Here is a 57,671-nt window from a genome sequence, read left to right as displayed (position 1 = left end):
AATTCATAAATTGGATTTTTATCACCACGGTAGATGACCACGAGGGCAGGGGAGAGGCCAGTCATAATTCCTGTATTGGCATTAAGTTTTGTCATCATCTTACTAATGTCTCCCATTTGAGCAATATCTGTAATCTCAGGATTGGATAAAGCGTTAGGGGTGAAAAATGGAGCACTGTTCAATAGCTGAGTGCCATTATAATTTGAAACAGCCCATACACCGGGAGAAAAAGGAGTCTGGTTGGCAGTTCCTCCGGAAGTATTGGTAATGGTTAAGGTAAACTCAGAAGTTACATCATCGTATGCCAGATTCAGCTTCATCAATTGTGAGGCATTTACATTAGGTACTTGTGCAATAGACTTACTTTCTGGTTGACCGGTCACGTTGTCTTTCGTTCCATTATCCCATAAAAGGACGCTTGAAGAAACATCACCCGTTATAGCATTTCCATTTCCATCAAAAAGCTTAATCCCTGGTTGTTGTGACGCGAAAAACCAGTCTTTGGAAGCTCCGTACATAGTGGCAAACATCAACGCCTGTGTTTTTCCTGCACTGAACTTAATAGATGTTGATTGTCCGGGCATAATGATAGGAGGAGTTCCTGTGCCTTGAAAACTCCCGCTCTGCACAAAGTCTTTTGGACTAACGACATTTTCAAAGGTAATCGTTCTCTGAACGGGCATGTCTGTCATGTTGTTGTCAGAATTATCACATGATAAAAGCATAAATGCAGCCATGCTCATTGCTGCGGATGCCATGATTTTAAAAAAGATTTTTTTCATAAAAGTAATTTTGATAGTTATAATTGTTAATTGTAACTATAGTCGAAGCCTTTTTTAAATCCTGACAAAAAAAGAAAGATTTTTTGTTTTTATTTTTTTATACGTCAATTTTTGACGCTACGGAGGAGGATATTTGCTGCAGAAAATTGGAGGAATAGGTGTTTATACTCCTTCGTTTTAAAATTAACCAATAAAAATATTTCTATGAGTTTTCCATGTATTGTAAAGAACACGATGGCTGAAATGAAAAATCTGTCGGCTTCAGAAATCACTGATCTCCAGAACGGAGTTTATAAGGGAGTTTGTCTACTAGGTTATTACGAAAAAAGAGATACTCCAGATCCCATCATTTATCATTTGTCTTCAACAACAGATGTTGATGATGCAGGAAGTATTATTGAAACGGGAGGGATTAAGCTGGAACATAATTTTGCGCATGATCTGGATGTAAGATATTTTGGGGTGAAAGGGAACGGGAGCTATAATGATACTCCGTTTATTTTATCTTATTTTAAGTATGTAAATACAAATAACTTGTACTGGGTGATTCCGGGAAAATGTAAAGTTGTAGTAAAGCAATCTTTTGAAATGAAAACCAGTGGAAGATGTGATGGTAAGTTTATCCTTCTCAGAGAGAGTAGTGATGTAAGCATTACAATTGCCCGAAGATTTAATGGTGAAGTAGTAGATATCGCTGCATGGTCACGGAATAACATGAAGAGGGGAAGTTTAGATGTGGGTTTTAATAATTTAGGAGTCGCAAACATGTATTTTGATTCTACGGAAATTTTAATTGATCGTGATGGTACTGCTTCTGAAAAAAATTATAAAAAGAATGAGTTTATTAGAAGTAGTGATGGTAAATTAACTACACCATTAGTTTGTTCTTACATGCAAGATAGTACTCATAATCCTGGTGTATTAACAGTTAAGAAATATATCTTTGAAGAGCATATTTCCATAGATAATCTGAATATTGAAACCACAGGTATTCTAAACGATATTGCCTATCTATTAGTTAGCAGAGATAATGTCACCCTTAATAATCTGCGAATTCTGAATAAAATTAATAACTCAGGAGCTGTGGGTCTGGAAGTAAATACTTGTGCGGACATCATAATAAATAATCCTTTTATAAAAGGCTTTAGGAAAGATGGAGTTGGTTATGGTATTGCAAATTATAGCTCTATAGGTGTTGTTATTAATGACGGAAACATAGTAGATTGCCGACATGGATACACTGGCAGAAACAGTGTAGACGTCACCATTAACAGAGGCGTTTGGGAAGAAGGGATAGATGATCATTGGACAGATAGATTTACAGCAAATAATACTATTGTAAAAACGGGGAAAAGTTTAGCTGCGTTTCAATTTGCGGGCAATGATATTACGTTAAATTTTCCTATAGTAAGTGGAAGTGCAAGAATATTTTTTGGAATAAGGATGGATACCCCAAGTTTAGGCGGGATTGTTAATATTAATAATCCTATATTCACCGCTAAAGAAGTGGATGGTCTAATAGGAAAAAAAGATATATATCTGTTCTCATATACTAGCCCAAATGGAAACATTGGAACTCCTCTTTTGTTGGAAAATTATACAAAATACCTTGACCCAAAACTTCCTGAAAGCCTTAATATAATCAACCCGATTATTAATACGGATGCTGATGAAGTCAGTGGATTCTATTTAGGTGTTTTGAATAGAAAGTATGTAAACATTAAAAATCTGAAAATTACTGATACGATTCTCAATGCAAAGTCTACAACGACTTATACCGCAGTGCAAATTATAAAAGATAGTGCTATACAAATGGATCATAGTACCAATATAGAAATCAGCGGCAGGTTGACAACAAATGTACTTACTACAACTACTACAGTATATTTATATTCCATGGATGTAGCCGATAAGATAAGACGTGCCAAAATATACTTAAGTGATTGTTTTGGATATGGAAGGGTTGTGTTTAGCGGGGCTAATCTCGAAACCTTTATTATGGATGGAGGTGATATCCATAATTTTAATATTGATCATTCATATTCAGACTTTAGTACCTGTAATATCCAGTTTAAAAATGTAGAAATGAAGGGAGGAAATATTGATAATTTATCACATGCACTTTTTCAAAACTGTGTCTTTACCGGAAATTATGTATTTCCTTCTGCCGACAGTGTGTCTTTGGTTAATAATATCAAACATGCTAGCATTTCAGGGCTGCCAATCAATATTGTCAATAGTATGAAGCCTCCGTTTGCATAGTAAAACACATCTTTATTTAGCTAATTAATTTACAATAACCTAAAGAGTTCAGGTTTTCCTGAGCTCTTTTTATATCCCCTTTTTTCCTTCCAGAATCATTTGAATCATTTTTATTTTCCGGTTTTCTCTTGTTTCCGGTTTTTTTGCCTCCTCAATCCAACGGATGTATTCCTTTTTGTGGGTATAGCTCATTGCGTCAAATAAGGATTTTGCGTCAGGATTTTCATGAAATACCAAAGCAATATCCTTTGCAATTTCAATCACTCTTTCTTCTTTGTCCTCAATAAGAGAAACAAAAACTTCATCTCCAAAAGTTTTTCCAAGTTGTTTTCTCACCTCCTGTGTCAGGCCCAGAATATGACAATCAGATTTCATTTTGGTAAGGCTTCCGCGATATTCTACTTTAGTGTCAAATGTTGCTTTAATTTTTACCTGCCCTTTTTTGTTGAATAATTCTTCAGTGGAAAAAGGAAATTCAACATAGGCAGCATTCATTGCTCCATTTTGTGTGATAATTGCTGTAAACTCTATGATTGGGTTATTCATTGTGAAAAGGGTTTTACTATTCAAAAATAAAAAAACCGTGAAAGTAATTCCACGGTTTTAAAAATATATCAGAGTAGATTATTTTTTCTTTGTTTTCTTAGGCATTGTTGTAGTGCCTGAGTTTTTAGTTTTTGTATCAGCCGGAGTATTTTCTCCTCTTACAAGCTTTAACTCGTCAATTAGCCTTCTTGCACCTGCATATTTGTCAATAGTCCAAAGTACAAAACGAACGTCTACATTGATTGTTTTTTGCCATTCCTGTTCAAATACGATATCACCGCTTAATGCTTCGCTGTTTCCATCGAATGCAATACCGATAAGATTTCCGTCTCCGTCGATTACAGGAGAACCTGAATTACCACCGGTAATGTCGTTGTTAGAAAGGAAGTTTACAGGCATATATCCTGCAGCATCAGCATATTGTCCGAAATCTTTAAGATTGTAAAGGTCAATCACTCTTTGAGGAAGATCAAACTCTTCGTCTCCTTTCTTGTATTTTCCAACAAGACCAGTCATATCTGTGTAGTAATTGTCAGTAATACCAAAGTAGTTTCTGTCTGTTCTGATAGGAAGTTTATCTACAGTTCCGTAAGTTAATCTCATTGTAGAGTTAGCGTCCGGATAGAATTTCTTCTCAGGCATTGCTTTCATAAGGCCAGCTAAGAAAAGACGGTTGTTTTTAGCAAAATTGTCATCTACTTTCACAAATCTTTCAGCACTCATTTTTTGATCAGCAACAATTCCATTTGCTACTTTCCAAAGCGGGTCAGCATCAAGTTTTAATGCATCCGGATTTAATAAAAAGTTGGTTGCAGAAGTTTTATTTGCAAAAATTGAAGAGTAAGCCAGGTTAGAAACAGTTTTAGCATCTAAGCCTAAGATAGTAGCAGAAGCAACATCTTTATTTTTTACTCTCATTTGGTAAAGGCCAGCCATAGCGGCAAGCATTTCTCCTTCTAAAGCAGGATTAAAGTTTTCATAAGCTCCCTTAATAGCTGCTTCTGTTTTAGCTTTCATCGCTAATCTTCCTTGCATATCCTGTGCAGCATAAGCTTTAAGAGCAGATCCTACCTGTAAAGCAAGGGTAATGTATTTTGCATTCCTTGAGAACTGAGAAGAATAATTTCTTTCAACATTTCTGTCAGAAACTTGTGTGTAATAAGCACCAATGTCTTCCAAAACGCCATCGTATGCATCATTTCCTGGCATTACAGCCCACTTTTTAAATGTCTCTTCGATTTTTTGTTTGTCAGAAATTGTTCCGTTCTTATCTACTGCATCAATCGTTCCTTGTCTGTTTTTCCAGTAGTTGGCTACTGATGCATATTGAGAAGCATAGTTAAGCTGAGTAGCTTTATCTTTATTCATGTATTTTTTCATGACATCCATCGCTACTTTAGAAGCTTCAACCCATGCCGGATAATCTTTATTTACCATTTGTTGAATTCCGTAAGAAGTCAGATAACGGTTGGTTCTTCCAGGGTATCCCAGAATCATTGAGAAGTCACCAGGCTTAATTCCTTTAAGAGAAACGGGAAGGTAGTGCTTAGGCTTCAAGGGTGTATTGCTTGGAGAATATTCTGCAGGGTTTCCGGCAGCATCAGCATATACTCTGAAGACTGTGAAATCTGCAGTATGTCTTGGCCACTCCCAGTTGTCTGTATCACCACCAAATTTACCCAATGAAGAAGGAGGAGCCCCTACTAATCTGATGTCTTTATAATCCTGGTATACAAAATAATAAAATTCATTTCCGTTGAAGAAATCTCTTACAACTACAGTGTATTTACCGTTTTCAGAGTTTTCTGTCTGGATTGCTTTTGTTTCAGCATCAATAACAGCTTTTCTCTCAGCACCGGTCATGCTGTTGTTCAATTTAGAATTGATTCTCTGTGTAGCATCATCCATTCTCACTAAAAATCTTACATAAAGATCCTTAGCATTGAATTCGTCTTTTTGCTTCATTGCCCAGAAACCATTCTTTAAATAGTCTTTTTCCGGAGTAGAAGCAGCCGCAACAGCGCCATAACCACAGTGATGGTTGGTGAATATAAGTCCTTTGTCAGAAACAATTTCACCAGTACAGAAACCTCCGAAGCTTACAATAGCATCTTTTAAGCTTGAGTTGTTTACTGAATAAATTTCTTCAGGCGTTAGATGTAGGCCCTCCTTTTGCATATCAACACCGTTAAGTCTTTTGATGAGCATTAGCAGCCACATCCCCTCATCCGCCCTCATCTGAGCAAAGCCCAATAAGAAAGTGAATAGTAGAAATAGTCTTTTCATTTTATAAAATAATTTTTGTGACGCTAATTTACTAATTTTTACGAGATTCTATCCCGGATTGGTATGAAAATGGGAGGATAAAGCGTATGAAAAGAATACTATTAGCACTTTTTACAGTTTTTTGTTTAGGAGTTGTCTTTAACTGCTCAGCAATACCAGATAAAAATCCTTATCTCCAGAGACAATGGATGTTGGTTTCTTTCGACAATTTTACCAAAGACCAATTGATTGCCCAGAAAGCAGAAGTTAATCTGACCGCCAAAATGGAAGATGGTAAAATTCAAGGCAGTGCCTATATGGGATGCAATCAAATGTCTTTTATCACTGAATTTAAGAAAAATGGAAAGGTGAAAATTTCACAAGGTGTTAGTACAATGAAAGCATGTCAGGACATGACTTTGGAAACTGCTTTTCAGAAAAAGTTTGATACGATGACAAAGTATTCTTTAGAAGGGCACTTTCTTACCCTATCTGATGACAATGGAAATTCAATGAAATTTGTAGCTGCCGATTGGGATTAAATAAAAATCAATTAACAATAATAACAAAAGTCCGCTGTGTAGCGGACTTCTTTTGTTTGAAAAATCTAGATTGGTTATCAGTTTTTTGGAGTTATTAGTTTTTGGGAATTGTTTTCTTTATTTCCTCCAGAGTTGCCGTATTGGGTAGTCCGGGAATAGCCGTCTTTGTGTTCCTAGAATGTATAGTATTTTGATGTGCCTGTCTGTTGGGGATTGTTTTTTTTATTTCTTCAAGACTTGCTGTGTTGGGAAGTAATTTTCCCGAATTGTCAGTTGCAGCCTTGGGTTTAGATTCCTGTTTTTTAACGGCAAGACTATGATCAGAAGGTAATCCTGTATTCACAGTTGCCTTTTCGTCTCTTTCCTTGGCTTCCTGCATTTGGATTGCCTGTTGTTCTTTTGCCTGTTTTACAACAAGCGCCTGATCTTCCACCGGAACAGCCTGCTTATTTTCCTGAGCATAAATAATAGTGCTTAAAAATAATAACGGGATAATATATGCTATTTTCATAACGGTTTATTTTATGTTGACTAATACTTGAATTTTTCCGATCTCTTTTTGGTCATAATCCTGTAGTGCTTTTCCGATTACCTGTCCTATTCTTACCTTTTTGATGTCCGCTTTCATCGCAACACCTGCTTTAGATGAAGTTACCAAAAGGTCTCCTCTTTTTATTTTTCCATTCTCAAGACATACTTTGGTAGGAATAACCCCGATAACGCCCATAGGAACTTTACCTGAAATATCAGTATCAATATGCTCTTCAGTTAGAAGGACTCCTGGTTTAGTTGCATATACACCTGCTACAAGTGTTGAGTAGGGTGTAGACGACTTTTCTACTGTTCTGTCAGAACGGGTCGAGATTACAAGTATATCACCGGTTTCGTATTCCGAAATGGTTCCTTCCACATCAAATGCTTCCGCAACATCGGCACCACTGTTTTGTGTACCTCCGTTAAAATAACCGACTCCTGCTTTATTGATACGGGCAACATTTACTGAAGCGCTCTGGTATATAGCGATGTTACCTGATGGTCCCTGATGGTTCACCAACAAACCGGAACCTGTACCCGTAGTGGTTACATGTACTACCGGTTGGCCATTAGCATTATTAAAGTTAGCAAATCTACCTGCTTTGCCAGTTCCAAAATTGGGAATAAAGCCTGAAATAGCATTGCCTGCTCCGTCGCATGACGCTTCAACACCATCGCCGGTACCACCGGCATTAGCTGTAATTCCGTTTCCGTTTCCATCAGTTAAGGCTAGTATAGAGGGGCCATTTCCTGAAGCATTACTTGCATAAAATAAGCCCGCATATCCTCCTGTTCCGGAAGATAAACCATATACACCTGCTGTTCCGAAATTGGCAAATTGTGAGTTTACTTCACCTTTTAATGCCGGAGAAGTCCCGGTGGTCCTGTCAACTTTGAAATTTCCAGCAATACCATTTCCTATTGTTTTTACAGTTATGACATCACTGGTGTTAGCATCATTGAAAATCTCAAACCTACCTGCTCTCCCGGTAGAAAAAGTAGGAACCCAGGCATAAAGAGCATTTCCGGCTCCATCTATATTGGTTTCCACGCCATTTCCATCTTTACCGGCATTAGCGGTGATTGCGTTTCCGTTTCCGTCAGTTAAGGCAATTAGCGATGCTCCGTTTCCTGATGGATTTGATGCATAAAATAAGCCGGCGCGTCCTCCTGTTCCCGATGATACTCCAAAAACAGCGGCAGCACCAAAATTACCAAAGATGGTGTTTACTTCTCCTCGCACTGCTGCCCCTACGCTATTGGTATTGTCAACAACAAAAGATGCCGCATTTCCCTGGGTATTGTCAGGAATACTTCCATTTCCATTAGTCTGTACCTCAAAAGTGTTGGCAATCGTATTGGTTTGATTAAAATTTTCAAATCTTCCGGCGCGTCCGGTACTGTTATTAAGTCCAACCTGCCCGTATACTCCGATACCGGTTCCCGTTGTACTGGTGGAAATAAATCCTCTTACTCCATATCCTCCTCCGTCATTACGGCCTACTACAGCTCCAGCAATATCACTGGTTGTTCTGCCTACTACCGCTTCGCCACCGCCGTTGTTATCACCTACAACACCTGCGGAAGTTTGTGCAGAAGTAATTCCATGGAGTCCAAATCCTGCCGCAGTAGAACTTCTTACTCCGGCTCCGTTTCCTGAGGTTGTAACATTTACAACCGTACCATTTCCCACGCTGGATGCACTAAGAGCAACATTATTATTCGCGTTATTGAAGATTGCAATATTCGCAGGGATTCCGCTATTACTGGTCGCATTAAGACCAGTTCCTGTATTACTGTTTGCATATACTCCATACCCATTTCCACTGGAATTTCCGTACACTCCTAAACCGTTTGGTGTGGTACCATAAACTCCCCATCCGCTTCCGGCCTGGCTTCCGTACACCCCAACTCCAAGTCCGCCGGTTCCGTTATTAATACCACGAACTGCTGAAGAAAATCCTCCGGGAGCTGTATTGGTAACAACCCCTCTTACTGCTGCAATATTGGAGGTTGTTGTATTGTTATTGCCTTCTATCGATGTTCCATCTCCATCATTCGTTAATGAAAATAAAGTAGAAGCATTATTGACAGTCGTGGTATATGGAATCGCAAAGCTTCCGCCACCTCCGCCTGCAGATTTGGCGTACATAGCATATGGAACACTTAACAGTTGGCTGGTTCCTGCGATGGTGTAATTATTTCCTCCGGCAGGATCCGTTTCTGTTTTTAAATAATAGTTTCCTGAAGGCCAGTTAATGGTGGCAAATGTCCCTGAAAGAACAGTTCCCGTTCCTATTTCAAGGCTTATGAGGCCATTTGCATTTGTATTTCCGGTGAGTCTTTCAGAGTATACTTCTGCCCCAGCCGGGGAACCTTGCAATATGCTTACTTTTATAGCAATCCCTTGATTACTTAGTAGTTGTCCTGAACCATTTCGGATGATTGCCTGATAACTCATTTTTTCCGGAACCTGAGACCACCCCATAAAGAGACCGGTCAGGATCCAGAACAATAATAATATTTTTTTCATGGTAATTTAGTTTTTAATGATTTTAAATGTTTTAATGTTCTCTCCGTTTTGGTTGATTCTGATGATATACATTGCTGAAGGTAAAGAGGAGAAATTGAGTTCGGATTTAGGTTGTGTAATTGCATCCTTTTTAATGAGTTTACCCTGTGCATCGAATAACTGATACGTTGAGTTTTTATAATTATTGGTAGTAAAATCTAAGTACAAATAATCTTTGAAAGGATTGGGATAGAGTAAAACACCTTCCTTATTTGAAGAATTTTCATACGTTGAAAGGGCTGTGATCTCATAAGGTTGTTGTACTCCTTCGAGTACCTGAGGTCCTGAAACCTTATGCAGATAGGTGACCTGGCCTATACTGTAGGAAGTTGATCCGCTGGCACTTGAGGCATTGGTTCCGGTGGCAAGAATTGCCGACTGAGCCTGGGCTATCGTACAGGAAAAGATAAACCATGGCAGGGAATAAATAAATTTTTTTTTCATTGGTAACAGTTTTTAATTAGAGGGAAATTTGGGAATACTAAATTACCACCTATCAAAATCTGATGTAAGAAAAATAGATAAACGACAGAAATAATCGACCAATGCCATTTTGTGAATTATTGTTGAAATCAGAATGCTTTTAGGGTTCAAAGAATGAAAGGTTATTCTTGTATGTTCTGCCGATGGGAAGTTTAATATGATGGGTTAATTCTATTTCGTGACAGTTTTTAGAGCGAATGAGATGTCGGGGTACGGCGTAGCTTCGATGTATTCTGATAAATGATTCAAAAAAACTTTTCTGAAGGAGATTTCCCAGTGAATCTAAAATGCAGTGATTTTTCTCAAGAGTAATAATCCGGGTATAATCTTTTAGTGCTTCAAGATACAGGATATCTTTCATTTTGATCTGAGAAATATTTCCACCTTCTTTTATGGTAAGACAATTTTCCCCCAGTATTGCATCATAGCACTCGCATTTCTCCCTGACTTCAAAAAAATCAAAAAGCTTTTGTATGGAATAATGAAAGCGTTCTGCCTTCAAAGGTTTGGTCATAAAGTCAAGGGCATTGATTTCAAATACAGATGCAGCTAATTCCGGGTGAGAACTTACGAAAATACAGGCCGGGATTTTATGAGCAAGCTTCCTGAATTCCATCCCGCTCATTCCTTTTAGATTGGTTTCTGTAATCAGAAGGTCAATAGGAAGGTCAAGATATGGAACTGCTTTTTCTGCCGAGTCGAAGCTGGCAACAATTTCTATTTTTTTGTAAGGTCTGATATAATGCTGAAGAACCAGCCTGTCCAGTTCATCATCATCAATAATCATACATCTGATATGGGTAATCATGATTTTCCGGATGTTTTTTAGTTTAAATACTTAAAAGACAGAAAATTATTATATAAAGTTATTGATTTTTTATAATAGTATATATAGGCTAACTTAAATTTATATTAAAAAGTGTTATTAAATAAAAATTGATTTTGTTTTTTTTATTAAAAATATTAACTTGTAAAAATCATAAACATAGATAGAACTTAATGTTAGAAAAGAAAGAACATAACTATGAGAAAGCAGTCTTGGTAGGAGTGATTACTCAAAATCAAGATGAAGAAAAACTGACGGAGTATTTAGATGAACTGGAGTTTTTAGCTTTCACTGCCGGAGCAACTGTGCAAAAACGCTTCACCCAAAAACTAACTCAACCTGATTCCAAAACCTTTATCGGAAGTGGTAAGGCTATTGAAATTAAAGAATATGTAAAAGAAAATGAGATCGGAACGGTGATTTTCGATGACGAGCTTTCTCCTTCACAGCTTAAAAACCTGGAAAGAGAAATGGAGGTTAAAATTTTGGATCGTACCAATCTTATCCTTGATATTTTTGCCCAAAGAGCTCAAACATCTTATGCAAGAACGCAAGTCGAGTTGGCACAATACCAGTACCTTTTACCAAGGTTGACAAGAATGTGGACCCACCTGGAGCGTCAGAAAGGGGGAATTGGAATGAGAGGTCCCGGGGAAACAGAAATTGAGACTGACCGTCGTATTATTCGTGACAGGATCACATTATTGAAAGAAAAACTAAAGACAATCGACAAACAGATGGCGACCCAACGAAATAACCGTGGAAAGGTCGTTCGTGCTGCTTTGGTAGGGTATACCAATGTTGGAAAATCTACTTTGATGAATTCCATTTCGAAGTCTGAAGTTTTTGCAGAAAATAAATTATTTGCAACTCTTGATACGACTGTAAGGAAGGTTGTGATTGGCAATTTACCATTTCTTCTTACTGATACGGTAGGATTTATCAGAAAATTACCGACACAGCTTGTAGAATCATTTAAGTCTACTTTGGACGAGGTAAGAGAAGCTGATTTGTTAATCCATGTTGTTGATATTTCTCACGAAAGTTTCGAAGATCATATAGAATCGGTCAATCATATTTTGATGGAGATTAATGCTCATCAAAAACCAATGATCATGGTCTTCAATAAAATTGATGATTTCAGTTATGAGAAAAAAGATGAGGATGACCTTACGCCGTCAACCCGTAAAAATGTGTCTTTAGAAGAGTGGAAAAAAACATGGATGGCAAAATCCAAATATCCAACAGTTTTCATTTCTGCTTTGACAAAAGAAAATTTCCCGGAAATGAAAAAGATGATCTATGACGAGGTAATGAAAATTCACATTTCAAGATTCCCGTATAATGATTTCCTTTTCGAATATTTCGATAACGATGAGGAAGAAAGCAACAATTAATGAAATATTACTTTTTCCTTGTATTCAGTCTGTTTTCGGTTTTTGGTTTCGGCCAGAAATCGAAGGTTGATTTAAAAGCGATTGAGAAAAGTCTCAAAAACTCTGATTCGCCTTATAATTATGATAAGCTTATCTTTAAATATAAAGGATACCCAAAGTCTCTGGACAGTATAGAATCACAGTATCTTTACTACGGAAGAAATTTTAGGAATGATAAAATAACCATTTCAGAGGATCGTTTTAAAAGTCTTACGGAAGCTTTTAAACAAAACGACTTTACAGAATGTGTCAAGCAAGGAAAGACTTTGTATGAACAAGATCCTACCAATCTGGACATCCTGCTTATTCTTCTGAGAGCATATGATTCTTTAAAAGATGGGACTAATTTTGTACATCATCTGAATCAGCTTCGCTCGTTAACGGACGGGATAAAAAGTTCCGGAGACGGAAAGACTGAGAAAACAGCTTATCTTGTTAATTCTGTGGGAGACGAATATATTCTCCTCAATATGCTGAATGTAGGCAAAGAATACACAAGGAGTTCAAAACCTTCCAAAGATGGTATGTTTGATATATGGGAAAAAGACGGTCGACAGATCTATATCAAAATACTTTATTTAGAACTAACCAATTAATCTTAACAAACACTTAGTGGAATTATATTATTCATTTTCAGCATTAATCGTTTTAGCATCCATATTCGCCTATCTCAATTACAGATTTTTAAAACTTCCCAGTACAATCGGGATTATGGTTATCGCCATTGTGGTATCTATTTTTCTTGTTTTGTTTGGTGAAACGATACTTCCAAGAACATTCGGGCACCTTCATAATCTGATGAGTGGTATTGATTTCACAGAAGTTCTGATGGGTGCCATGCTTAATTTTCTTCTTTTTGCAGGAGGAATTCATATTAACATTAATGATTTAAAGGAGCAATTGAGGCCCGTAGTTATATTTTCTACAGCAGGAGTCGTTATTTCCACTTTTGTCGTGGGATTCGGAATGTTTTATCTGTTACCCTATTTGGGAATAAAGCTTCCTTTTATTTATTGTCTTGTTTTTGGTGCATTGATTTCACCTACTGATCCGGTGGCAGTACTCAGTGTTTTGAAGCAGGCTAAAGTTTCAAAATCTCTGGAAACAAAAGTAGCCGGAGAATCTCTCTTTAATGATGGGATGGCAGTTGTAGTTTTTACAGTAGTTTTACAGCTCGCTGTAGGTAAAGAAGTAGATCTCAGTGTTGAAAATATTGGCTTGCTGTTACTTCATGAAGCCGGAGGAGGTCTTTTATTAGGAGTCTTGCTAGGATGGGTTACGTCAAGATTGATGCGTGAAGTAGATGATTATATTATTTCTGTATTGGTAACACTTTCAGTTGTAATGGGAGGATATCTGATCGCAAGACAAATGCATATTTCAGGACCATTAACGATGGTCGCAGCAGGATTATTTATGGGTAATTTTAATATGAACTTCAAAATGAAGTCTGTTACTCAGGATTATCTGATTAAATTCTGGGAGCTTATCGATGAAATTTTGAATGCTGTATTATTCCTCTTTATCGGATTTGAACTTTTGATGATTAAAGACCTTAAGCACTTTATGATTCCAGGATTATTGGCAATTCTTGTCGTGTTGTTTGCAAGGTTTATTTCGATTTGGGGACCTACCAAGTTTAGTTCTCTGAGAAAGAGCTTTAGTCCGCAAACTGTAAAAGTGTTAGTTTGGGGAGGAATTCGTGGTGGAGTTTCCATTGCGTTGGCAATGTCTATTCCTAAAAGTGAATATAGTGAGATTATTTTAAGTATCACCTATTGTGTAGTCGTATTCTCTATTATTGTTCAGGGACTTACCATAGCTAAAGTGGCAAACCCCAAACAGATTGTGAAAGAAGAAGAGGCTCAGGAAAGTGATATTTCAGAAGAAAAAGCCTGATGAATAATTAATAATCGTCCCAATGAGTAATATTGTTAAAGAAATTCGGGAGTCATTGGCAGTATTGTCCATTCCTGAAAAAGCTGATTTTTTTCCGAGATTTTTTAAAACCGGGAAAGGAGAATATGGGGAAGGAGATTTGTTTTTGGGGGTAACAGTTCCGGATCAGAGATCTGTAGCCAAAGAATACTATTCAAAAATAGATTTAAAAAACCTGAGTATACTTCTTTCTTCAGCATATCATGAACATCGGTTAACGGCTCTTTTTATATTGATCTCGAAATTTGAAAAGACGAAAGACCAGCATGTAAAAGACGACATAGTAACTTTTTATCTTAACCATTTACCCCATATTAATAATTGGGATCTTGTGGATTCGAGCTGTTATAAAATTCTGGGGAGATACGCTTTTGAGAATGATAAAGAACATCTTCTGAGAGAGCTTTCGGAATCTGATGAGATGTGGCATAAGCGGATTGCTGTTGTTGGGACAATGTATTATATCAAAAAAGGATTATTTGATTTGACGAGAGAGTTTGTAACAAGAAACCTGAAACACCCACATGATCTTATGCATAAAGCAAATGGATGGCTTTTACGGGAAATGGGGAATAAGAATGAAGGAGAATTAATCAACTATCTGAACGAATATTACCTGGATATGCCCAGAACCTGTTTGAGATATTCTATTGAGAAACTTGACGAGAATGTACGTCAGGATTATTTAAAAGGGAGAATATGATGGATTGCCTGTTTTGGAAAACAGGTGTACACTATTTTTTGCATCTTGTTTTTCCTGTGTTTATTGCATTGATTTTCTATCCCAAAAACTGGAAAATGGTGTATCTGATTCTACTGACAACAATGCTTGTTGATCTTGATCATTTGTTTGCTAATCCTATATTCGATCCCACAAGAAATAGCATAGGATTTCATCTATTGCATTCGTATTATGCAATTGCGGTGTATTTTTTGATGCTCTTTTTTAAGGGAAATATCAGAATTATTGCCATCGGACTTCTTTTCCATATGTTGACGGATTATCAGGATTTTAGTTTCTGGTGTCATTAAAATATTATTAATATTTTCTTTTGATATTTCAAAATTCATAGATTTTTTGTATTTTGTAGTCACTTTATGAAATTAAAAGAATTTTTACACTATACCTATATTTTTCCTGTCCTTGCAGTTGTTTACTACTTCTCGGGATTGATGGGAAATGGGGTTATTTATGATATTATAGCCGGAATTTTATTAATAGGGAGTGTTTTATCGGCAGTACACCATGCTGAAATGGTTGCTCATAAAGTAGGAGAACCTTTTGGAACTATTATTCTGGCACTTTGTATTACCATTATTGAAGTAGCACTCATTATCTCACTGATGGTTGCCGGTGGAGATCAGGCGATCACACTGGCCAGAGATACTGTTTTTGCCGCTGTAATGCTTATTCTTAATGGTATTTTAGGAATTTGTATACTCGTAGGTGGTGTTAAATATCATGAACAATTCTTCGCAAGAACTTCCGCTACAACATATCTGGTAAGCACTGTTTCTATTCTGATTCTTACCCTTGTTCTTCCTAATTTTACCTCAAGTGTTAACGGACCTTTCTATAATCAGGCACAGCTTATTTTTGTATCTATTGCTTGTCTGGTTATCTACGGAGTATTCCTGATGGTACAGACCGTGAGACACAGAAGTTATTTTATTGTTCCTGATGAACATCCTGAAGAACACTATATTCCCACATTAACCAAGACCCTGATAAGTTTTGGCTTTCTGGTCGTTTGTTTGGTTATTGTTGTTTTAATGGCAAAAGGACTTTCTGATACCATTGAAGGAATGGTCCAGAGTGTAGGGGCTCCCAAATCTTTAGTCGGGGTAATTATTGCTGCGGTAGTACTACTTCCCGAGGGGGTTGCAGCTATTCGTGCAGCGAGAGCCAATCAGATTCAATCCAGTTTAAATCTGGCCTTAGGCTCAGCATTGGCAAGTATTGGACTGACGATTCCTGCGGTTTCTGTGGTATGTATCCTGTACGATATCCCATTAGTTCTGGGACTAGATAAAAAAGATATTATTTTGCTCTCTTTATCAGTATTTATTGTAATGCTTTCATTAAGCCGGGGAAAAACCAATATCCTATACGGAACGGTTCTTTTGGTGAATCTGGCAGCTTACATTTTTACCGTAATCGTACCTTAAAAGAATAATTTACTTGAAATAAATCCCGGATTCCATGCGCAGCAGTACAGAACCCAAACCCCGCATCTCAAAACCCGAAACCCAGGCTTCCATCACAACCTTCTCGCCAAATCCATTTTAAACGCCATCAGTTTTGCTATGTTTTCAGACTTATAGATCGCCATATCCGCATTTTCGCCCACGAAATTTTCTTCGATAGTCGTTCTCCAAAGCGTAAGCCACTGATCAAAGTGTTTCTGCTCCATGGCTTGTATTTCATTCACAGGAAAATGTACCCCCATAGGATTTCCTTTGTAAGTCATCTGCCCAAAAAGGATTGACTCCCAGAAAGAATACATTTTAGGGAGGTGTTTGTCCCAATCTACCTTTGCAATATCAGTAAAAAAGAATCCAATGGTTTCGTCTTTAACGACTTTAGTATAAAATGAATTGACAAGGTGCTCAATATCTTCTCTTGATTCCAGCTTTTTCATATTTCAAATGTACAGCAAAATGAAATCATAAGTTGAATGATTGGATTGATAAATTTCATGAAAACAATATTTTATCTTTGTACTGAAAATGTAAACATGAAAATTCACATGATAAATACTCTATTCATATGACAAGAGGTTTCAGAAAGAAAATCCGTCAAAAAAATACGGAGAACAGTGGTTTTGGAAGTAATGCTTCAGGAAGATTTATCAATAAAGATGGCCTTCCGAATGTTCAGCGAACGGGAGTGAATGTTTTTAACAGGTTAAGCTGGTATCATACAATGCTTAATTTATCAACTTTCCGCTTTCTTTCTTATCTGGTGATTTCCTACATTGTGGTCAATCTTGTTTTTGCGCTGATCTATTATCTTATCGGGGTACAGCATCTTACCGGGATTGATAAAAGCAACCCAGTCAATGAATTTATTGATGTATTTTTCTTCAGTTCACAAACGTTTACAACTGTGGGATATGGAAGAATTGCACCTGTTGGATTTTTGGCGAGCTTGGTTGCTACTTTTGAGGCTTTTTTAGGATTGCTTACCTTTGCCATTGCAACAGGACTTTTTTATGGAAGGTTTTCAAGACCGAGAGCTTATTTAAGGTTTTCTGATATTGCGGTTATTGCTCCTTTTAAGGAGTCCACAGCATTGATGTTTAGATTGGCTCCTTATAAGAACAATGCACTTACTGACGCGGATGTTATTGTTTCAGTAGCGATTGAAGTCATTGAAGATGGTGTTCCTAAGAGTAATTTTTACCGGTTAGAAACTCAGTTAAGCAAGATTAATACGCTGGCCCTTAATTGGACTGTTGTTCACAAGATTGATGAGAATTCTCCGTTTTATGGTTTTTCTGCCGAAGATTTTAAAAACACTGACATTGAGTTGATTGTTCAGGTACGAGCTTTTGATGAAGTTTTCTCTAATACAGTGGTTCAAAGGTCATCGTATGTGACAGGAGAGATTGTGTATGGGGCAAGATTTGTTCCTATGTATTATCCGGATAAAGAAAACCAGAGTACAATTCTTGATTTGGATAAAATTAATGAGTACCAAAAAGAAAATCTTCCGGATTCAGTCGGAAATAAAGAATAAATGGATTTAGATTTTTATAAAAAGCAAGCGTTGCAAAAGCAAAAAGAGCATAAGAAATTTTTGGACGGATTGAAAAAGAAACCGCCCAAAAACCTTGATTATATTGTGCAGGAAACCCATGAAGAAGTTTTTGATGAAGTAGATTGTCTGCAATGTGCGAACTGCTGTAAAACAACCGGACCTCTCTACACGGAGAAGGATATTGAACGTATCGCAAAGTATCTCCGGATGAAACAATCTGATTTTGAAGCTAAGTTTTTAAGAGTAGATGAAGATAATGATAAGGTATTACAAAATCTTCCCTGTTTTTTTCTAAATAACGATAATACGTGCTCTATATATGAGGTAAGACCAAAAGCCTGTCGTGAATATCCACATACCGATCGTAAAAAGATCTACCAGATTAATCATTTAATGCTTAAAAATACGGTGATTTGCCCTGCAGCATTTGAGTTTGTGGAAAAGATGATGAAGAATGTAACGAAGTAGGGAAGAAGGAAGATGAGAGAGGAAAGGCTTAAGGGGTATAGTTTCTTTAACTTTTTAAACTCAAGTAAAATCATTGTATTGAATTGGTATGAATGTCTTAAAAACTTCCGGCCTCACGCTTCTATCTTCCAGCTCAATATTATTATAATTCCTCTTAAATAATTATAAAGTACGTTAAATAAGATATTTGCGTATAATTTTTTTAAATGATGTCTCGTTTACTTTAAACAATCATTTAAAATATTACATTATGAAAAAGTTATTTTTCACGGCAGCGTTTACATTAGTCGGAGTAATCGCAATATCAGCCCAGACAACGCCTCAAAAGCCGGCTGAAAACAAAACGACGACTCAAACAACGACTCAGACGCAACCGCAGAAAGCCCAGACGACCACGGAATGGAACACGACAACCAAAACAAGTGACCCTAAACAAACAACAACAACTGAAGTTGCAGTTCCTGCTACCGAAGCGACACCGGCAACTCCTACGGAGGCTACAAAACCAGCGGAAGCAACAAAAGAAGAAAAGAAATCTAAAAAGAAAAAGTGATCATACTTTAGCAAACACTAGTCGATATCCTGAAATTTTCTATTTCAGGATTTTTTTTGATCAATATCCTGCATTCTGAAGAGTACAATCTTACGGATTAAAGCCAATGGGATTTCTTCATTGATAGGAAATTGTACAGCTCCTTTTGAAAACTTATAATGCCTTTCTTTGAAATCTTTTTCGAAATTTTTTATCCCTTCTGCTCCGGGATAGAAGCCAATATGTTTTTTATAGCCTGCAAAATAAACCAGAGGCTTTCCCTGATATTTAAAAGCGGGCATCTGATATCCGATATATTCTTCTAAATCTGAAACTTGTTCGTGAATATGTTTTCTCAGGTCAGACAGTTTTTCCTGAACATCTGCCGGAAACAAAAGAATATATTCATCAATATTTTTACATATGCTTTTCATTATATAAAAATAAAAAAAGCGCTGCATGTAGCAACGCTTTCTCCTTTCACTTTTTACTTTTTTCCCATTTTCCCGGGAACAGGCTGTATCAAAAAAGGTCGGGAATTTTTCCCAACCTTTGTATTTTTTAGTTACACAACTCCTTGAGCCAACATTGCTTCTGCTACTTTCACGAAGCCAGCAATATTTGCACCTTTCACATAGTTTACATAACCGTCTTCGTCTTTTCCATAGTCTCTACAAGCCTTGTGGATTCCAATCATGATTTCCTTTAATCTTGCGTCAACTTCTTCGGAAGTCCAGTTCAGACGGATAGAGTTTTGCGTCATTTCTAATCCTGATGTTGCAACACCTCCGGCATTGGAAGCTTTACCAGGAGAGAATAATACTTTATTGTCTAAGAAATAGTTGATGGCGTCTAATGTTGAAGGCATGTTAGCTGCTTCAGTTACACAAAGACATCCGTTTTCAACCAATATTCTTGCATCTTCTAAATCAAGTTCATTTTGAGTTGCAGAAGGGAATGCTACATCACACTTCACGTTCCAAGGACGTTTTCCAGCGTGGAATTCAGCAGATGGATATTTTTTAGCATAGTCCTCAGCTCTGTTGTTTCCTGAAGATCTAAGCTCTAATAAATAATCAATTTTGTCTCCGCTAATACCATCTTTATCATAAATATATCCGTCAGGACCAGAGATAGTTACTACCTTTGCGCCAAGTTCGGTTGCTTTTTTGATAACTCCCCAAGCTACGTTTCCGAAGCCTGATACTGATACTATTTTTCCCTGGAAATTTTGCCCGATAGTCTTAAGCATTTGCTCTGCGAAGTATACCACTCCATATCCTGTAGCTTCAGGACGGATTAATGATCCCCCGTAAGCAAGCCCTTTTCCTGTAAGTACTCCTGTAAATTCGTTTCTGATTTTCTTATATTGTCCAAACAGATAACCGATTTCTCTAGCACCTACACCGATATCTCCTGCAGGTACATCTGTTTCAGGACCGATGTGCTTACATAATTCAGTCATGAAAGCCTGGCAAAAACGCATTACTTCCATATCAGATTTACCTTGCGGATCAAAATCTGAACCTCCTTTACCACCACCCATTGGTAATGTTGTTAAAGAGTTTTTGAATACTTGTTCGAATGCTAGGAATTTAAGAACTGATAAGTTTACAGTAGGATGGAAACGGATTCCTCCTTTGTATGGACCAATTGCAGAGTTCATCTGAATTCTGAAACCTCTGTTAACCTGAATTTCTCCTTTGTCGTCAACCCATGGAACTCTGAAGATAATAATTCTTTCAGCTTCAGCCATTCTTTCAAGCAGCTTCATTCCTGTATATTCTTTCTTGGTAGCAATGAATGGGATTACAGTTACGGCAACTTCTTTTACAGCCTGTAAGAATTCCGGTTCATTAGGATTTTTTGCTTCAATTTTTGCAATAAACTCTTGGATTTTCTGGTCAATATTATATTGTTCCATTATATTAAGGTTGAATATTATTGTCAACAAATTTAATTTTTTTTTCAAGATTCACAACACTCTATTTTAAGATTGCTAAAAATTAAATAATAATGTTTCGTAATATTATTAAATTAATAATTTATGTTCAAATTTTGTTAAAAATGAAATGTTATGTATGAAATAATGCAATATTAAGAAATCGTTAATTCTTAAATTGCTATAAATTGTCTCCCGGAAAACGATTTTACTTTCCCTAAAAGCTCTAATTCTAAAATTATCGGTAAGATTTTATGGGTTGGTAGTGAAATAGCCTGTGCCAGATCGTCCAGAGATATCTGTGGATGGTCTTTGATATATTGATATGTTTTGTTTTGATTTTCAGATAATTGTATCGTAGATTCGCTATACGAAAAAAGCTCTTCCATTTTTTCTTTCGGATTATTAAAAGCTAGTATATTCACAAGGTCTTTTATGCTGGAAATTGCAGTTGCTTTATTATAGAAAATCAACTGATTACATCCCTGGCTATATGTATCTGTGATTTTTCCCGGGAGTGCAAATACTTCCCTGTTATAATCGTTGGCAAAAGAAGCCGTACTTACAGATCCGCCTCCATAACCTGTTTCAACAACTATGGTTGCAGGTGAAATTCCGGCAACGATTCTGTTTCTTTGAATGAAATTTTCCCGATCAGGTTTTCGCGAAGAGCAAAATTCCGTAACAAGAATTCCTCCTTCCTGAATAATTTTTTCTGAAAGTCTTCTGTTTTTTGCCGGATATAAAAATTGAAAACCATGAGCAAGAACTGCTATGGTAGGTTTTCTATACTTCATCGACTGCTCATGAACCTCTTTGTCGACCCCTAATGCAAGGCCACTGACTGTAGCATATTTTGACGTTTGAGTAGCTTCAAAAAAATCTTCAATAAACTGCTTACCATATAAGGTCATGTTGCGGGTACCTACAATACTTACTTTTTGTAATGAATCATTAAGTTTTCCTTTTTGATATAAAATTGCTGGAGCATCTATACATTCGTTGAGAAGAGAAGGAATTTCATTGAGATATTTAAGCCTGATTTGTATATTATTTTTTTCGCAAAATTTAAGTTCCTTTTCTGCAAATTTCAAATGCTCTTCATTTCCGATATCAAAGACAGTTTTGTAACCAATTCCTTCCATCTTTTTATACTCTTTCTTTGCGCTTCTCCATGCCTCCCGGGCACTTCCAAAGGTTCTGATGAGTTTATGAAAATTGATGTCGCCAATCTGGCTGCATTCGCGGAGGGCGATGGCAAAAAGATATTCTTCAGAAATCATGTGTGTTTTTTTCAAATGTAATGAAAAAATACATTTATTTCTTCCTTAGCTGGTCCAAATGATCCCAAATATCATCTCTTTTTTTATACGGAAGTTCTAAAAAGTCTTCAGGATGGTTCTCTTTATATTCCTGCCATAGTTTATCATCTTTTTCACTATAGTAATTAGGAAATTCCCAAATGAATTTTTTCTTTTTTTCGCCAACATTCTTGAAACCAAAAGCCAGAATACTGCCTACGATAGCTCCTGAAAGGTGGGCTTGCCATGAAATTTTACTTGGTTCCTGCATATTGTAAAACAACTCTTCAGGAAGCATTCCCCAGACCAGACTTCCATAGTATAACACGACCAGCATTGAGATGGTGAGAAGTTTTGTATTCCATTTGAATACTCCACTGAAGAAAAGAAAAAAAGCCAGCACATAGACCACACCACTGGCTCCGATGGTACAGGTGTATGTATAATCTCCCGTGAAAATGTCAATAGGAGGGAGAAGCCAGACCAAAAGCCCGGTTGCCATCCATCCAAGGATGAAAACTTTATTGGCAACCAGCGGGTAAAACTGATATAATAAAAACATGAGCGCTGCAATAGGAATTGAATTTCCTATAATATGATCTATATTTCCGTGTAAAAGGGGGGAGGTAATGACTCCTAACAAGCCTTCAGGCAATAAAGGAATAATAGCACCAAAGCAACTTCCAAAAAAGCCCTGTGTTTGTAAAAAATACCCAAACCACATTGCGGATAGCATCAGCAAAGGGTATATAATCGCTCTTTTGGAAATTACATTTTTAAACATACAGATTCTACGTCAAATCAAAAGCCAACAATAAATTTCGGAAAATTTGTCGAAGAAGCATTCTCTACCCATCTGATTTTAAGACAAAAGGTATTAATTTTAAGGGTAGGCTGTATTATTTTGGCATTAATTTTACAGATATAATTATGATAAATGAAATTAAAATTCTAATACATACATTTTTATTGGGTTTAATTATTTTTGAAAAAAATTATATTGACTATTTTTGCATTGAAAATTATTTAGAGTAATGAAGAAGTTTTTATTGATTCTTTCCTTTTTTATTGGGATTTATGCTAGTGCTCAAGAAGAATTAAAAAAAGATTCCGTAGTGGTAGATACCATCAAGTACTGGTCGGTTTTAGGAAAAAATACCTTAATGATTAATCAGGCTGCCTTTTCAAACTGGGTAGGAGGCGGAGCCAACAATGTAGGATGGCTAGCCGGGATTAATTACAATATTACTTATGAAAAAGATAAAGATCTATGGGAAAATATCATCATTCTAGGATATGGCCAGAATGATACCAAAGGATTAGGGATCCGTAAAACACAGGATGTCATCAATGTTTCTACCAATTATGGACGAAAATTCTCCAAAAGCTGGTATTTCTCATTAGGTGCAGGGTTACAGTCTCAGTTTGCTGCGGGATATGAAGACGGAAACAATCCTGAGGCAAAGAAGATTTCCAACTTTATGGCTCCCGGATACGTGAATGTCGGTATGGGTATCACGTATAGACCAGATGATAACTTAACCGTTACCTTACGTCCTACCAACGCCAGATGGACTTTTGTACTGGACAAAGACCTTCAATTGGCAGGAAATTACGGTTTGAAAAGTGATGGAGATACTTCTTTATTACAATTCGGTTTTTTGGGCACAGCAATGTATAAGCTTAAAATTATGGAAGATATCTATCTGACCAATACAGCTTCGGTATTCTCCAATTATCTTGACCGTCCCGATAGACTGGTACTGGCCTATGGTGCTCTCCTGAATTTAAAAGTAAACAAATATATTTCATCCAATGTGACCCTGGATTTACTGTATGATCACAATCAAATCGCAAAAACCCAGCTTAAACAAACATTGGGGATAGGGTTTGCTTACACATTGGATAACGGAGTGAAACGTTCCGAACGAAAAGACAGCCAATGGTGGATTAAGAAATAGACTGACAAAACAACTTGAATAAAGAATAGCACTTCGAATCCGGAGTGCTTTTTTGTGTTTAAAATCTATATTTTTAAGTTGTTTTAAGTTTGAAAAAGGGGTGAGCTACACTTAAAAGCTTTAATTCCATTGAATTAAGTGGGTGAATTTCGAAGTGTTAAATTCATTTTAAAGTGAATTTTATCCAGGGCGTGAATTATTATTTATACATTTGCAGGAAATCGTTAAATTATGAAAAAACTTTTATTGATCGCCTCCATTTCTATTGGGGCTATGGCAACAGCTCAGGAAGCTAAAACTGATACTGTTAAAGCTTGGTCTATTCAGGGACAAAATACTTTAATGCTTAATCAGGCTGCCTTTTCCAATTGGGTAGGTGGGGGAGCCAATAACGTAGGATGGCTTGCCGGTGTAAATTATAATCTTACGTATGAAAAAGGGAAGGATCTTTGGGAGAATATTATTATACTCGGTTATGGGCAGAATAATACTCAAGGAACAGGAGTAAGAAAAACTCAGGATGTCATCAATCTTTCCACCAACTATGGTAGAGAATTTGCCAAGCATTGGTATTTATCAGCTGGTGCCGGATTACAGTCTCAATTTGCTCCCGGATACGAAGATGGAAATAATCCTGATGCCAAAAAAATCTCCAATTTTATGGCTCCCGGATATCTGAATCTTGGTGCGGGGGTTACTTACAGACCGAATGATAATCTAACGGTAACTTTACGTCCGGCCAATGCAAGATGGACATTTGTTTTGGATAAAGATTTGCAAAAAGCAGGAACCTATGGTCTTAAGAATGATGGTGATTCTTCATTATTTCAGTTCGGTTTTCTGGGAACGGCAATGTATAAGATTAAAATTATGGAGAATATTAATCTGACCAACACCGCTTCCGTATTTTCAAATTACCTTGATCACCCGGACAGGCTGGTCCTTGCGTATGGAGCAATTCTCAATATGAAAATCAATAAGTATATCTCATCCAATATCACCCTTGATCTTTTATATGATCATAATCAAATCTGGAAAACCCAGTTGAAACAGACATTAGGGGTTGGATTTGCCTATAATATTGACAACGGAAAGAAACGTTCGGATAATAAAGATAACCAGGGTTGGTTAAAAAAATAAATCATTATAAAAAAAGCACTTCACAAACGGAAGTGCTTTTTTATTATCAAATATATAAGTCTTAAAATTCTATATCGACTTCTAATTTCTCAGCCAGCAGCTTTGAAATTTTTTGTTTTAATGGCTCAATGTCAATATTCTGCATGGCATCATTGGCAAAAGCATATAAAAGTAGTGCCTGAGCTTCTTTTTTAGAAATACCCCTCGCTCTCAGGTAGAACAGAGCATCTTCGTTTAGCTGTCCTACGGTACAACCGTGAGAACACTTCACATCATCTGCAAAGATCTCTAACTGAGGTTTGGTGTCAATACTGGCTCCTTCACTTAATAAAACGTTATTGTTCTGCTGGTAAGCATTCGTTTTCTGAGCGATTTTATCAACAAAAACTTTTCCGTTGAAAACACCGTGTGCATTACCGTCAAAAATACCTTTGTAGTTTTGGTAACTTTCACAGTTAGGGAAGTTGTGGTGAACTGCCGTATGGTGGTCTACCAGCTGATCTTTCCCGATAATAGTGATTCCGTTCATAAATGAATTGATGTTTGATCCATTATGAATAAAATCGAGGTTGTTTCTTACCAGTTTACCTCCGAAAGAAAAAGTATTTACAGTTGTTAAGCTGTCTTTTTCCTGTTTCGCAAAGGTATGATCAACAAGGTAAGAAGTATTGTTGTCGTTCTGAAGTTTATGCCAGTCTGCTTTTGCATTCGGGTAAGTGAAAATCTCCGTCACAGAGTTTGTCAATACATACGTGCTGTCAAAATTATGATGACTCTCAATAACCTCTACTTTTGCTCCTTCTTCTACGATTAATAAATTTCTTGTATTGTAGAATGTATTTTCTTCCTGGTTCTGTGAGATGTAGAAAACATGGATTGGCTTTTCAATCACTACATTTTTAGGAACTTTCAGGAAGAACCCATATTTGCAGTATGCAAGGTTAAGGTTGGTGAAAGCTAAATCTTTAGAAGCAATTGTATTGAAGTATTTTTCAAATACTTCTTTATGTTTCTCATCATTCAACGCATAGTTAAATGAAAGGAATTCTACATTTTCAATAGAAACTTTTGAAAGCTCTTTGTGAAGTTTACCGTTAACAAAAACGATCCAATCAAAATTTTCTTCTCCTAAATGCAGCTCGTCAAACTGTTCTCTGGTGATGTTGTGGTTTTCTTTCGGCAAAAAGTTATAGCTCTTTTCCGTGATCTCCTTCAGATTGGTATATTTATATTCTTCGTCTTTCTTTGTCGGAAAACCAATGTTTTCAAATCTTTGAAGGGCTGCTTTTCTTTCATCATCCAGAAATCTGTGACGAAGAGCCTCCAAAAATTCATTGTGGTTTTCTATAATTTGTTCTTTTAATGCCATTACTGGTATGTCTGTGGTTTGCACCATTTTTTCTTTTTATTTGAACTAAAATATTGTCATTCCGAGGAACAGGGAATCCAATTTTTATAATTAAAGATTCTTCATTTTGCTACTTCATTCAGAATGACAGCGAAAATTTTTTAAGCCCTGAAATAATTGATTTTCTTCTTAGTTAAGAAGCCAGTCGTATCCTTTTTCTTCAAGTTCCAATGCCAAAGATTTATCACCGGTTTTGATGATTTTTCCATCAGCTAAAACATGAACGAAGTCAGGCTGAATATAGTTAAGCAATCTCTGATAGTGGGTGATCAGAAGAACTGCATTTCCTTCATTTTTAAAATGATTTACCCCATCCGCAACGATTCTTAATGCATCAATATCCAATCCTGAATCTGTTTCATCAAGAATAGCTAATTTGGGATTAAGCATCATCATCTGGAAGATCTCATTTCTTTTCTTTTCACCTCCGGAGAATCCTTCGTTTAATGATCTTGAAAGGAAATCTTTTTTAATTCCCAGTTTTTCAGATTTTTCACGAATTAATGCAAGCATTTCTTTTGCAGGCATTTCTCCCAATCCGTTTGCTTTTCTTGTTTCGTTTAAAGCAGCTTTAATAAAGTTGGTTACAGAAACTCCCGGGATTTCCACCGGATACTGGAAAGAAAGGAAAATTCCTTTGTGAGCTCTGTCTTCAGGTGCGTCTTCGATGATGTCTTCTCCTTCGAAAAGAATCTCTCCGCCAGTCACTTCGTAATCTTCTTTTCCTGCAATTACAGAAGAAAGAGTAGATTTACCAGCTCCGTTTGGCCCCATGATAGCGTGAACTTCACCAGGCTTTATTTCAAGATTAATACCTTTTAATATTTCTGCGCCATCTTCAATTTTGGCGTGAAGGTTTTTAATTTCTAACATTTTATTTGCTTAAACAAATTATTTTTGAATTCTATATACTAAACTTTCAGGTTGATCAGGGACATCATTAAGTGTACCGAATTGTATCATACCTGCCTTTTCCAAAACTTTTACAGAAGCTATATTGCTGGGGCGGACAACGGCGAATATCTCTTCTTTGTTGTCTTCATTAAACCCAAAATCTATAGCTTTCTTTGTGAATTCTGTGGCATATCCTTTCCCCCATGCCTGGGAAGCAAAACGATAGCCCAAATTCAATTTTTCTTTTTCTCCGTAGAGTTTATAGCTCAGTCCTCCAAAACCTATTATATTTTCCGGGTTGTCTTTTTCAACAATTACCCAGCTTCCAAAATTATATGTTTCCCAATGATCAAGCATTCTGGCAAATGTGCTTTCTGCTTTTTCAAAACTCATCGGTCCACCTGGATTATGAATATTGGTTTGGGGATCATGATTAATTTCAAAGAACCTATCAAAATCCTTATTCTCCGGTTTTCTTAAAATTAATCTTTCTGTAGCTATCATATCTTTTATCCTACTGATCCTTCTAATGAAATTTCCAGTAGTTTTTGTGCTTCGATCGCAAATTCCATCGGAAGCTTATTTAAAACTTCTTTGCTGAAACCATTCACGATCAGAGCAATTGCTCTTTCTGTATCAATACCTCTCTGATTACAGTAGAAAATCTGATCTTCTCCGATTTTTGAAGTCGTTGCCTCGTGTTCCAACTGAGCCGTAGGGTCTTTGATTTCAATATAAGGGAAGGTATGAGCTCCACATTCGTTACCCATCAATAAAGAATCACATTGTGAAAAGTTTCTGGCTCCTTTTGCTGAAGGCATTACTTTTACCTGACCTCTGTATGAGTTTTGAGACTTTCCTGCAGAGATACCTTTGGAAATGATTGTTGACCTGGTGTTTTTTCCAATGTGAATCATTTTTGTTCCTGTATCTGCATATTGGTGATTGTTGGTTACCGCGATAGAGTAGAACTCTCCTATTGAACCGTCACCTTTCAAAATACAAGACGGATATTTCCATGTTACTGCGGAACCTGTTTCCACCTGCGTCCATGAGATTTTTGCATTTCTTTCGCAAAGCCCTCTTTTCGTTACAAAGTTGAATACTCCTCCTTTACCTTCTTCATTACCAGGATACCAGTTCTGTACTGTTGAATATTTAATTTCAGCATTGTCTAATGCGATCAATTCTACTACTGCAGCGTGAAGTTGGTTCTCATCTCTTGATGGTGCTGTACATCCTTCAAGGTAAGAAACATAACTTCCTTCATCGGCAATCACAAGAGTTCTTTCAAACTGACCTGTTCCTGCCTGGTTGATACGGAAATAAGTAGAAAGCTCCATTGGACATTTTACCCCTTTAGGAATATAACAGAAACTTCCGTCAGAAAATACTGCGGAATTTAATGCTGAATAAAAATTATCTCCTCTTGGAACTACTTTTCCAAGATATTTTCTTACCAAATCAGGGTGATTTTTAATAGCCTCGGAAATAGAACAGAAAATAATTCCTTTTTCTGCCAAAGTATCCTGGAAAGTGGTTTTCACAGAAACTGAGTCTATTACGATATCTACAGCAACTCCTGAAAGTCTTTTTTGCTCCTCGATATTAATCCCTAGCTTTTCAAAAGTTTTTAATAATTCCGGGTCTACCTGATCAAGGCTTTCCAGTTCAGGTTTTGCCTTTGGAGCTGCGTAATAACGGATTGCTTGAAAATCTGGTTTTTCATATTTGATATTAGCCCAGGTAGGCTCTACCATTTTTAGCCAGATTTTGAAAGATTCCAGACGCCATTCAGTCATCCATTCAGGCTCTTCCTTTTTGGCAGAGATTGCACGGATGATATCCTCATTTAATCCAATTGGGAAGTCTTCGTAATCAATCTTCGTTTCCCAACCGAATTCATATTTTTTATTTTCTAGATCGACTCTTAAATCGTCCTCAGTGTATTTACTCATTATAATTTTTTAGATTTCAGATTGTAGATGTCAGAACAGAGTTTTGTCTGATATCTAGTATCTTATGTCTTTTCTCTAAAGACTAAATGATTCTCCACATCCACATGTTCTGGATGCGTTCGGGTTGTTGAAAACAAACCCTTTTCCGTTCAATCCTCCTGAATACTCAAGAGTTGTTCCTGCTAAGTAAAGGATGGATTTTTTATCTATAATAATTTTGATGTTATTATCTTCAAAAATCTGATCTGTGTCTGTTTTTTGGTTGTCAAACTTTAAAACATACTCTAAACCAGAGCATCCTCCGCTTTTTACCCCCACTCTTATATAATCTTCAGCAGGGTTAAAGCCGTCTTCAGTCATCAACTGAATGGCTTTTTCCTTTGCATAGTCTGATACTTTTATCATTGTATTTATTTAGAATGATTTAATGATGCAAAAATACGAACTAATTTCCGCAATCTCAAATCGAAGATATCTATTTTAATGATTCTGATCTTAATAGACTATTTTTTTAACATACAAATGTTAATGTTTATATAATTTTTTCCTTCATTCATGGGGTGGAAGTGTTTTTGATTTAACCTTGAAACGGCTTTTTGATCTATAAAGAAAATTAGCAATGAGTCAAAACCTACTCAGCTTTTTTGTGTTGCTTTTTGTAACCTTTTACCATGGGCAAACCAACAGATATATTTATGAAACTTCCGTAAATCCGGATTCTGTTAGCCTAGTAGGGATGAAAACAGAAAGAACTTTCCTTGATATTAAAGGAGACAGATCACTGTTTATCAGTGAACATCAATTGATAAAGGACTCTCTTTTTGCTTCCGCTAAGCCGGAATTTAAAGTCACTCATAGGAAAGAAGAAAAAGATTTGGCCGGGCTGACAGCAAAGAAGAATGTAGAGCCTACTTTTTTTAACTATTTTATCACAAAAAATATTTCTGAAAAGAAAATGTATTATTATGAACGTATTGCCGGTAAACAAATTTATTATCTGGAAGACAGACCTTTAAAATGGGAAATTAGTAATACGTATGAAAAGCAGAACGGATATTCTACCCAGAAAGCGGTTGTTTATTTTGGGGGAAGGACTTGGACAGCCTGGTTTACAAAGGATATTCCAGTCAATGATGGGCCGTATAAATTTTCAGGATTACCGGGTTTAATTGTGAAACTGGAAGATGATAAAGGAGACTATAAGTTTGATCTTGTTACAAAAATGGTTCTCTATAATGCGTTTGAAGAGCCTATAAGTACTGATGCGAAGCAAAGTACAAGAATTAATTTCCATGGGGACAAAGCAGCTCTTGACCTGGAGTTTAATAAGAGAAGAAAAACAATGGCAGAAAGTGGGGAAGTTGAAAATATGAATTTTGAAAGAGGTGGAAGACATGGAGGAGGAATGAGAGGAGATGGTCATTCAGGGAATGTCATGCATCATGGAATGGAAAGAAAGGGATTTTCTTCTCCGAATAACTCTGCAGGAAGTTTTTTACTGTGGTCTACAACAAATGAAAACCCAATCGAATTAAAATAAAAGAAAAAAATAAATGAAAAAATTAGGAATTATAGCTCTGACGCTTTTCATACAGGCCTTCTATGCACAAGCTAACCGGTTTGTGTATCAGGTGACGATGAAGCCGGATGCCGAAAATAAAGGGGATGTAAAAACAGAAAATGCATATCTGGATATTTCTTCGGAAAAGTCTGTTTTTTACTCTGAAAACAGAATCAAAAGAGATTCTATTATGCAGAAAGCTTTTCAGGGAGGTGGAGGAAGAGCAAGTATCAACAGAGACCAGATGGAAGGATTAAGATCCAATATCAATTATTCTGTAGAAAAAGATAAGACCAACCAGAAAACATATTTTAAAGACAGAATCGGACGTGATATCTATTCTTATGAAGAAGACAGACCTTTGAACTGGAAAATTTCTTCCGAAACAAGAAAGATAGGAGAGTATAAGGTACAGAAGGCAGAAACAGATTTTGGAGGCAGAAAATGGACGGCCTGGTTTACGACAGACCTTCCGTATCAGGACGGACCTTATAAATTTGGGGGACTTCCGGGTTTGATTGTAAAAGTAGAAGATGATAAAGGAGATTATTCTTTTGATTTGATGAAAAACTATAAAATTGCTGAACTCCCTGTATTAAACCAGTTTGGAAATACTTTGAAAGTAAAAAGAGCAGATTTTATGAAACAACAACAAAAGTTTAAGACTGATCCTATGTCATTTATGAATCAAGGTGGCGGACAAGGAGGATTTTCTACAACCAGAATAATGGGTGGTGGAAGAGGCCCCGGTGGTGGAAATCAAAATCCGGCCGATATGAAAAAAAGAATGGAAGAAAGAGTAAAGGAAGAAGCTAAGAAAAATTCTAACCCAATCGAATTGCAATAAACAAAAAATGCGACCTCAAAACGAGGTCGCATTTTATATAAGGTTGACTATCTAAACCTGTTAGGCTTTTAGTGAATGTTTTAAAAATATGTCAGAGATTATTTCAAGAGTTGGTTGAAAGTATCACCTTGTCTGATATCTCCGGTATTATATCCCTTCATAAACCACTCTTTACGCTGTGCAGATGATCCATGCGTAAAGCTTTCCTGATTGACATATCCCTGAGATCTCTTCTGAATATTATCATCTCCCACCGCCTGTGCTGCATCTATAGCCGATTGAATGTCTCCCGGTTCAATAATTTTCTTAGAATCATCTGTTCTTTTAGCCCAAACTCCGGCATAAAAATCAGCCTGAAGCTCTGTTGCAACAGATACCCGGTTCATTTCAGCTTCAGAATATCTTCCACTTCTTCTTAAGGCATCTACTTTTTGAGTGGTGCCTAGAAGGGTTTGTATGTGATGCCCCATCTCATGAGCAAGAACATAAGCAACAGTAAATTCTGTTACCTGTGCACCGAATCTTTGCTGAAGTTCATTAAAGAAGCTCATATCCATATAGATCTTTTGATCAGCAGGGCAGTAGAATGGTCCCATAGCAGCCTGAGCAGTACCACATCCTGAATTTGTAGTGCTTTCAAAAAGGACAATCTCGGGGTCTGAGTAATTCATCCCGTTTTCCTTAAAGATCTGACTCCATGTTTGAGTATTCCAGGCAGCCATCATTTTCACCATTTCACCAATCTTCTTGTCCTGTACAGAGAGTTCTCTTCTTTCTCCTGTATCTACAGTGGATTGCATACTACCGGAATTCAGAATGCCGGAAGGGTCACCTCCCAGAAAGAATACAATTGCAGCTATAATTAAAGTTCCAAGTCCTCCTCCTACAATCATACCACCTCCTCCTCCGGAACCACGGCGGTCGTCAACGTTTCCGCCTCTGTCGTCTGTCCATCTCATATCAATGTTTTTTTGTGACGTAAATTTATAAAATTAAAGTGTATAACAATTGATTAAATTTCTGAATTTCTGTTGATCGGTTATTCAACTTTTCAATTATAATTTTTATCAACTCTGATAAGTTTTGAGTGACCACGGGTAAAAAAATAAGAGGATATTGGAATCCTCTTATTTAAATTTATACATTTTGAACTACCTGTTCAGTTGTTTTGTTTTCAGCCAGTATGAGGTTGACTGATACGCTGAAATGGCATCATCTACCAGCTTTTGATCTGTACTTTTTAATAACTTTTCGTTGTAATATAATTTAAATTCAGGTGCTAAATCACTTTTCTCAAGTTCTAAAGAATATTGTTTTGCCTTCTTTACAGGGGAAATAATGGTTAAACGATCGTCTTTTACAAATCCAAGATCCTGATAAGTAGCGATATAAGCTTTGGGCTGAAATTCTTTTGTAAAGACGTCCTGCCCTAAGAATTTTGACTGATAACTGAAATTAAGCAATCCGAAAAGGGTTGGCATGACATCAATCTGAGACATCAGTTTATCAAACTTTTGAGGCTGAATAAATCCTTCAGAAAAAATCATCGCAGGAATTCTGTATTTATCCATAGGAAGCTCTGTTTTTCCTGCACTGGAGGCACAATGGTCTGCAATAATAACAAAAACGGTATTTTTATACCACTCCTGCTTTTTAGCCATATCAAAGAAGAGCTTCAGGGAATAGTCTGTATACTTTACCCCTCCTTCACGGGATTTTGATGTTCCGGGGATATCAATTCTTCCATCAGGATAAGTAAATGGTCTATGGTTAGAAACGGTCATCCAGTGATTAAAGAATGGCTTTCCTGATTTTGCTTCCGCATTCATTACCTGAATTGCTTTTCTGGCCATATCTTCGTCAGCAACTCCCCAAACATTGGCAAAAGTAATTTCTTCAGGCTTAAAGTTATTTCTGTCAACAATTCCATAGCCATTTCCTCCAAAGAAGTCCTGCATATTGTCAAAATAGCTGTATCCACCATATAGAAATTTAACATCGTAGCCTTTAGATTTAAAAACACTTCCCGTGGTGAATTTATTTTTGTTGTCGTTTCTTTTTATAATACTTTCTCCGGCAGTAGGAGGGATACAAAGGGTTAAAGCTTCTAAACCGCGTACCGTTCTGTTTCCTGTAGCATACAGGTTAGTGAGCATCAAAGATTTATTAGCCAGACTATCCAGGAACGGAGTGATTTTTTGAGTATTTCCATAATGTTCCATAAAATCAGCCGAAAGACTTTCAATAGAAATTAAAACAACGTTTTTCTTTACTTCAGGTTGTTCGGCCACAATATTTCTGGACAATGTCTGTTGTGGGTATTGGCTCAGGAAATTCTTTTCAGCCTGCTGTTGATTGATCTGTGAGTAAAACTGGAAATAATCAAGTTCATTATGAGTGAAAGCCCAGTAGAACTTAGGAAGTCCGTTGGCTTCAATTTCGTCGGCAAAAACATTGTCGGATTTAAGCTGCATTAGCGACGGGATGGCTAGTGAGCTTAAAGCGCAAAGAACTATAAAGGTACCTAGTAAAACCATCTTTTGCTTAAAATCAGGTAACTCCAGTAGCTCATCTTTTGTCTTTTTATAGATAAACCACGTGATGGCCAGGGTAACAATCATTATTCCTGAGAATAGAGGAACAACAGGATAGCTTTCCATTATATTTCCTATGACCTCGTTGGTGTAGATCAGATAATCTACGGCAATAAAGTTATAACGTACTCCAAATTCATTGTAGAAAAAATATTCGCTGACTCCATTAAAGATGATGACAAGAACATATAAGAGTAGTGTGATAAAATATAAAACATTACGGATTTTTATTCTTTGCGTAGGTAAAAAGAGCATTAATCCAAAGAAAAAAGTTTTAATTCCTACAAATGCAAGCGCTATTTCTGTAACTGAACCTCCGTATTGTTTGAAGATATTATTAGGAATCAGCCATATATACAGGAAGAATAACACCAAAGCCCCGAATATAATATAACCATAAGGTTTTTTATATTTCGAATTGGAAAGAAACAAAAAATAAAGGGCAAGGATGGTACTGGCCAGTACAAAAACGAAAATGTCATTAACAAGGCCTACCAGTAATACTTTTATGACTTCGAAAAATTCGAAGCTAGCGGTGGTAATGGGGTGAAAAAAGAATACTGTTCTTATTATCAATGAAATAAGAAGATAAAAGATTCCCAGATACAGGAAAGGTTTTATTTTTTTTAGAAACATGTATGAACTGTCTATATTAGTTTACACAAAGATAGTTTTTGTGTACAAATTTTAACATATAAAAAGCAAAACATCCTGTTTATTAGTAAGAAATTATAAATTTTTGGATTGTAAAAGTTGAGCAGTTCGTTTTGATATTGTGATTTTGAATGGCTATAAAAAAATAAAAGACTGCCTCATCGTAGAGACAGCCCCGGTGTATTGTTAAAATCTGATCAAAAATTAAGAATGGCCGAAACCGATGTTCCCTTTTTTGTCAGATAATTTTTTTTTAAAATCAATCATTCTTAAAGCTGTTACAGCCGCTTCTACACCTTTGTTTCCAAGATCTCCGCCGCTTCTTGCAATAGATTGTTCTTTAGTGTCATCCGTCAATACGCAGAAGATCGTAGGGGTATCGGTCATGATATTACAATCTTTGATTCCTTGTGCTACTGCTGAGCATACATAGTCAAAATGAGGTGTTTCCCCACGGATGACACACCCGATAGAAATTACCGCATCAAATTTTCTTTCTTTGCAAAGCTGCATACTTGCATAGCTTAATTCAAAAGCTCCCGGAACCGGAAAAAGTTTAATATTTTCAGATTTTACTCCTTCTTTTTCAAGAATTTCCAGAGCTGCATCACGAAGATTGTATGTTACAAAATCATTCCACTCAGAAAAAACAATGCCGATAGAAAAATCTTCGGCATTGGTTATATGAAGTGGCTTGTAATCGGAAAGATTAACTGTTGCCATTTTTTAATAATATTTAGTCATTTCAATATAAGAGTCAGACATTCCGTTGTCGTAGTCCTGATATTTCTCGTCAATTGTTGCAAAGTATTTTTTAGCCTCTGCATTCTTCTTTAATCCTAATGCTACAATACCTGCTTTTCTTGTGAAAAAGTATTTAGTATAAGGGTCATCAGAAGCATTTGTAGCTTTATCCAGTAAAGTCAAAGCCTCATCATTTTTATTAAGTCCTGATTTAGCATCTGCCATAGCTCCGTATTTCATCGCTACCAACGTTTTGTTATCAGAAGAAAACTTATCTAAAAGGTCATAAGCTTCCTGGAATTTTCCTTCTTTAAACTTCAATAAACCAGCGTTATAAGCTGAAAGCTGACCAACACTTGTTGCTGAATAATCGTTATATGTACCAACAAAACCAGGGTTTGCAGCAGATTTACCTCCTAAAGCTTCTTTATCTTTTCCTTGTCCAAGGTTTTTCTGAGCAGCAAGGAAACTTTTTACAGCTTCGGCATTTTTAGGAGCAACTACAAATTGCTTATATCCGAAGAATCCTAAAACTCCTAACACTAAAACTCCAAATGCAATACCTAAAGGCTTTGAATATTTTTCAAGAAATCTTTCAGTATTTAAAGCCTCTCTGTCAAGGTCTTTAAAAAACTCAACCGTTTCTTTACCTTCTTGCTCGTTTTGAGCGTTCTTTCCCAATTTTGCCATAAGTTTTTAAAAATTGAATTGCAAATTTAATTGTTTCTGAATGATTTACAAAATACTTTTAGAGCATTGTTCTGTAAATCTTATGATTTATTAAATATAAATATGAAAAATGCCTCGAAAACACAGTTCCCGAGGCATTATTTTTTATTTGTACAGACTAATATTCTAAGATATGGTAAACTTCCGCACCGAATTTTTTCAGTCTTTCCTCTCCATGCAATCCTTTCAGGCCAATTAAGAAACTAAATTGAGAAACGACAGCACCTTGTTTTTCTACAAGTTTGGCTGCTGCTTCCGTAGTTCCTCCGGTTGCCAGAAGATCATCATGAATCAAAATTCTTTGTCCTTTTTTAATCTGCCCTTCACGGGTCTCAATGATAGCGCTTCCATATTCCAGATCATAGCTTTCCGAAATGATAGGAGGAGGAAGCTTTCCTGCTTTTCTGATCAGGATGAAAGGAACTTCTAAAGCAACTGCAATAGCAATTCCAAAAAGATATCCACGGCTTTCTATTCCACAGACTGCATCTACTTTACCTTTGCTGTTGGCAGCAAGGTCTGCTATTACGTCTTCGTAAAGCTTAGGGTCTAAAAAAATAGGTGAAATATCCTTAAATTGTATTCCGGGAATCGGAAAATCAGGGATGTTCTCAATTGTTTCTTCCAGTTTTTTGATCAGTTCTGCTGAAGCCATTTATGGGTTTATTTTATAGCTGGAAATTTTCCAGTCTCCGTTTACATTTTTAAGTCCAAAAGTCACTTTCAAAGAAGTTGTCTTTCCTGTCTTGTCTGTCACATCATAGGTTGCATTTACGCTGGCTCCATTTGCATTGCTGGCGCTTGTTGTAATGTTCTTTACACTTACATTTTTTACAGCTCCAAAACCAGAGTTAGGGTTCGAGAAAGACTCATAGCTTCCCCAGTTAGGATTGTTGGATGTTTCATAAGCCGCCTTTAGATTTTGAGAGCTTACGCTATTCAAAAACTTACTTACTGTATTTTTTGGGTCAGTAGCCGGCTGTTTTGGTGCAGCAGGTGTTGAAGGTGTTGTCGTTGCTCCCGGCTCTGTAGTGGTGGCAGGTGTTGTAACAGATGGATTGTTTGGATCTACCACTGCACTTGGCTGTTGTGATACAGCTGTACTATCCGTTTTTGGAATTACAGGAACTTTAAGAGCTGCAGCATTTACATCAAGACCGATTTTTGACATTTTGAAAGTTTTAGCTGTTGTCTTTACAGAAACTGTAATGTCAATTTTATTATCGACCACTTTTGAAGCAGGAATTGACGAAAATTTCAGGTTGAATCCTTTGAAGTTGTTGTCTTGCATCAGGTTTTTAGCCGTAGAAAGTCTTACGCCATTGCTGAAAACTTCTAAGGTCGCTTCAAGGCCTGCTCCTGTAAATGATACCGGATTTCCTGCGGCATCTACAAGTCTTGGAATAATCTGAATGGCCGTCGGTGCACCACTTCCATCATCTCCCGTAGGTTGTGTAATAATGCTTATTGATCCCGCTTTTACATCATTAGGATCACTTTCTTTAGCTTTATCATCCCCGAAGATATTCATTTCTCCAAGTGATGGGGGAGCGGTACTGGCCCATTCAATTCCATTTTTCTGAGCAACTTCGTCAGCCAGGCTAAGGATCTCAGGAACTTTTTTCCCATTGATCAGCTTTCCAAGGGCTTTTAGCTCGTTTATATCACCATCAGCTTCTACGCCAAATGTTTTAAGGATGTAAAGAGCCTCATTAAACTTAATCTGCTTAATGGTTGACAGGCTGGAAGTCATATCGTTGATACTTGACTGCAGCGTTTTAGTATTCGTAGCATCTACATGATCCTTCTTACATGCTGTGAAAAGCAGAAGAGTGAAAACAAGTAGAAAAGAAAACTTTTTCATTTTTATTTGGTTTGTTGCAAATTTACTAAAACCTTTATTAATAGTAGATTTTTATTTTTTGTTTTGTTTTTCCTGCAAATTGCCCTTGAAGAAACTGCTAAAGATGGTCTGCATATTAGGGAATGAAGGTTCTTTCCAATAAGGTGTTTTGTAGTTACTAGTATCTTTATCAAACTTTACCTTTTCAGTATCATTGTCATTATTGAAACTAAATTCTGTAGGGTAAAAATTAGTATACACCGTTATCTGATTATAATTGGATTCGCTTTTATGCTTAAGTTTTACAAAAATAAGCTCATTATATTCCAGAAAATCCTTCAATGTTTTTTCTGATCCTTTTTCAAAGGACATGTTTAGTATGTTTTTTATATCATAAAATCGATATCCAAAGAATGAAAATTCTTTTTCCTTAAGGATACCGTCCGTGACTTCGATCTGATCTTTTCGGTCTCCTTTTAATTCTTTAATAAGATTTCTTTTCGTTTTATATTCTTCCGGATTTCCCACATTTTTAAGCTTTGGTATTTGGAGGGAGTTGCCATAATCCCAAGATGAAGTCTCTTTTTTCTCATTTTTAGGTTCTGCAATTCTAAAAACTCTGTATTGTTCGACATTGGTGCTTTTCAGTCTTTTGGTTTTATTATCAAAAATATAGGTGACAATTCCGTCAGCGTAACTATTCACTTTATTGTTTACGGTGACGTAAGCATTGAAATTTCCTTTAATAAAAATATACTTCGCGGGTTTGCTATTTTTGATGATTATGGTTTCAATTTCCTTCACTTGATCATTGAGCTTAATGACTGGTTGATCAAAGTCGGAATATGATAATGTGGCAACCGGAAAATTATTATACACCAGCTGGAAATTTTCCTGTACCGGAGATATTGCCTGTTTGTCAATCTTTCCATCAATATCAGAATAGGCCAGTATATTACCATCTTTTCCAAATACTGAAACTCTTGGAAGAGGCTGATTGGTTTTTTCGGAAACAAACGTGATGGTTTGAGCCTGAATACAGCTGAATAAAAATATAAATAATGAGTAAAGGACAAATTTTGTTTTCATAATTAGAATTTGTTTTTGTGAGTGCCCTCATTATAGAGCCGCATAAAACACAGAATAGTTGCCTGCTGACTGACTGATACGCATAAAAAAAGACTGATCGTTTTAACAATCAGTCTTTTATCATTTTATTTTGTTACAAGTCCTTAGAAAGGATACTCATAAATTTCAGATTCGTGTAAGAATGGGTTTCCTGTAGGAATCAACTTCAGTTTAGATAAAGCGGAAAGTACAGTAAACATAAATAATCCGATTACGAATAATAAAGCTCCCAAGATCAGGATGAATACTTCCGGAGTGTTCCAGTAAGGTCCTACCGTTCCCGGCATTACCATATTGAAATAATCCAAAATGTGTCCTAAGATAACCACTACTGCCATTGTTGTAACAACTTTGTAGTTTCTCTTGATGCTGCTACTTACTAATACCAATAAAGGTAATAAGAAGTTGACGATCAACATTGGTAAGAATGTAGTCCCATAGTGTTGGAATCTTCCAAAGAAGTAGTTAACCTCTTCCGGAACGTTTGCATACCAATAAAGCATGAACTGAGCGAACCATGTATATGTCCAAAGCATACTTGTAGCGAAAAGGAAAACTCCTAAATCGTGTAAGTGATTATCATTGAACTGAGGAAGGAATCCGTTTTTCTTAAGATATACACTTAGTAAAATGATGACAGCAATACCACTTGAAAGGCAGCTAACCATTGAATACCAGATATACATTGTAGAGTACCAGTGAGGGTCAATAGACATCAACCAATCCCAAGCCCAAGCTGCAGAAGCAAATCCGAAGAATGCGATATATCCTACTGCCCATCTGTAAAGGAATTGATATTCTACTTTTGATTTTGTCTCGTCTACTTTTTTAGACTGAGCTTTCAGTTTCCAAGCGAAGAAAGAAGCACCCAATACATAGATGAACGTTCTGATTGCATAGAAAGGAATATTCAGGAATCTTTTCTTTTCGAATAAGATCACGTCAAAATGAGCAGAGTTAGGATCTGTCAAATCCGGATCCATCCAGTGGAAAAGGTGTCCTTGGTGGAAGATATTTAAAAGCATTAAGATGATCAAAATAGCTCCTCCGTATGGAATATAAGAAGCAATAGCTTCCATTACTCTTGTAATAATAATTGGCCAACCTGCATGTGCAGCGTGTTGAATACAATAGAAGAATAAAACAGCGCAACTTACTCCGAAGAAAAATACAGCTACAAAATGTATTGCCGCTAAAGGCTGATTGTGGATCTGCAGAGTAGCGTGCTCAAGGTGAGCAGCATGATCTTGAGGTCCTATCATTTCACTTGAGTGCGTAGGTGCATTATGACCGGAAGCATGAACAGCTTCCATCATTTGTTCAATCTTCTCAGTAGAAATTCCTTTGTTCATAAAGAAACCAATACCAAATAGCACTAAACCTGCAACAAGAAGTATTAAAGAAGTTGATTTTAATTTTGGTGAAAAACTATACATTTCTTTTCTTATTTTTTAGTTTCAGTAGTAGTTTCAGGTTTTGCTTCAGTTGTAGCCGCCGCCGCTGGTGCTGCTGCTCCTTTTTTGAAAGCACTCATTACATACATTGCAACTCTCCATCTGTCTCCAGCGTTTAGTTGCCCTGCATAAGATCCCATCGCATTTCTACCGTTTGTTAATACATAATGAACAGATCCTACAGTAATTTCTCTATCAGCATAGTTTGGCACTCCGGAGAATGCTCCACTTTGTACGATAGGTCCCTGTCCATCACCTCCTGTTCCGTGACATGCAGCACAAGTGTGATCAAACAATACTTTACCTCTTTCAAGATCCTTAGCTGCATTAGCTGGGTTTAGAGGAGATACTGTAAGTTTTTTAGAAGCATCATACCCAGCGTTGTACTCGTCAACATTCTTAGGTAATAAACTTTCTTCAAAAACACCGTCTTTATTCTGAGGAACCGATCCTTCTACTGGAGAAAGACCTGTTGCACCATTATTTTTAACAAAAGCAGGAATTTCATTTTCATGATCTGAATAAGCGTCCTGAGCTTTCATCAATGGATCATAAGCTACCGGAAAATACATATCCGGGAAATATACCAACGGAGTATTCTCCTTTGGTCCGCAAGAGTTAAGTAAAACTGTTGTTAAACCTAAAACTGCTGTAATTTTTAATACATTCTTTTTCATTTTAAGCATCTTTAACAGTTATTTCTTCAACTCCAGTTTCAATAAGCAACTGTTTTACAGATTCTACATCTTCAGTTACAAATTCCATCATGAATTTATCATCAGTAGTTCTCGGATCCGGGTTCTGAGCTGGAGCTCCTGGATACATTTTGTTTCTAACCAAGAAAGTTAAAGACATCATGTGAGCTGCACAGAATACCATTAATTCGAACATTGGAACTACGAATGCCGGCATATTGTGTGCCCAGTCAAAAGCTGGTTTACCACCAATATTCTGTGGCCAGTCATGGTTCATTACATACCAGGTAACCGTAGCACCAATAGTAACACCATAAAGAGCATATAAGAATGCGGCATCAGAAATTCTTGTTTTCTTTAACCCTAAAGCTTTGTCTAGTCCGTGAACCGGAAACGGAGTATAAACCTCGTTTATTGCGATTCCTTTATCGTTGAATGCTTTAACGCCGTTCATTAAATCGTCGTCGTCAGCATAAAGTCCGTATACAATTTTAGTGGTGCTCATCTCCTTCTTTTGCTTTATAAGTTTCACCTGAGATTTTCAAAATCGATTTTAATTCAGCCTGTGCAATTACAGGGAATGTTCTTGCATATAATAAGAATAATACAGAGAAGAATCCGATAGTTCCTAAGTATACACCCACATCAATGATCGTTGGCTTAAACATGGTCCATGATCCTGGTAAGTAGTCTCTTGAAAGGTTGATAACGATGATATCAAAACGCTCAAACCACATACCGATGTTGATAATCAATGCAACAATAAATGTCCAGATAATGTTCGTTCTTGCTCTTTTGAACCAGAATGAAGCAGGAACCACAAGGTTACAGATGATCAATGACCAGAATGCCCACCAGTAAGGTCCTACAGCAGCACCCGGAGAAAGATATGTGAAATCTTCAAATCTGGATCCTGAGTACCATCCGATGAAATATTCAGTTGCATAAGCTACAGTTACCATACCACCTGTAAGAACGATTACGATGTTCATAATTTCGATATGATACATTGTGATGTATTCTTCTAAGTGACATACTTTTCTAGCGATTAACAATAGTGTTTGTACCATTGCAAATCCTGAGAAGATTGCTCCTGCAACGAAGTAAGGAGGATAGATCGTAGAGTGCCATCCTTTAATTACTGAAGTTGCGAAGTCAAAAGATACGGTAGTGTGTACTGAGAATACAAGCGGAGTTGCTAAACCTGCAAGAACCAAAGAAAGTTCTTCGAATCTTTGCCAGTGTTTTGCTTTACCACCCCAACCGAATGCTAAGAATGTATAAATTTTCTTCGTCCAAGGAGTTTTAGCTCTATCTCTGATCATTGCAAAGTCAGGGATTAGTCCCATAAACCAGAATACAGTTGATACTGAGAAATACGTAGAGATTGCAAATACGTCCCAAAGTAGAGGAGAGTTGAAGTTCCCCCAAAGAGAACCGAATTGGTTTGGTAAAGGGAATACCCAGTATCCAACCCAAACTCTACCCATGTGAATTACAGGGAAGATTGCCGCCTGTACAACCGCAAAGATCGTCATCGCCTCTGCTGATCTGTTTACAGACATTCTCCATCTCTGTCTAAATAATAATAATACTGCTGAGATTAGGGTCCCGGCGTGACCGATACCTACCCACCATACGAAGTTGGTAATATCCCAACCCCAGTTAATAGTTCTGTTAAGCCCCCATGCTCCAATACCTGTCCCGATAGTGTAAGCGATACAGCCGAATCCATAGAGGAATAGAACTAGTGCAGCATATAATGAGATCCACCATAATTTACCTGCTCTTTCTTCGATAGGTCGTGCAATATCTTCTGTGATATCGTGATAAGTTTTGTGACCAATAATTAGAGGTTCCCTTATCGGAGCTTCGTAATGTCCTGACATTTTTTACCTATTTATTATTTAAACTTTATTTTTCTACTCTGTTTCTTACTTTAGTGTGATAGAACACGTTTGGTTTTGTTCCGATCTCCTCTAGTAAATAATATCTTCTGTTGCTAGAATACAATTCTCTAACTTCAGACTCTTTATCATTCATGTCCCCGAAAGTCATTGCTCCAGTAGAACAAGCAGCAGCACAAGCACAAGAGTTTTTGAACTCAGCATCTGTTACTTTTCTGTTGTCTCTCTTCGCTGCCAAAATAGTAGCCTGAGTTTCTTGGATACACATTGAACATTTCTCCATTACCCCTCTAGTTCTTACAACTACATCAGGGTTAAGTACCATTCTTCCTAAATCGTTGTTCATGTTGAAGTCGAACTTATCGTTTAGGTTATACGTAAACCAGTTGAAACGTCTTACTTTGTACGGACAGTTGTTTGCACAATATCTTGTACCGATACATCTGTTGTAAGCCATATGGTTTTGACCTTGCTTACCATGTGAAGTAGCCGCTACAGGACATACAGTTTCACAAGGAGCGTGGTTACAGTGCTGACACATTACTGGTTGGAAGATTACATCCGGGTTGTCCGCAGGGTGGTTTAATGCACCTCCGTCTCCGAAAGCAGTACCATACAATTCAGGTACAGCCATTCCTTCTTTCAATCCTTCGTATACTTCTACTTTCTGTCTTGAAGAATAGTAACGGTCAATTCTTAACCAATACATATCTCTGGACATTCTTACCTCTTCTTTACCTACTACAGGAACGTTGTTTTCAGCCTGACAAGCAATTACACAAGCTCCACAACCTGTACAAGAGTTCAGGTCAATAGATAAGTTGAAGTGAGGACCATCTGTATCATCAAAAGCATCCCATAAATCGATTTTTCTCGCTGGAAGTGCTCCACTGATTGTGTGGTACTCCAAAGGCTTGTTCCATCCTTTGTGTTCGTCATCGAAAGGTACGTTGATAAATTCTGCTAAAGGAACTTCCTTCGCAATTTCGTAACGACCCATTAAAGTATTCTGAAGCTGGATACCTGCAAATTCGTGGTCTTCTCCTGTTTTCTCGATTTTAACACCTGAAAGAACAAGGTTAGAACCATCAAATAAAGGATAAGCATTTACTCCTGTATCAGCAGTAGCTCCTGAGTTCTTTTTACCATAACCAAGAGCAAGACCTACAGATCCTTCTGCCTGACCAGGTTGAATAAATACAGGAACATCTTTTATTGTTACTCCGTTTACAGTAAGGTTTACAATAGAACCATCTAATTGCATTCTTGCGTTAAGATCGTTGTCTATTGCAAATTTCTCTGCATCTTTAGGAGAAATTGTTAAGTAGTTATCCCAAGACATTCTTGTCAATGGATCTGGTAATTCCTGCAACCAAGGATTGTTTGCCTGTGTACCATCTCCCATCGAAGTCTTAGTATATAGCACTAATTCTAATTCTGAAGGTTTGAAGTTTCCTAATTCAGCAACGGCCTGTGCAGCATTTCCACCTGCATAAGATAATGTTGTTGAATTGGTAGATGCATTGATACCATTATATAATGCTTTGTTGAAAGATGTACCTCCTAAAATAGAAGCTGAATTAGCTTTTAAATAATCGTAGTAATTATTAGCAGCATTATTCTTTCCATTCTTCCATACCAATAGAGACTCTTCAATCTGTCTTGACTTGTAGATCTTCTGGATCGTAGGCTGCATCAATGAATATACTCCAGTCTGTGGTTCGATATCTCCCCAAGACTCCAGCCAGTTGGCAACAGGAATTACAGCTTTCGCTGCTTTGTACATTTCATTTTTCTTATCAGCTACAGCAACTACATAAGGAACTTTAGATAAAGATTTTTTGAAATCTTCTCCTTTAGGGTGAGAGTAGATAGGGTCTACATTGTTAGTAATTAATACACCAACTTGTCCACCGTTTACCCATCCTAAGAATTCCTGATATCTTGCACCGTTAAACTCTTTTAAGAAGTTTGCTTTACCTGTGAAAGCAACGGATGCTAATTTTTGATTGATTAAGTGAGCTAAAACCTGTGCTCCTTTGGAACCGTCAGCTAAAACAACAGCTTTGCTGCCTTTTGCTTTCAATTCGTTAGCAATTTCAGTAGCTGTCTTATCAGAAGTACCACCACCTACGATTGCGTTATAAACTTCAACTAATGTTTTGTTTACTGCACTTGGTTTTAATCTGTATCTTGAGTCAGCGTTAGCTCCAGTCAATGACATGTTAGACTCCACCTGAATGTGTCTCAACATGTTTGGACCTGGCTTTCTCGCTGCTGCATAAGATGTTTCTAAGCTTGAAGCATTATAATCTCCTAAGAAATCAGCCTGGAAAGAAACCACCAATTCAGAACCTTTAAGGTCATAGATTGGTAATGCTCTTTGTCCGAATACTTCCTGAGCTGCATCTAGCGCTGCTGAATAAGGGAAAGCATCATAAGTTACTAATTCTGCTGTAGGATATTTAGCTTTAAATTCAGCAAATAACTTTTTGAAAGTTGGTGAAGCAAAAGAGTGTGACAAAAGCACAATCTTTTTACCTGACGCTTTAGCTTCGTCTAAACCTTTAAGAACAAAACTGTCTACTTTATCGAAAGTTTCATCCTTACCATCCAGCTTAGGCTGCTTCACTTTATCATTATCATAAAGAGAAAGTACACTTGCCTGAGCTCTTGCGTTAGTTTTACCTAAATCACCAGCAACTGGGTTCGGATCAATTTTGATAGGTCTTCCTTCACGGGTTTTTACTAAAACGCTAGCGAAATCAAAACCATCAAAATAAGTTGAAGCGTAATAATTAGGAACCCCCGGGATAATATCATGTGGTTTTACCACATAAGGAATTGTCTTGATTACGGGAGCTTCGCAGGCAGCTAATGTTACTGCTGCTGTTGAGAATCCTAGTAATTTCAGGAAATCTCTTCTTGAAGTACTTGATCCGTTTTGCTCAGCATCTCCAAGGAAATCTTCTACCGGAATTTCTTCCTGAAACTCTTTTTGAGCCAGCTTATTATTTAAAGCCGGATCTTTAAGTTCATGAATACTTCTGAATTGTATTTTGTTTGAAGCCATTTATACTTCTAATTTTTTAGTTATTAATAATGACATTTACCACACTCAAGACCTCCAATTGCAGCTACAGTGATCTTACCTCCATCCTGAGGATATTGTTTTTTCAACTTGTCATGTAGATTTTTGAAGTACTCTTTATTATAACCGTTGTTCATATCAACCTCAGTAGTTCTGTGACATTCGATACACCATCCCATGGTAAAGTCGTTAGCCATTTGAACAACATTCATTGTATCAATTTTTCCGTGACAAGCTTTACATACAACATCAATTTTGTTGTTTGGATTCTTTTTGTTGAAAGAATTGATGATTGCTTGTTCACCAGCAACTACGTGTTGAGAGTGATTGAAGTAAACGAAATCCGGCATGTTGTGGATTCTTGTCCATTCAACCGGTTGTGTTTTTCCTGTGTACTGTTGTTTTGCAGGATCCCAACCTGTTGCAGCGTAGATCTTCTGGATTTCTCCATCATAGAAAGCCTTGTCTTTTCCTGGTTCCATGTAGTGATCTGCGTTGTATTCAGAGATTGTTCTGTGACAGTTCATACAAACGTTCATAGAAGGGATCTCAGATACTTTTCCGTATTTAGCACTAGAGTGACATAATTGACAATCAATTTTTTGTTCTCCGGCGTGGATTTTGTGTGAGAAGTAGATAGGTTGTTCAGGTTTGTACCCTTTGTAAACCCCGATCCACATTAACCAGTTCCATACTCCGTAAGCAGCTAAAATAGCAAGAATAGCTATTACCGCTTTACCTACATAATGGAACTTCTCATACATTTCCTTGAATGAGCGAACTCTTGTTTCATTAAGACCTGCTAATTCTTCAGACTGACCTAGTTTTACCAGTTGTCTTAATTTAAGTAAGATCCAAACTAATAAACCTGCGATCGCTAAAAGAGAAATGATGACAATGTTTGTAGTAGTTTTGTCTGCTGGTGCTGCCGCAGTAGCGTCAGTTGCAGTTTTGGCTTCCGTTTTTTTCTCTTCCGGAGCCGGAGGATTAGTAGTGAAAGCTAAAATGTCATCAATATCCTTCTCTGTAAGATTAGGAAACTGCAACATTTCAGTTTTATTATACTTTTCAAAAATTTCATTGGCGTATTTATCCCCAGAAGCTCTTAAAGCTTTATTGTCTTTGATCCACTTGTGAAGCCAATCTTTGTCTACACCACCTTCTGTCTTTACACGTTCTACGACCCCCTTTAATGGTGGTCCAATCACCTGTTTGTCCAGCGCGTGACATGCAGTACAATTCGCTTTGAAAAGTTTCTCTCCGTTTTTAGGATCGCCGTCTTGCCCGTAAAATGAAGCACTGGTTGATAGCAATAAGCCTATTGCGATCAACGTTTTTTTATAATGCTTTCTCCAACTAATCATTTAAATTATCTTATGTTAGTAAAATATTGAACATATCAATCCCGCAAAAATAATATTTTTAACAGAAATTTAACGGCAAAGGGAAAGGGGAAAATATCATTTACGTTTAATTTGTATTGATTCTAAATAACTGGTTTGGTATAGTTTTTTAATTTGTATAAATTTGCGGAAACAAGTTTAAATGAGAAATTTGATCAAAATATTTTCGATATTATCATTATTTGGTTTTTATAGTATTGAAGCACAGCAGGTTGTTAAAAAAGATACCCTTTCGGGAACGGAGCTTGTCATTACGATGGATTCCAAAATAAGTGCAGCTTTGGAAGGTGTCGAAGGGAAATGTTCTAAAGTAGTCAACAATAATCCATCTCGGGATTATGGAAATAATGATAGTGGAATTTCTACAGGAGGGATTGTAAAACCTCCCAAAATCTATGTGCCGAATAGGGAACTTACCAATGCCGAAATTTGTAAGAAAAATCCGAGAATTTTAGGATATAAAATTCAGATTACAACGGTAAAAAGTAATGAAGAAGCCAATGAAGTGAAATCATATTTCAGAAAAAGATTCCCGAATCTTAAGGTAGAAACGGATGCATCTTTAAGACCTAATTATAAAATTTTAGCGGGAAGTTATTTCACAAAACAAAGTGCTGCCGCTGATCTTTCGAAAATCAGAGAATACTTTAAATCTTCAGTTGCCGTGCAATACAGAATTTTTTGCGCAGAAGCAAAATAAGATTAACTGATCTAATGAATATAAAAAAGAGCTGAGAATTTTCTCAGCTCTTTTTATTTATAATAATTTTCCAGAAACCAGAAGAATTCTGACATTCTGAACCAGTTGTTGGCGAGGAGATAGATGAATAGTACACTTATTGTCACTGTTAAAAAGGATAAGATTTTAGGTGATGATCCATAAGCATATAATAGCCATCCTATAAGTAATGGATACACGAAAACAAAATGCCCCCCATAAATGTAAGAGGTGTGTAATCCGAATCTCATAACACAATGGATAATGATGTCAATGAAAAAAGAAAGCATAACAATCTGTACCCATTTATTTTTGAAATTTTTAATATAACTCCAACTTATCAGGATTAAAATGGTACCGACAAATATATAAGGAAATATAGATGTGTACAGGTCCATATATAAGGCCTTGAAATTAAATCCTTTCATATTGTGTTTGTCTGAGATGATAAAGCTTGGAAATAAAATATTACCCCCAAAAAAGAAAGAAAGGATCATGTCCCAGGTTGGCATAGATTCTACATTGGAAAACTTTTCATACTGTTGATTGGTTTTGGAAAAGATGGCTTGATATTTAAAATCAATTCTGTTTAAATAAAGTAATACATAGCAGATGACAGCAATTATTACCCTTACAGCAGCGCTTCCGATTTTTTTCCAGTTTTTAAAAAGATTTTTTTCAAAAAGCAGTGGTATGAAAACTTTGACAAAGTTGGTTATGGTAAGTCCTCCAATGGTAATCCCTGCCAGTGACAATGCTAGGGCCGATGTTTTTTCTTCTTTTTTTAGTTGTATTGCTGCATAGTGATTGTACAATGATAACAAGAATAGAGTATATGTGAAGTTTTCAGGAGTAAAAGACAATATAATATTGGTTGAAAACATGCCGAAAAAAAGGACAAGCAATAGACTCAGTGGGAGAGGGAGATTAATGATATTCTTAAGATATTTAAAAACCTGTAGGATGTTGAGACTAATAATGATATTACTTAGCCAGGCTAATGTCAGTCTGAAGCCGGCGTCCATTTTTCCACCAGAAATAAATAAAGCAAATTCTCTTACCCAATTAAAGAAATAATAGGATAAAGGATGTCGTTCGAAACTTCCTCCGGTCATTAAAATAGATTTGTTGTCAAAACTGAAATAAGCATCCCATGGAATTCTATTATCAAAAATGATTCTATAATGGATAGCAATGTAGGATCCCAGAACTCCATAGCAGGTAATGAAAAATAAGAAAACAGCCAGCTCTGTAAAGGAAGATGGGAAAACCAGCTTTAAAAAATTAATGAATTTTGTTTTGATAAAATACACAGGTCATATTTTTTGCAAAAGTAAAATAAAAACCACCAAATCTGGTGGTTTTAGAAAGATTGTATAACGATGATATTATTGTTTGATTATTTTTTCTGTAGTAGAAGTTCCGTCAGAGAAATCTACTTTTACCAGATAGTTTCCTTTTGGAAGTGTAGAAATGTCAACATTTCCGGAATTTGTTTTAAGTATTTTTCCAGACATATCCACTACTGATGTTGTTTTGATTTTTTTATCAGTTTTAATGTTGATCTCTCCTTTTGTAGGATTAGGATAAAAGGCTGTACTTGATTTTGCTTTAGAAGTTTCATTCGTAGCAAGAGTTCCCTGAGTTGTAATTTTTACATCATCTAACATGAACATATATTTGTCTGCAGACATATATTGGAATCCTACTTTTACAGTTTGTCCTGCATAGGTATCCAGGTTAATTGTAACCTGCTGCCAGGCTGCATAAGGTGCAGTGGAAGTTGCCGGTGAAGAAACGATAGTAAAGTTGGCTGCAGTGGTAGGATTTCCGGTTCCTGTATAAACACCTACTTTATAGCTTTCTGCAAAATTTGGAGATAATGCCTTTACCCAGAAAGTTAAAACATTGGAGCTTGTTCCTAAAGTGACTGCCGGAGTTATTAACCAGTCATTATTAGCAGTAACAACACCAGCAGGAATTCCGGCCCATGAAGCTGCATATTTCTGACCACCATGAGGGTTGAAATTTCGAACTTCGTCGTCGGCTGCGGTAGAAGTATCATTATTGGTAGCATTACTTGCGGACGGGTTGAAGATCTGGAAAGCCATCTTCTGCCCGGCATTTGTCCAGTTTGCGGACCAGGATGGAGATGCTGTACCGCCAATTACAGGCCCTCCGCCCGTGTAAGTGTTCAAATTATCCAGATCTAGTGTAGACCAACTACCAAAACTATTAATAGTAAAATTGGTATAAGATTCGAAGCCCTCGTCGAGCAAAACTGTTTGAGAATGCGCTGCTATTCCCAAGACTAAACTTAAAGAAAGTATAATTTTTTTCATATCGAATATTTTACTAAATGTAGTGAAATATTCGATATGTTGCTTGTAAATCAGATGTTTATATTAAATTTTAACATTTGTCAAGAGCTGCAGGATAGGGTGGAGCATCCGGCAATATCATCATAACCGGAGGGGCGCTTAGAGGAAAACTCAGAGAATAGTTCCTGATATGGATTCTCCAGAGCTTGAGTCAGCTTTTCCAGCATAGTTGTTTTACCATGAGTAATTTCCTCTATGCATTCATAAAGTAAATAATTTCTGAGAATGAACTTTGGATTTGTTTTTTTCATTATTGCCAAAGAATCTTCTTTTGAAATAGCATTTAATTTCAATCTCGATTCATAAGTTTTAATGAAATCCTGAATTTTTTTTAGTTTTTCTTCATTTAGGGTAATGTAAGATACATTCTTAAAAAGTTCCTGTATGTCTGCCTCAGGGGTTGTTTTTTCAAGAATATTAAAAAATAAGGTATAGTCTAACTGTAATTCCTGCATTAAACCTTGCCAGTTAGTGAAAAATTCTTCATCTTCTTTTAAAAGTTCATCAAACCCGAACTTTCTGCAAAGCATATTGTCATGAGTCTTCCAGAAATAAGTTCCAAAGTTGTTTAAGGTATTTTCCAGGAACTTTTCATCTTTTATTAATGGATGAAGAGCATTGGCGAGCTGCCAGAGGTTCCATTGTGCAATTTGTCCCTGTTTTCCAAAGGCATATCTTCTTCCCGGAAGATCTGTTGTGTTGGGGGTAAAATTTAAATCATATTCATCCATCATGGAATAAGGTCCATAATCAATGGTTAAACCTAAGATTGACATATTATCCGTATTCATCACTCCATGCACAAAGCCAACTCTGAACCATTCAACTATTAAATCGGCTGTACGAATACTGATATTTTCAAAAAAATCTTTATATCTCTGATCGCCGGAAGATATGATTTCCGGAAAGTAATTTTCAATAGTAAAATCAACCAGATCTTGTAATGTTTTGTACTCTCCCTGGGCAGACATGAGTTCAAAATGCCCGAAACGAAGAAAACTTTCGGCAGTTCTTATGATGACAGCCCCTTTTTCGTATTGTGGATTTCCGTTATACATGATATCGCGCACCACATCCTCTCCTGTGAATGCCAGACTTAATGCTCTTGTCGTAGGGATTCCTAGGTGATACATTGCCTCACTCATCAGATATTCACGTACTGAGGATCTCAATACGGCCCTTCCGTCTGCATGTCTGGAATAAGGAGTAGCGCCGGCCCCTTTCCACTGGATTTCTGTTTTCTTACCTGTTTCATTGATGATTTCTCCAGCCAGAATAGCTCTTCCGTCTCCAAGCTGTCCTGCCCAGTTACCAAACTGATGTCCTGCATAGGCTGTTGCATACGTTTGAACATTTTCAGGAAGGTGAGTTCCCACCAGAAAATTCAGATCTCCTTCTTCATATTTCCCAAGACCGATTTCTTCTGAAAGAGTTGTATTGAAAACGATCAATTGAGGTTGATCGAATCCGGCAGGTTGAGTGGTTGCAAATAAAACTTTTGGAGTATTTCTTTGCATAAGATTGTTGGAAAAATCTCCCGGAAATTTCTTGATAAAAGGTTGTCTGATGTGCTCGATATTCATTCCTCAAAGGTATTAATTATAAAAGAAAAGACCTTCCAAATTATTGAAAGGTCTTGTGTATTTGTAAAAGAGAATTTATTTATTGAAATCTACCTCATCATTAGAATGAAGGTTTTCATTAATATTTTCTTCTTTCTTCTCTGTAGGTTTCTTTGGAGTAGGATCAGCAGGTCTTGGGTTTTTGATTTCATCAATAGTTTGAAGACTTCCATCATCTCCATATCCGCCACTTAATCCTTTAAGGTTAGAGCACCCGTCTTTCCAGTCTGAAGGCTTGGTGAATTTATCATCAGGAGTTACCCCTAATGTTTTATCTGCCCAAACTTTCTTCATGAAGATCGCCCAAATTGGGAGTGCCATTCTTGCACCCTGACCTTCACCGGTTCCAAAGAAGTGAGTTGCTCTGTCTTCCCATCCAACCCATGCTCCTGTTGCCAGCTTTGGAGTGATTCCCATAAACCAACCATCGGAGTTGTTCTGAGTGGTTCCTGTTTTAGCAGCAATTTCCACTGCTTTTGAGATTCCTCTTCTTCCCAATTCTCCAGATGCAGTACCGTATTGTGCTACCCCTTTCATTAATTCGATCATGGTGTAGGCGTACATTGGGTTCATTACTTCTTTTGGTTCTACATTTACTTCCTTGATGACTCTTCCGTTGGCATCTTCAATTCTCCAGATCATTTCCGGTTTATTATAGTTCCCGTAATTGGCAAAAGTACTGTAAGCACCTAGCATCTCGTAAATAGTAATATCTGATGAACCTAAAGCGATTGTATTATTTCTAGGGATGTCTTCCGTTACGCCAAGGTCTCTTGCGGTCTGGATAACAGCGTCTACCCCTGTCATTTCAATAAGTCTTGCTGCTACAGGGTTCTGGGAGTGTGCCAGTGCATCTTTTAAAGTTAGCATCCCTCCTCTTCCCGGAACGTGCCATCCATTATGATCATATGTTCCGTTAGAAACAGCAGAACAAGGTGTCATTCCCAGTTTCATAATGGCAGTAGCATATACAAAAGGCTTGAAGGTAGATCCTACCTGTCTTTTTCCTTGTTTGATATGATCATATTGGAAGTGTTGCCAATCAATACCACCAACCCAGGCTTTGATTTCTCCGGTTCCCGGAACCATAGACATTAAGCCGGCCTGTGCAATTTGTTTGTGATATCTGATGGAGTCCCAAGGTGACATTTCAACCTCTTCTTCGCCATTCCATGTGAATCGGGAAGTTTTGATAGGTTTTTTAAATTCCATCATGATGGAGTCTTCAGGCATACCGTCTGCTTTAAGAAGCTTATAACGGCCGGTTCTCTTCATTGCCTGAACCATGACATCTTTGATTTGTTTGTCATTAAGATAATAGAAAGGTCTGTTTTTTCTTCCTCTCTGTTCTGCATCAAATCTTTTCTGAAGATCAGTTAAGTGTTCCTTGATAGCCTCTTCTGCATATTTTTGCATTTTAGAATCAAGAGTTACATATATTTTTAACCCATCTTTATAAAGGTTAAGTTTCTTACCCGTTTCTTTTTCATGAGTTTCAAGATATTTGTCAATCTCTTTTCTCAGATAGAACTTATAGTATGCAGAATACCCGTCAGTAATGCTTTTAATAGGGTGGAAGTCTACTTCTACAGGAGTATTGATCGCTTTTTGATAGGTTGCTTCGTCAATGTATCCTGTTTTTTGCATCTGATCCAATACTACATTTCTTCTTTCTTTTGCCTTTTCTGGGTATCTGTACGGATTGTTTTTTCTTGGATTTTCAAGCATCGCTACAAATGTTGCAGCTTCAGGTAATGTGAGTTCAGAGGTTTTTTTGTTAAAATAAACCCTGGAAGCCATTTCAATACCATTAGCGTTGAAAAGGAAGTCAAATTTATTGAAATAAAGAGTGATAATCTCTTCTTTAGTATATCGTTTCTCAAGGCTTACTGCCACAACCCATTCTTTCAACTTCTGGAACCCTCTTTCAAATTTGTTTTGAGAAGCATTTCCTGTAAAAAGAAGTTTTGCAAGTTGTTGAGTGATGGTAGAACCACCCCCTCGTTTACCTCCATAGGCAACTGCTCTGGCAATAGAATATAAGTCGATTCCGGAGTGTTCTTTGAAACGTTCATCTTCTTTAGCCTGAAGGGCATAAATAAGATAAGGAGGAAGATCCTTATAAACAATAGGTTGTGTTTTTTCTTTTTCAAACTTACCTAAAGTGACCCCGTCTGAAGAAATAATCTCAGAAGCGACAAAGATGTCTGGATTTTCCAATTCTTTTACATCCGGCATTTCCCCAAGGAAACCCTGAGAAACTGCAAAGAAAAGACCTGAAATTCCTAAAACTACCGCAATGAGCCCAATCCAAATAAATGAAACCCATTTTTTCCAAGAGGTACTTTTCTTTTTTTTGGGAGGCAGAGGAAATGTTTTCCCCTTATTTCCTGTATTTTTTTTGTTTTCTTCCATTTATGGTTACGGTTTAGCCGTTTCTATTTTTATCCCAATATCCTCAATTCCCGGAAGGTTGTCATTCCTCATCGCCTGTATCAGGCCGATTTCATATTTCCCTTTTGCCGGAAATCTATATTTTACCCTATACTGAAACAACGTTTCTTTTGTGTCACCAAAGCCTGTACCAAGCCACTCTCCGTTTGGTTTTGCCAGAACATAATTCAGGGTGTCTGTCTCCTTCTTTTTGTTCTGAAGATTGGTAAAATTTACAATAAACCTTATATTGCTATAAGGATAATTGTTGTTGTTTCTTACGACAAATATAATATTTTTAGGATTCTGCGGATCTGTAATTTCAAGATTAAATTTTTGTTCACTTTTCTTATTCCATTTATTATCAACGGAATTCATAATGACAGTTTCTTCCGGGGAAGAAGTGTTGCAGCTAAAGAAAAGGATAAGGGAAAATAATCCTAAGATTTTACGCATTTTTATCTTTTTTAGGAGGATATTTCTTTTTAAAGTGTTTCTTGTTCGGGTTGTTGTTTTGAGGTTTTTTTTCACCATCAGCATTATTAGCTTCTGCTTTCACTACCGCTCCTTTTTGTTGGTTCTGCGGTTTTTGCTGCTTTTGCTGATTTCCTGAATGAGCATTTGGATGTTCAGCATTTTCAGGTTTTTCAGAACGTTCCGGTCTTTCCGGTCTGTTTTTCTTTTGTCCCTGATGCTGTCCGTGGGTGTTGTTTTGCTTATTCTGGGTATTTCTGTTTCTGTTGTTTCCTCTGTTTTTCTTCTCAAAACGATCGACATTATTTTCCTGGATCAGGTCAATGCTTTGCGATGGAGAGTCTGGCTGTTTCAAATCTTCTAACGGAAGTGTTTTTTCACCTCTTTTATTTTTTGAAATCAGTTTTTTGACAAGATCGATATCAAAATCATACCATGCAATAGAGCTGTCTACATAGGCAAACCACATTTTCTTTTTGAAAACATCTATTTTGATGCAGAATGCTTTTCCTTTTTCTGTTTCTAAAGTTGTTGAAGAAGAAGGAAAATTACTTAATGCATCCAGGTAGCTGTCAAGTTCATAATTAAGACAACATTTAAGCTTACCGCATTGTCCCGCAAGTTTTTGTGGGTTGATACTAAGCTGTTGGTATCGTGCTACGTTTGTATTTACAGATCTGAAATCTGTAAGCCATGTTGAGCAGCAAAGTTCTCTGCCACAAGATCCGATTCCCCCTACTTTGGCTGCTTCTTGTCTGAAACCGATCTGTTTCATATCGATTTTAGTTCTGAAAGCTCCGGCGTAATCTTTGATTAACTGTCTGAAATCTATTCGATTATCAGCCGTGTAGTAGAAGGTGACCTTGGAAGAATCTCCCTGGTATTCTACATCGGTGACTTTCATTTCAAGACCTAGTCTTTGAGCAATTTTTCTTGCCTCAAGCTTTATGCCGTCTTCTTTTTTTCTTGCTTCCTGCCACACCTCAAGATCTTTTTGGTTGGCCTGTCTATATATTTTAAGGGCAGATTCTTCAGAAAACTTTTTCTTTTTCATCTGAATTTTTACCAATTCTCCCGTAAGGCTTACTACGCCTACATCGTGTCCCGGACTAGATTCTACTGTAACTACGCTACCTATATGTAAAGGAATATTATTTACATTCTTATAAAACGATTTTCTGTCATTTTTAAATCTAACTTCTACAAAATCACACCTGTTTGGTGCCGGATTGTTGATGTTAGAAAGCCAGTCAAAAACACTTAATTTATAACTATTCCCGCAGGTATTTACATTTTCACAGCCATTTGCGGTTTTCTTAGGGCCGCAAGAATGTGCAGAATCGCCGGATGTTTTACATCCACAACTCATATTACTATTATTTATAATCTTGCAAATTTATGTATTTTTATCTTTATGCAATTCTAAAATACTCAAATAAGATAAATTCCAGCTAAAACAGTTAATCCATTTCATAATGAAACGGGGCTAGAACCTTAAAAAATGTGTTATCGGAAAAAAAATAATTAATGCTTTTCTTATTATTGACTTTGGAATTATTAAGATCAGCATGATAAGTAAAAATTAACATTTCAAATAAGTAGTATCTGTTTTTTTAAGGTTTGTAAGGGTACTACTTTATTAAATTAAACCAGTGTTTAATATTAAACATGGTGAAATGTTGTGGTTTTTAATATATTTAAATAACTAATAACTATCGTTTTGTATTTTATTTTTCTTAAAGTGTTATTTTAAACATAATTTTCTTTTGGAGTATTGTTTAAAATATTGGGAAATATTAACAGATGTATTCAAAATAATTTTATATTTGGGTTATATAAT

At 36.7% G+C, this 57,671-nt stretch carries 52 protein-coding genes (1 of these 52 cut by a window edge); 16 read left to right on the top strand and 36 right to left on the bottom strand.

Annotation, left to right across the window (positions count from 1 at the left end):
* Positions 1–782: the 5' portion of a spondin domain-containing protein gene (locus tag C1631_RS17775; protein WP_103246853.1), read on the bottom strand. The gene continues 442 nt to the left of window position 1, outside the view; only the first 782 of its 1,224 coding nucleotides appear in the window; it begins with the start codon at positions 780–782; its stop codon lies beyond the left edge, outside the window.
* A 204-nt stretch (positions 783–986) separates the two neighbouring features.
* On the opposite strand from C1631_RS17775, the gene C1631_RS17770 reads away from it, so the two are divergent.
* On the top strand, positions 987–3,044 hold the full coding sequence (locus tag C1631_RS17770; protein WP_123966726.1) for a hypothetical protein: 2,058 nt from the start codon (positions 987–989) through the stop codon (positions 3,042–3,044).
* A gap of 69 nt (positions 3,045–3,113) precedes the next feature.
* Here the strand turns inward: C1631_RS17770 and C1631_RS17765 are convergent, their stop codons facing one another.
* Both C1631_RS17765 and C1631_RS17760 read right to left on the bottom strand, forming a co-directional pair.
* Positions 3,114–3,590, bottom strand: a complete 477-nt coding sequence (locus tag C1631_RS17765; protein ID WP_103246851.1) for a YdeI/OmpD-associated family protein — start codon at positions 3,588–3,590, stop codon at positions 3,114–3,116.
* A 78-nt stretch (positions 3,591–3,668) separates the two neighbouring features.
* Positions 3,669–5,876, bottom strand: coding sequence for a S46 family peptidase (locus C1631_RS17760; RefSeq protein ID WP_109713599.1), 2,208 nt, complete (start codon positions 5,874–5,876; stop codon positions 3,669–3,671).
* A gap of 86 nt (positions 5,877–5,962) precedes the next feature.
* Here C1631_RS17760 and C1631_RS17755 point away from each other — a divergent pair, with 86 nt between their 5' ends.
* A complete protein-coding gene (locus C1631_RS17755) occupies positions 5,963–6,397 on the top strand; it encodes an META domain-containing protein (protein WP_228441332.1) in 435 nt (144 codons plus the stop codon).
* A 94-nt stretch (positions 6,398–6,491) separates the two neighbouring features.
* On the opposite strand, the gene C1631_RS17750 is transcribed toward C1631_RS17755, so the two are convergent.
* The 4 genes from C1631_RS17750 to C1631_RS17735 form a co-directional block, all read right to left on the bottom strand.
* On the bottom strand, positions 6,492–6,908 hold the full coding sequence (locus tag C1631_RS17750) for a hypothetical protein (protein WP_109713597.1): 417 nt from the start codon (positions 6,906–6,908) through the stop codon (positions 6,492–6,494).
* A gap of 6 nt (positions 6,909–6,914) precedes the next feature.
* Positions 6,915–9,464, bottom strand: a complete 2,550-nt coding sequence (locus tag C1631_RS17745) for a beta strand repeat-containing protein (protein ID WP_103246848.1) — start codon at positions 9,462–9,464, stop codon at positions 6,915–6,917.
* Positions 9,465–9,470: 6 nt separating this feature from the next.
* On the bottom strand, positions 9,471–9,947 hold the full coding sequence (locus tag C1631_RS17740; protein ID WP_103246847.1) for a T9SS type A sorting domain-containing protein: 477 nt from the start codon (positions 9,945–9,947) through the stop codon (positions 9,471–9,473).
* A gap of 139 nt (positions 9,948–10,086) precedes the next feature.
* The gene (locus C1631_RS17735; protein WP_228441329.1) at positions 10,087–10,794 is read right to left on the bottom strand and encodes a LytR/AlgR family response regulator transcription factor; all 708 of its coding nucleotides are present in this window, start codon (positions 10,792–10,794) and stop codon (positions 10,087–10,089) included.
* A 191-nt stretch (positions 10,795–10,985) separates the two neighbouring features.
* On the opposite strand from C1631_RS17735, the gene hflX reads away from it, so the two are divergent.
* The 6 genes from hflX (at position 10,986) to C1631_RS17705 (ending at position 16,355) form a co-directional block, all read left to right on the top strand.
* Entirely contained in the window at positions 10,986–12,209 is a 1,224-nt protein-coding gene (hflX, locus tag C1631_RS17730; protein ID WP_109713594.1) for a GTPase HflX, read from the top strand.
* Positions 12,209–12,844, top strand: a complete 636-nt coding sequence (locus C1631_RS17725; protein WP_109713592.1) for a DUF4919 domain-containing protein — start codon at positions 12,209–12,211, stop codon at positions 12,842–12,844. Before hflX ends, C1631_RS17725 begins: the two co-directional genes overlap by 1 nt.
* Positions 12,845–12,860: 16 nt before the next feature.
* On the top strand, positions 12,861–14,147 hold the full coding sequence (locus C1631_RS17720; RefSeq protein WP_109713590.1) for a cation:proton antiporter: 1,287 nt from the start codon (positions 12,861–12,863) through the stop codon (positions 14,145–14,147).
* Between the two features lie 22 nt (positions 14,148–14,169).
* Positions 14,170–14,889 carry a DNA alkylation repair protein gene (locus C1631_RS17715; protein ID WP_103246844.1) on the top strand — a complete coding sequence of 240 codons (720 nt, stop codon included), beginning with the start codon at positions 14,170–14,172 and terminating at the stop codon, positions 14,887–14,889.
* Positions 14,886–15,218, top strand: coding sequence for a DUF6122 family protein (locus tag C1631_RS17710; RefSeq protein WP_228441326.1), 333 nt, complete (start codon positions 14,886–14,888; stop codon positions 15,216–15,218). The genes C1631_RS17715 and C1631_RS17710 overlap by 4 nt, the downstream gene beginning before the upstream one ends.
* A 66-nt stretch (positions 15,219–15,284) precedes the next feature.
* The gene (locus C1631_RS17705; RefSeq protein WP_103246843.1) at positions 15,285–16,355 is read left to right on the top strand and encodes a calcium:cation antiporter; all 1,071 of its coding nucleotides are present in this window, start codon (positions 15,285–15,287) and stop codon (positions 16,353–16,355) included.
* A 92-nt stretch (positions 16,356–16,447) separates the two neighbouring features.
* On the opposite strand, the gene C1631_RS17700 is transcribed toward C1631_RS17705, so the two are convergent.
* Positions 16,448–16,828 carry a group III truncated hemoglobin gene (locus tag C1631_RS17700; RefSeq protein WP_109713588.1) on the bottom strand — a complete coding sequence of 127 codons (381 nt, stop codon included), beginning with the start codon at positions 16,826–16,828 and terminating at the stop codon, positions 16,448–16,450.
* 128 nt (positions 16,829–16,956) lie between these two features.
* Here C1631_RS17700 and C1631_RS17695 point away from each other — a divergent pair, with 128 nt between their 5' ends.
* The 3 genes from C1631_RS17695 to C1631_RS17685 all read left to right on the top strand — a co-directional run bounded on the left by C1631_RS17695 (position 16,957) and on the right by C1631_RS17685 (position 18,970).
* Positions 16,957–17,928: an ion channel gene (locus C1631_RS17695; protein WP_103246841.1), complete on the top strand. Its 972-nt coding sequence runs from the start codon at positions 16,957–16,959 to the stop codon at positions 17,926–17,928.
* Positions 17,929–18,417: a YkgJ family cysteine cluster protein gene (locus tag C1631_RS17690; protein ID WP_103246840.1), complete on the top strand. Its 489-nt coding sequence runs from the start codon at positions 17,929–17,931 to the stop codon at positions 18,415–18,417.
* Positions 18,418–18,667: 250 nt separating this feature from the next.
* Positions 18,668–18,970 (top strand): hypothetical protein, encoded by a 303-nt coding sequence (locus C1631_RS17685; RefSeq protein WP_109713586.1) that lies wholly within the window; start codon positions 18,668–18,670, stop codon positions 18,968–18,970.
* A 44-nt stretch (positions 18,971–19,014) separates the two neighbouring features.
* On the opposite strand, the gene C1631_RS17680 is transcribed toward C1631_RS17685, so the two are convergent.
* The 4 genes from C1631_RS17680 to C1631_RS17665 form a co-directional block, all read right to left on the bottom strand.
* Entirely contained in the window at positions 19,015–19,383 is a 369-nt protein-coding gene (locus C1631_RS17680; protein WP_103246838.1) for an iron chaperone, read from the bottom strand.
* A 131-nt stretch (positions 19,384–19,514) separates the two neighbouring features.
* The gene (gene gdhA, locus C1631_RS17675; protein WP_109713584.1) at positions 19,515–20,873 is read right to left on the bottom strand and encodes an NADP-specific glutamate dehydrogenase; all 1,359 of its coding nucleotides are present in this window, start codon (positions 20,871–20,873) and stop codon (positions 19,515–19,517) included.
* A 191-nt stretch (positions 20,874–21,064) separates the two neighbouring features.
* Positions 21,065–22,174 carry a DNA-processing protein DprA gene (gene dprA / locus C1631_RS17670; RefSeq protein WP_109713582.1) on the bottom strand — a complete coding sequence of 370 codons (1,110 nt, stop codon included), beginning with the start codon at positions 22,172–22,174 and terminating at the stop codon, positions 21,065–21,067.
* A gap of 34 nt (positions 22,175–22,208) precedes the next feature.
* Positions 22,209–22,976, bottom strand: a complete 768-nt coding sequence (locus tag C1631_RS17665) for a rhomboid family intramembrane serine protease (protein WP_103247534.1) — start codon at positions 22,974–22,976, stop codon at positions 22,209–22,211.
* A 250-nt stretch (positions 22,977–23,226) separates the two neighbouring features.
* On the opposite strand from C1631_RS17665, the gene C1631_RS17660 reads away from it, so the two are divergent.
* Both C1631_RS17660 and C1631_RS17655 read left to right on the top strand, forming a co-directional pair.
* A complete protein-coding gene (locus C1631_RS17660; protein ID WP_103247533.1) occupies positions 23,227–24,153 on the top strand; it encodes a DUF3078 domain-containing protein in 927 nt (308 codons plus the stop codon).
* Between the two features lie 231 nt (positions 24,154–24,384).
* Positions 24,385–25,293 carry a DUF3078 domain-containing protein gene (locus C1631_RS17655; protein ID WP_103247532.1) on the top strand — a complete coding sequence of 303 codons (909 nt, stop codon included), beginning with the start codon at positions 24,385–24,387 and terminating at the stop codon, positions 25,291–25,293.
* 61 nt (positions 25,294–25,354) lie between these two features.
* Here the strand turns inward: C1631_RS17655 and sufD are convergent, their stop codons facing one another.
* The 5 genes from sufD to C1631_RS17630 form a co-directional block, all read right to left on the bottom strand.
* A complete protein-coding gene (gene sufD, locus C1631_RS17650; RefSeq protein ID WP_103247535.1) occupies positions 25,355–26,662 on the bottom strand; it encodes a Fe-S cluster assembly protein SufD in 1,308 nt (435 codons plus the stop codon).
* Positions 26,663–26,830: 168 nt separating this feature from the next.
* Positions 26,831–27,574, bottom strand: a complete 744-nt coding sequence (gene sufC, locus C1631_RS17645) for a Fe-S cluster assembly ATPase SufC (protein WP_103247531.1) — start codon at positions 27,572–27,574, stop codon at positions 26,831–26,833.
* Positions 27,575–27,592: 18 nt separating this feature from the next.
* Positions 27,593–28,099, bottom strand: a complete 507-nt coding sequence (locus C1631_RS17640) for a GNAT family N-acetyltransferase (RefSeq protein WP_103247530.1) — start codon at positions 28,097–28,099, stop codon at positions 27,593–27,595.
* Positions 28,100–28,104: 5 nt separating this feature from the next.
* On the bottom strand, positions 28,105–29,553 hold the full coding sequence (sufB, locus tag C1631_RS17635) for a Fe-S cluster assembly protein SufB (RefSeq protein ID WP_103247529.1): 1,449 nt from the start codon (positions 29,551–29,553) through the stop codon (positions 28,105–28,107).
* A gap of 75 nt (positions 29,554–29,628) precedes the next feature.
* Positions 29,629–29,958 (bottom strand): HesB/IscA family protein, encoded by a 330-nt coding sequence (locus C1631_RS17630; protein ID WP_027372006.1) that lies wholly within the window; start codon positions 29,956–29,958, stop codon positions 29,629–29,631.
* Positions 29,959–30,172: 214 nt separating this feature from the next.
* Here C1631_RS17630 and C1631_RS17625 point away from each other — a divergent pair, with 214 nt between their 5' ends.
* Both C1631_RS17625 and C1631_RS17620 read left to right on the top strand, forming a co-directional pair.
* Positions 30,173–31,093 (top strand): GLPGLI family protein, encoded by a 921-nt coding sequence (locus C1631_RS17625; RefSeq protein WP_109713580.1) that lies wholly within the window; start codon positions 30,173–30,175, stop codon positions 31,091–31,093.
* 13 nt (positions 31,094–31,106) lie between these two features.
* A complete protein-coding gene (locus C1631_RS17620) occupies positions 31,107–31,961 on the top strand; it encodes a GLPGLI family protein (RefSeq protein ID WP_109713578.1) in 855 nt (284 codons plus the stop codon).
* A gap of 98 nt (positions 31,962–32,059) precedes the next feature.
* Here the strand turns inward: C1631_RS17620 and ypfJ are convergent, their stop codons facing one another.
* From ypfJ to C1631_RS17555, 13 genes are all read right to left on the bottom strand, one after another.
* Positions 32,060–32,920, bottom strand: coding sequence for a KPN_02809 family neutral zinc metallopeptidase (gene ypfJ, locus C1631_RS17615; protein ID WP_109713576.1), 861 nt, complete (start codon positions 32,918–32,920; stop codon positions 32,060–32,062).
* A 192-nt stretch (positions 32,921–33,112) separates the two neighbouring features.
* Positions 33,113–35,191 (bottom strand): LTA synthase family protein, encoded by a 2,079-nt coding sequence (locus tag C1631_RS17610; protein ID WP_109713574.1) that lies wholly within the window; start codon positions 35,189–35,191, stop codon positions 33,113–33,115.
* A 222-nt stretch (positions 35,192–35,413) separates the two neighbouring features.
* A complete protein-coding gene (gene ribH / locus C1631_RS17605; protein WP_103247524.1) occupies positions 35,414–35,932 on the bottom strand; it encodes a 6,7-dimethyl-8-ribityllumazine synthase in 519 nt (172 codons plus the stop codon).
* Between the two features lie 3 nt (positions 35,933–35,935).
* Entirely contained in the window at positions 35,936–36,643 is a 708-nt protein-coding gene (locus C1631_RS17600; RefSeq protein ID WP_103247523.1) for a YfgM family protein, read from the bottom strand.
* A 157-nt stretch (positions 36,644–36,800) separates the two neighbouring features.
* Positions 36,801–37,337 (bottom strand): adenine phosphoribosyltransferase, encoded by a 537-nt coding sequence (locus tag C1631_RS17595; RefSeq protein WP_103247522.1) that lies wholly within the window; start codon positions 37,335–37,337, stop codon positions 36,801–36,803.
* Entirely contained in the window at positions 37,338–38,546 is a 1,209-nt protein-coding gene (locus C1631_RS17590; protein WP_103247521.1) for a hypothetical protein, read from the bottom strand.
* Between the two features lie 51 nt (positions 38,547–38,597).
* Positions 38,598–39,614 carry a hypothetical protein gene (locus tag C1631_RS17585; protein ID WP_109713572.1) on the bottom strand — a complete coding sequence of 339 codons (1,017 nt, stop codon included), beginning with the start codon at positions 39,612–39,614 and terminating at the stop codon, positions 38,598–38,600.
* Positions 39,615–39,757: 143 nt separating this feature from the next.
* Entirely contained in the window at positions 39,758–41,089 is a 1,332-nt protein-coding gene (locus C1631_RS17580) for a quinol:cytochrome C oxidoreductase (protein WP_103247875.1), read from the bottom strand.
* Between the two features lie 8 nt (positions 41,090–41,097).
* A complete protein-coding gene (locus tag C1631_RS17575) occupies positions 41,098–41,793 on the bottom strand; it encodes a c-type cytochrome (RefSeq protein WP_103247874.1) in 696 nt (231 codons plus the stop codon).
* Positions 41,786–42,307, bottom strand: coding sequence for a DUF3341 domain-containing protein (locus C1631_RS17570; RefSeq protein WP_047376185.1), 522 nt, complete (start codon positions 42,305–42,307; stop codon positions 41,786–41,788). The genes C1631_RS17575 and C1631_RS17570 overlap by 8 nt, the downstream gene beginning before the upstream one ends.
* The gene (gene nrfD, locus C1631_RS17565) at positions 42,294–43,691 is read right to left on the bottom strand and encodes an NrfD/PsrC family molybdoenzyme membrane anchor subunit (protein WP_062651516.1); all 1,398 of its coding nucleotides are present in this window, start codon (positions 43,689–43,691) and stop codon (positions 42,294–42,296) included. Before nrfD ends, C1631_RS17570 begins: the two co-directional genes overlap by 14 nt.
* 25 nt (positions 43,692–43,716) lie before the next feature.
* Positions 43,717–46,782 carry a TAT-variant-translocated molybdopterin oxidoreductase gene (locus tag C1631_RS17560; protein WP_103247873.1) on the bottom strand — a complete coding sequence of 1,022 codons (3,066 nt, stop codon included), beginning with the start codon at positions 46,780–46,782 and terminating at the stop codon, positions 43,717–43,719.
* Positions 46,783–46,805: 23 nt separating this feature from the next.
* The gene (locus C1631_RS17555) at positions 46,806–48,164 is read right to left on the bottom strand and encodes a c-type cytochrome (RefSeq protein WP_103247872.1); all 1,359 of its coding nucleotides are present in this window, start codon (positions 48,162–48,164) and stop codon (positions 46,806–46,808) included.
* 181 nt (positions 48,165–48,345) lie between these two features.
* Here C1631_RS17555 and C1631_RS17550 point away from each other — a divergent pair, with 181 nt between their 5' ends.
* Entirely contained in the window at positions 48,346–48,903 is a 558-nt protein-coding gene (locus C1631_RS17550) for an SPOR domain-containing protein (protein WP_103247871.1), read from the top strand.
* A gap of 53 nt (positions 48,904–48,956) precedes the next feature.
* Here C1631_RS17550 and C1631_RS17545 read toward each other — a convergent pair whose 3' ends face one another.
* The 6 genes from C1631_RS17545 to C1631_RS17520 all read right to left on the bottom strand — a co-directional run bounded on the left by C1631_RS17545 (position 48,957) and on the right by C1631_RS17520 (position 57,200).
* On the bottom strand, positions 48,957–50,234 hold the full coding sequence (locus tag C1631_RS17545) for a DUF6080 domain-containing protein (protein ID WP_228441323.1): 1,278 nt from the start codon (positions 50,232–50,234) through the stop codon (positions 48,957–48,959).
* A 75-nt stretch (positions 50,235–50,309) separates the two neighbouring features.
* Positions 50,310–51,263: a T9SS-dependent choice-of-anchor J family protein gene (locus C1631_RS17540; protein WP_103247870.1), complete on the bottom strand. Its 954-nt coding sequence runs from the start codon at positions 51,261–51,263 to the stop codon at positions 50,310–50,312.
* 80 nt (positions 51,264–51,343) lie between these two features.
* Entirely contained in the window at positions 51,344–52,885 is a 1,542-nt protein-coding gene (locus C1631_RS17535) for a protein adenylyltransferase SelO (RefSeq protein WP_109713570.1), read from the bottom strand.
* A gap of 75 nt (positions 52,886–52,960) precedes the next feature.
* Positions 52,961–55,339, bottom strand: a complete 2,379-nt coding sequence (locus C1631_RS17530) for a penicillin-binding protein 1A (RefSeq protein WP_103246670.1) — start codon at positions 55,337–55,339, stop codon at positions 52,961–52,963.
* A gap of 6 nt (positions 55,340–55,345) precedes the next feature.
* Positions 55,346–55,813 carry a gliding motility lipoprotein GldH gene (locus C1631_RS17525; RefSeq protein ID WP_103246669.1) on the bottom strand — a complete coding sequence of 156 codons (468 nt, stop codon included), beginning with the start codon at positions 55,811–55,813 and terminating at the stop codon, positions 55,346–55,348.
* Positions 55,806–57,200, bottom strand: a complete 1,395-nt coding sequence (locus C1631_RS17520; protein WP_109713568.1) for a PSP1 domain-containing protein — start codon at positions 57,198–57,200, stop codon at positions 55,806–55,808. The genes C1631_RS17525 and C1631_RS17520 overlap by 8 nt, the downstream gene beginning before the upstream one ends.
* Positions 57,201–57,671: the final 471 nt, after the last annotated feature.

Origin of the sequence: Chryseobacterium phosphatilyticum (assembly GCF_002899825.2) — a bacterium.
In the GTDB taxonomy this organism is placed as follows: Bacteria; Bacteroidota; Bacteroidia; order Flavobacteriales; family Weeksellaceae; genus Chryseobacterium; species Chryseobacterium phosphatilyticum.
Note: the sequence above shows the minus strand (reverse complement) of the source record. Positions and strands in the feature narration are given on the sequence as shown.

What these genes read in the sequence shown, in the direction of transcription:
- C1631_RS17770 (WP_123966726.1), top strand. Translation starts at nt 987, where the DNA reads ATGAGTTTTCCATGTATTGTAAAGAACACGATGGCTGAAATGAAAAAT.
- C1631_RS17765 (WP_103246851.1), bottom strand. Translation starts at nt 3,590, where the DNA reads ATGAATAACCCAATCATAGAGTTTACAGCAATTATCACACAAAATGGA.
- C1631_RS17760 (WP_109713599.1), bottom strand. Translation starts at nt 5,876, where the DNA reads ATGAAAAGACTATTTCTACTATTCACTTTCTTATTGGGCTTTGCTCAG.
- C1631_RS17755 (WP_228441332.1), top strand. Translation starts at nt 5,963, where the DNA reads ATGAAAAGAATACTATTAGCACTTTTTACAGTTTTTTGTTTAGGAGTT.
- C1631_RS17750 (WP_109713597.1), bottom strand. Translation starts at nt 6,908, where the DNA reads ATGAAAATAGCATATATTATCCCGTTATTATTTTTAAGCACTATTATT.
- C1631_RS17745 (WP_103246848.1), bottom strand. Translation starts at nt 9,464, where the DNA reads ATGAAAAAAATATTATTATTGTTCTGGATCCTGACCGGTCTCTTTATG.
- C1631_RS17740 (WP_103246847.1), bottom strand. Translation starts at nt 9,947, where the DNA reads ATGAAAAAAAAATTTATTTATTCCCTGCCATGGTTTATCTTTTCCTGT.
- C1631_RS17735 (WP_228441329.1), bottom strand. Translation starts at nt 10,794, where the DNA reads ATGATTACCCATATCAGATGTATGATTATTGATGATGATGAACTGGAC.
- hflX (WP_109713594.1), top strand. Translation starts at nt 10,986, where the DNA reads ATGTTAGAAAAGAAAGAACATAACTATGAGAAAGCAGTCTTGGTAGGA.
- C1631_RS17725 (WP_109713592.1), top strand. Translation starts at nt 12,209, where the DNA reads ATGAAATATTACTTTTTCCTTGTATTCAGTCTGTTTTCGGTTTTTGGT.
- C1631_RS17715 (WP_103246844.1), top strand. Translation starts at nt 14,170, where the DNA reads ATGAGTAATATTGTTAAAGAAATTCGGGAGTCATTGGCAGTATTGTCC.
- C1631_RS17710 (WP_228441326.1), top strand. Translation starts at nt 14,886, where the DNA reads ATGATGGATTGCCTGTTTTGGAAAACAGGTGTACACTATTTTTTGCAT.
- C1631_RS17705 (WP_103246843.1), top strand. Translation starts at nt 15,285, where the DNA reads ATGAAATTAAAAGAATTTTTACACTATACCTATATTTTTCCTGTCCTT.
- C1631_RS17700 (WP_109713588.1), bottom strand. Translation starts at nt 16,828, where the DNA reads ATGAAAAAGCTGGAATCAAGAGAAGATATTGAGCACCTTGTCAATTCA.
- C1631_RS17695 (WP_103246841.1), top strand. Translation starts at nt 16,957, where the DNA reads ATGACAAGAGGTTTCAGAAAGAAAATCCGTCAAAAAAATACGGAGAAC.
- C1631_RS17690 (WP_103246840.1), top strand. Translation starts at nt 17,929, where the DNA reads ATGGATTTAGATTTTTATAAAAAGCAAGCGTTGCAAAAGCAAAAAGAG.
- C1631_RS17685 (WP_109713586.1), top strand. Translation starts at nt 18,668, where the DNA reads ATGAAAAAGTTATTTTTCACGGCAGCGTTTACATTAGTCGGAGTAATC.
- C1631_RS17680 (WP_103246838.1), bottom strand. Translation starts at nt 19,383, where the DNA reads ATGAAAAGCATATGTAAAAATATTGATGAATATATTCTTTTGTTTCCG.
- gdhA (WP_109713584.1), bottom strand. Translation starts at nt 20,873, where the DNA reads ATGGAACAATATAATATTGACCAGAAAATCCAAGAGTTTATTGCAAAA.
- dprA (WP_109713582.1), bottom strand. Translation starts at nt 22,174, where the DNA reads ATGATTTCTGAAGAATATCTTTTTGCCATCGCCCTCCGCGAATGCAGC.
- C1631_RS17665 (WP_103247534.1), bottom strand. Translation starts at nt 22,976, where the DNA reads ATGTTTAAAAATGTAATTTCCAAAAGAGCGATTATATACCCTTTGCTG.
- C1631_RS17660 (WP_103247533.1), top strand. Translation starts at nt 23,227, where the DNA reads ATGAAGAAGTTTTTATTGATTCTTTCCTTTTTTATTGGGATTTATGCT.
- C1631_RS17655 (WP_103247532.1), top strand. Translation starts at nt 24,385, where the DNA reads ATGAAAAAACTTTTATTGATCGCCTCCATTTCTATTGGGGCTATGGCA.
- sufD (WP_103247535.1), bottom strand. Translation starts at nt 26,662, where the DNA reads ATGGCATTAAAAGAACAAATTATAGAAAACCACAATGAATTTTTGGAG.
- sufC (WP_103247531.1), bottom strand. Translation starts at nt 27,574, where the DNA reads ATGTTAGAAATTAAAAACCTTCACGCCAAAATTGAAGATGGCGCAGAA.
- C1631_RS17640 (WP_103247530.1), bottom strand. Translation starts at nt 28,099, where the DNA reads ATGATAGCTACAGAAAGATTAATTTTAAGAAAACCGGAGAATAAGGAT.
- sufB (WP_103247529.1), bottom strand. Translation starts at nt 29,553, where the DNA reads ATGAGTAAATACACTGAGGACGATTTAAGAGTCGATCTAGAAAATAAA.
- C1631_RS17630 (WP_027372006.1), bottom strand. Translation starts at nt 29,958, where the DNA reads ATGATAAAAGTATCAGACTATGCAAAGGAAAAAGCCATTCAGTTGATG.
- C1631_RS17625 (WP_109713580.1), top strand. Translation starts at nt 30,173, where the DNA reads ATGAGTCAAAACCTACTCAGCTTTTTTGTGTTGCTTTTTGTAACCTTT.
- C1631_RS17620 (WP_109713578.1), top strand. Translation starts at nt 31,107, where the DNA reads ATGAAAAAATTAGGAATTATAGCTCTGACGCTTTTCATACAGGCCTTC.
- ypfJ (WP_109713576.1), bottom strand. Translation starts at nt 32,920, where the DNA reads ATGAGATGGACAGACGACAGAGGCGGAAACGTTGACGACCGCCGTGGT.
- C1631_RS17610 (WP_109713574.1), bottom strand. Translation starts at nt 35,191, where the DNA reads ATGTTTCTAAAAAAAATAAAACCTTTCCTGTATCTGGGAATCTTTTAT.
- ribH (WP_103247524.1), bottom strand. Translation starts at nt 35,932, where the DNA reads ATGGCAACAGTTAATCTTTCCGATTACAAGCCACTTCATATAACCAAT.
- C1631_RS17600 (WP_103247523.1), bottom strand. Translation starts at nt 36,643, where the DNA reads ATGGCAAAATTGGGAAAGAACGCTCAAAACGAGCAAGAAGGTAAAGAA.
- C1631_RS17595 (WP_103247522.1), bottom strand. Translation starts at nt 37,337, where the DNA reads ATGGCTTCAGCAGAACTGATCAAAAAACTGGAAGAAACAATTGAGAAC.
- C1631_RS17590 (WP_103247521.1), bottom strand. Translation starts at nt 38,546, where the DNA reads ATGAAAAAGTTTTCTTTTCTACTTGTTTTCACTCTTCTGCTTTTCACA.
- C1631_RS17585 (WP_109713572.1), bottom strand. Translation starts at nt 39,614, where the DNA reads ATGAAAACAAAATTTGTCCTTTACTCATTATTTATATTTTTATTCAGC.
- C1631_RS17580 (WP_103247875.1), bottom strand. Translation starts at nt 41,089, where the DNA reads ATGTATAGTTTTTCACCAAAATTAAAATCAACTTCTTTAATACTTCTT.
- C1631_RS17575 (WP_103247874.1), bottom strand. Translation starts at nt 41,793, where the DNA reads ATGCTTAAAATGAAAAAGAATGTATTAAAAATTACAGCAGTTTTAGGT.
- C1631_RS17570 (WP_047376185.1), bottom strand. Translation starts at nt 42,307, where the DNA reads ATGAGCACCACTAAAATTGTATACGGACTTTATGCTGACGACGACGAT.
- nrfD (WP_062651516.1), bottom strand. Translation starts at nt 43,691, where the DNA reads ATGTCAGGACATTACGAAGCTCCGATAAGGGAACCTCTAATTATTGGT.
- C1631_RS17560 (WP_103247873.1), bottom strand. Translation starts at nt 46,782, where the DNA reads ATGGCTTCAAACAAAATACAATTCAGAAGTATTCATGAACTTAAAGAT.
- C1631_RS17555 (WP_103247872.1), bottom strand. Translation starts at nt 48,164, where the DNA reads ATGATTAGTTGGAGAAAGCATTATAAAAAAACGTTGATCGCAATAGGC.
- C1631_RS17550 (WP_103247871.1), top strand. Translation starts at nt 48,346, where the DNA reads ATGAGAAATTTGATCAAAATATTTTCGATATTATCATTATTTGGTTTT.
- C1631_RS17540 (WP_103247870.1), bottom strand. Translation starts at nt 51,263, where the DNA reads ATGAAAAAAATTATACTTTCTTTAAGTTTAGTCTTGGGAATAGCAGCG.
- C1631_RS17535 (WP_109713570.1), bottom strand. Translation starts at nt 52,885, where the DNA reads ATGAATATCGAGCACATCAGACAACCTTTTATCAAGAAATTTCCGGGA.
- C1631_RS17530 (WP_103246670.1), bottom strand. Translation starts at nt 55,339, where the DNA reads ATGGAAGAAAACAAAAAAAATACAGGAAATAAGGGGAAAACATTTCCT.
- C1631_RS17525 (WP_103246669.1), bottom strand. Translation starts at nt 55,813, where the DNA reads ATGCGTAAAATCTTAGGATTATTTTCCCTTATCCTTTTCTTTAGCTGC.
- C1631_RS17520 (WP_109713568.1), bottom strand. Translation starts at nt 57,200, where the DNA reads ATGAGTTGTGGATGTAAAACATCCGGCGATTCTGCACATTCTTGCGGC.